Annotated in this window: 55 protein-coding genes (1 of these 55 only partly in view); 34 read left to right on the top strand and 21 right to left on the bottom strand. The window is 71.9% G+C overall.

Annotated features, from left to right (window positions below; translation table 11 throughout):
• A protein-coding gene (locus DAE25_RS21670; protein ID WP_056885552.1) for a GNAT family N-acetyltransferase crosses the window boundary here: on the bottom strand, window positions 1-181 show its start. It extends 368 nt beyond the left edge of the window; 181 of the gene's 549 nt are visible here — the first part of the coding sequence; it begins with the start codon at window positions 179-181; its stop codon lies beyond the left edge, outside the window.
• A gap of 133 nt (window positions 182-314) precedes the next feature.
• On the opposite strand from DAE25_RS21670, the gene paaA reads away from it, so the two are divergent.
• Genes paaA through paaE form a run of 5 tightly spaced genes read left to right on the top strand, consistent with a single transcriptional unit; the run spans window position 315 to window position 3,940 of the window.
• The gene (gene paaA, locus DAE25_RS21665; RefSeq protein WP_107768264.1) at window positions 315-1,313 is read left to right on the top strand and encodes a 1,2-phenylacetyl-CoA epoxidase subunit PaaA; all 999 of its coding nucleotides are present in this window, start codon (window positions 315-317) and stop codon (window positions 1,311-1,313) included.
• Window positions 1,310-1,597, top strand: a complete 288-nt coding sequence (gene paaB / locus DAE25_RS21660) for a 1,2-phenylacetyl-CoA epoxidase subunit PaaB (RefSeq protein ID WP_107768262.1) — start codon at window positions 1,310-1,312, stop codon at window positions 1,595-1,597. Before paaA ends, paaB begins: the two co-directional genes overlap by 4 nt.
• Window positions 1,594-2,373, top strand: coding sequence for a 1,2-phenylacetyl-CoA epoxidase subunit PaaC (gene paaC, locus DAE25_RS21655; RefSeq protein WP_234411198.1), 780 nt, complete (start codon window positions 1,594-1,596; stop codon window positions 2,371-2,373). The genes paaB and paaC overlap by 4 nt, the downstream gene beginning before the upstream one ends.
• Window positions 2,373-2,885 (top strand): 1,2-phenylacetyl-CoA epoxidase subunit PaaD, encoded by a 513-nt coding sequence (gene paaD / locus DAE25_RS21650; RefSeq protein ID WP_107768260.1) that lies wholly within the window; start codon window positions 2,373-2,375, stop codon window positions 2,883-2,885. The genes paaC and paaD overlap by 1 nt, the downstream gene beginning before the upstream one ends.
• Window positions 2,885-3,940, top strand: a complete 1,056-nt coding sequence (paaE, locus tag DAE25_RS21645) for a 1,2-phenylacetyl-CoA epoxidase subunit PaaE (protein ID WP_107768258.1) — start codon at window positions 2,885-2,887, stop codon at window positions 3,938-3,940. Before paaD ends, paaE begins: the two co-directional genes overlap by 1 nt.
• Here the strand turns inward: paaE and DAE25_RS21640 are convergent.
• The 3 genes from DAE25_RS21640 to DAE25_RS21630 all read right to left on the bottom strand — a co-directional run bounded on the left by DAE25_RS21640 (window position 3,928) and on the right by DAE25_RS21630 (window position 6,056).
• On the bottom strand, window positions 3,928-4,584 hold the full coding sequence (locus tag DAE25_RS21640) for an alpha/beta fold hydrolase (RefSeq protein ID WP_107768256.1): 657 nt from the start codon (window positions 4,582-4,584) through the stop codon (window positions 3,928-3,930). The genes paaE and DAE25_RS21640 overlap by 13 nt on opposite strands.
• 46 nt (window positions 4,585-4,630) lie before the next feature.
• Window positions 4,631-5,398, bottom strand: coding sequence for a hypothetical protein (locus DAE25_RS21635; RefSeq protein ID WP_107768254.1), 768 nt, complete (start codon window positions 5,396-5,398; stop codon window positions 4,631-4,633).
• Window positions 5,399-5,462: 64 nt separating this feature from the next.
• Window positions 5,463-6,056 (bottom strand): DUF3043 domain-containing protein, encoded by a 594-nt coding sequence (locus tag DAE25_RS21630; protein WP_107768252.1) that lies wholly within the window; start codon window positions 6,054-6,056, stop codon window positions 5,463-5,465.
• Window positions 6,057-6,199: 143 nt separating this feature from the next.
• On the opposite strand from DAE25_RS21630, the gene DAE25_RS21625 reads away from it, so the two are divergent.
• Genes DAE25_RS21625 through DAE25_RS21605 form a run of 5 tightly spaced genes read left to right on the top strand, consistent with a single transcriptional unit; the run spans window position 6,200 to window position 8,991 of the window.
• Entirely contained in the window at window positions 6,200-6,991 is a 792-nt protein-coding gene (locus DAE25_RS21625) for a PspA/IM30 family protein (protein ID WP_107768251.1), read from the top strand.
• Complete coding sequence (gene pspAA, locus DAE25_RS21620) at window positions 6,988-7,266, top strand: PspA-associated protein PspAA (RefSeq protein WP_107768248.1); 279 nt, start codon at window positions 6,988-6,990, stop codon at window positions 7,264-7,266. The genes DAE25_RS21625 and pspAA overlap by 4 nt, the downstream gene beginning before the upstream one ends.
• Window positions 7,267-7,286: 20 nt before the next feature.
• Window positions 7,287-8,198, top strand: coding sequence for a zinc metalloprotease HtpX (htpX, locus tag DAE25_RS21615; RefSeq protein WP_107768247.1), 912 nt, complete (start codon window positions 7,287-7,289; stop codon window positions 8,196-8,198).
• On the top strand, window positions 8,198-8,767 hold the full coding sequence (gene pspAB / locus DAE25_RS21610) for a PspA-associated protein PspAB (RefSeq protein WP_107768245.1): 570 nt from the start codon (window positions 8,198-8,200) through the stop codon (window positions 8,765-8,767). The genes htpX and pspAB overlap by 1 nt, the downstream gene beginning before the upstream one ends.
• Complete coding sequence (locus tag DAE25_RS21605) at window positions 8,764-8,991, top strand: histidine kinase dimerization/phospho-acceptor domain-containing protein (protein WP_056885540.1); 228 nt, start codon at window positions 8,764-8,766, stop codon at window positions 8,989-8,991. Before pspAB ends, DAE25_RS21605 begins: the two co-directional genes overlap by 4 nt.
• A gap of 144 nt (window positions 8,992-9,135) precedes the next feature.
• Here the strand turns inward: DAE25_RS21605 and nadA are convergent, their stop codons facing one another.
• Window positions 9,136-10,320, bottom strand: coding sequence for a quinolinate synthase NadA (gene nadA / locus DAE25_RS21600; RefSeq protein ID WP_107768243.1), 1,185 nt, complete (start codon window positions 10,318-10,320; stop codon window positions 9,136-9,138).
• 106 nt (window positions 10,321-10,426) lie between these two features.
• On the opposite strand from nadA, the gene DAE25_RS21595 reads away from it, so the two are divergent.
• Window positions 10,427-11,656 carry a glucose-1-phosphate adenylyltransferase family protein gene (locus DAE25_RS21595; RefSeq protein WP_107768240.1) on the top strand — a complete coding sequence of 410 codons (1,230 nt, stop codon included), beginning with the start codon at window positions 10,427-10,429 and terminating at the stop codon, window positions 11,654-11,656.
• On the opposite strand, the gene DAE25_RS21590 is transcribed toward DAE25_RS21595, so the two are convergent.
• The 5 genes from DAE25_RS21590 to DAE25_RS21570 are packed head-to-tail and all read right to left on the bottom strand — an operon-like array spanning window position 11,653 to window position 16,589.
• Window positions 11,653-12,543 carry a GNAT family N-acetyltransferase gene (locus tag DAE25_RS21590; RefSeq protein ID WP_234411197.1) on the bottom strand — a complete coding sequence of 297 codons (891 nt, stop codon included), beginning with the start codon at window positions 12,541-12,543 and terminating at the stop codon, window positions 11,653-11,655. The genes DAE25_RS21595 and DAE25_RS21590 overlap by 4 nt on opposite strands.
• Window positions 12,540-12,959: an SRPBCC domain-containing protein gene (locus DAE25_RS21585; protein WP_159083889.1), complete on the bottom strand. Its 420-nt coding sequence runs from the start codon at window positions 12,957-12,959 to the stop codon at window positions 12,540-12,542. The genes DAE25_RS21590 and DAE25_RS21585 overlap by 4 nt, the downstream gene beginning before the upstream one ends.
• Before the next feature lie 35 nt (window positions 12,960-12,994).
• Complete coding sequence (locus tag DAE25_RS21580) at window positions 12,995-14,383, bottom strand: YlbE family protein (protein ID WP_107768236.1); 1,389 nt, start codon at window positions 14,381-14,383, stop codon at window positions 12,995-12,997.
• Window positions 14,380-15,858, bottom strand: coding sequence for an FdrA family protein (locus DAE25_RS21575; protein WP_107768228.1), 1,479 nt, complete (start codon window positions 15,856-15,858; stop codon window positions 14,380-14,382). The genes DAE25_RS21580 and DAE25_RS21575 overlap by 4 nt, the downstream gene beginning before the upstream one ends.
• On the bottom strand, window positions 15,855-16,589 hold the full coding sequence (locus DAE25_RS21570) for an oxamate carbamoyltransferase subunit AllH family protein (protein ID WP_107768226.1): 735 nt from the start codon (window positions 16,587-16,589) through the stop codon (window positions 15,855-15,857). The genes DAE25_RS21575 and DAE25_RS21570 overlap by 4 nt, the downstream gene beginning before the upstream one ends.
• Before the next feature lie 79 nt (window positions 16,590-16,668).
• On the opposite strand from DAE25_RS21570, the gene DAE25_RS21565 reads away from it, so the two are divergent.
• The 13 genes from DAE25_RS21565 to erpA all read left to right on the top strand — a co-directional run bounded on the left by DAE25_RS21565 (window position 16,669) and on the right by erpA (window position 32,982).
• Entirely contained in the window at window positions 16,669-17,922 is a 1,254-nt protein-coding gene (locus tag DAE25_RS21565; RefSeq protein WP_107768224.1) for a PucR family transcriptional regulator, read from the top strand.
• A 144-nt stretch (window positions 17,923-18,066) separates the two neighbouring features.
• The gene (locus DAE25_RS21560; protein WP_199907719.1) at window positions 18,067-19,437 is read left to right on the top strand and encodes a uracil-xanthine permease family protein; all 1,371 of its coding nucleotides are present in this window, start codon (window positions 18,067-18,069) and stop codon (window positions 19,435-19,437) included.
• A gap of 7 nt (window positions 19,438-19,444) precedes the next feature.
• Complete coding sequence (locus DAE25_RS21555) at window positions 19,445-20,299, top strand: FAD binding domain-containing protein (RefSeq protein WP_107768222.1); 855 nt, start codon at window positions 19,445-19,447, stop codon at window positions 20,297-20,299.
• Window positions 20,296-20,811 carry a (2Fe-2S)-binding protein gene (locus DAE25_RS21550; protein WP_107768220.1) on the top strand — a complete coding sequence of 172 codons (516 nt, stop codon included), beginning with the start codon at window positions 20,296-20,298 and terminating at the stop codon, window positions 20,809-20,811. The genes DAE25_RS21555 and DAE25_RS21550 overlap by 4 nt, the downstream gene beginning before the upstream one ends.
• The gene (cutA, locus tag DAE25_RS21545; RefSeq protein WP_107768218.1) at window positions 20,808-23,189 is read left to right on the top strand and encodes an aerobic carbon-monoxide dehydrogenase large subunit; all 2,382 of its coding nucleotides are present in this window, start codon (window positions 20,808-20,810) and stop codon (window positions 23,187-23,189) included. Before DAE25_RS21550 ends, cutA begins: the two co-directional genes overlap by 4 nt.
• Window positions 23,186-23,818, top strand: a complete 633-nt coding sequence (locus DAE25_RS21540) for an SRPBCC family protein (RefSeq protein WP_107768216.1) — start codon at window positions 23,186-23,188, stop codon at window positions 23,816-23,818. The genes cutA and DAE25_RS21540 overlap by 4 nt, the downstream gene beginning before the upstream one ends.
• Window positions 23,815-25,209, top strand: coding sequence for an amidase (locus DAE25_RS21535; RefSeq protein ID WP_107768214.1), 1,395 nt, complete (start codon window positions 23,815-23,817; stop codon window positions 25,207-25,209). The genes DAE25_RS21540 and DAE25_RS21535 overlap by 4 nt, the downstream gene beginning before the upstream one ends.
• Window positions 25,210-25,313: 104 nt before the next feature.
• The gene (locus tag DAE25_RS21530; RefSeq protein WP_107768289.1) at window positions 25,314-27,416 is read left to right on the top strand and encodes a hydantoinase/oxoprolinase family protein; all 2,103 of its coding nucleotides are present in this window, start codon (window positions 25,314-25,316) and stop codon (window positions 27,414-27,416) included.
• Entirely contained in the window at window positions 27,416-29,326 is a 1,911-nt protein-coding gene (locus DAE25_RS21525; protein WP_107768212.1) for a hydantoinase B/oxoprolinase family protein, read from the top strand. The genes DAE25_RS21530 and DAE25_RS21525 overlap by 1 nt, the downstream gene beginning before the upstream one ends.
• On the top strand, window positions 29,323-30,270 hold the full coding sequence (locus DAE25_RS21520; RefSeq protein WP_107768211.1) for a carbamate kinase: 948 nt from the start codon (window positions 29,323-29,325) through the stop codon (window positions 30,268-30,270). Before DAE25_RS21525 ends, DAE25_RS21520 begins: the two co-directional genes overlap by 4 nt.
• Window positions 30,271-30,296: 26 nt before the next feature.
• Entirely contained in the window at window positions 30,297-31,391 is a 1,095-nt protein-coding gene (bar, locus tag DAE25_RS21515) for a barbiturase (protein WP_107768210.1), read from the top strand.
• A 42-nt stretch (window positions 31,392-31,433) separates the two neighbouring features.
• The gene (locus tag DAE25_RS21510; protein WP_107768209.1) at window positions 31,434-32,516 is read left to right on the top strand and encodes a glycerate kinase family protein; all 1,083 of its coding nucleotides are present in this window, start codon (window positions 31,434-31,436) and stop codon (window positions 32,514-32,516) included.
• Between the two features lie 103 nt (window positions 32,517-32,619).
• A complete protein-coding gene (gene erpA / locus DAE25_RS21505; RefSeq protein ID WP_107768288.1) occupies window positions 32,620-32,982 on the top strand; it encodes an iron-sulfur cluster insertion protein ErpA in 363 nt (120 codons plus the stop codon).
• 57 nt (window positions 32,983-33,039) lie between these two features.
• Here erpA and DAE25_RS21500 read toward each other — a convergent pair whose 3' ends face one another.
• The gene (locus DAE25_RS21500) at window positions 33,040-33,276 is read right to left on the bottom strand and encodes a hypothetical protein (protein WP_107768207.1); all 237 of its coding nucleotides are present in this window, start codon (window positions 33,274-33,276) and stop codon (window positions 33,040-33,042) included.
• Window positions 33,277-33,338: 62 nt separating this feature from the next.
• Here DAE25_RS21500 and DAE25_RS21495 point away from each other — a divergent pair, with 62 nt between their 5' ends.
• Complete coding sequence (locus tag DAE25_RS21495) at window positions 33,339-34,325, top strand: carbohydrate kinase family protein (protein ID WP_107768205.1); 987 nt, start codon at window positions 33,339-33,341, stop codon at window positions 34,323-34,325.
• A gap of 1 nt (window position 34,326) precedes the next feature.
• On the opposite strand, the gene DAE25_RS21490 is transcribed toward DAE25_RS21495, so the two are convergent.
• Window positions 34,327-34,563 carry a sulfurtransferase TusA family protein gene (locus DAE25_RS21490; RefSeq protein WP_107768203.1) on the bottom strand — a complete coding sequence of 79 codons (237 nt, stop codon included), beginning with the start codon at window positions 34,561-34,563 and terminating at the stop codon, window positions 34,327-34,329.
• Complete coding sequence (locus tag DAE25_RS21485; protein ID WP_234411196.1) at window positions 34,560-35,711, bottom strand: cysteine desulfurase family protein; 1,152 nt, start codon at window positions 35,709-35,711, stop codon at window positions 34,560-34,562. The genes DAE25_RS21490 and DAE25_RS21485 overlap by 4 nt, the downstream gene beginning before the upstream one ends.
• A 169-nt stretch (window positions 35,712-35,880) precedes the next feature.
• Between DAE25_RS21485 and ctaC the strand changes: the two genes are divergently transcribed.
• The 4 genes from ctaC to DAE25_RS21465 all read left to right on the top strand — a co-directional run bounded on the left by ctaC (window position 35,881) and on the right by DAE25_RS21465 (window position 40,192).
• On the top strand, window positions 35,881-36,732 hold the full coding sequence (ctaC, locus tag DAE25_RS21480) for an aa3-type cytochrome oxidase subunit II (protein WP_234411195.1): 852 nt from the start codon (window positions 35,881-35,883) through the stop codon (window positions 36,730-36,732).
• A complete protein-coding gene (ctaD, locus tag DAE25_RS21475) occupies window positions 36,729-38,498 on the top strand; it encodes an aa3-type cytochrome oxidase subunit I (RefSeq protein WP_107768199.1) in 1,770 nt (589 codons plus the stop codon). Before ctaC ends, ctaD begins: the two co-directional genes overlap by 4 nt.
• Entirely contained in the window at window positions 38,495-38,893 is a 399-nt protein-coding gene (locus DAE25_RS21470; protein ID WP_056885515.1) for a cytochrome c oxidase subunit 4, read from the top strand. Before ctaD ends, DAE25_RS21470 begins: the two co-directional genes overlap by 4 nt.
• Before the next feature lie 72 nt (window positions 38,894-38,965).
• Window positions 38,966-40,192, top strand: coding sequence for a L,D-transpeptidase (locus DAE25_RS21465; RefSeq protein WP_107768197.1), 1,227 nt, complete (start codon window positions 38,966-38,968; stop codon window positions 40,190-40,192).
• Here the strand turns inward: DAE25_RS21465 and DAE25_RS21460 are convergent.
• The 5 genes from DAE25_RS21460 to ctaE form a co-directional block, all read right to left on the bottom strand.
• Window positions 40,165-40,944 (bottom strand): ceramidase domain-containing protein, encoded by a 780-nt coding sequence (locus tag DAE25_RS21460; protein ID WP_199907718.1) that lies wholly within the window; start codon window positions 40,942-40,944, stop codon window positions 40,165-40,167. The genes DAE25_RS21465 and DAE25_RS21460 overlap by 28 nt on opposite strands.
• Window positions 40,945-41,053: 109 nt before the next feature.
• Window positions 41,054-42,808, bottom strand: a complete 1,755-nt coding sequence (qcrB, locus tag DAE25_RS21455; RefSeq protein ID WP_107768195.1) for a cytochrome bc1 complex cytochrome b subunit — start codon at window positions 42,806-42,808, stop codon at window positions 41,054-41,056.
• Complete coding sequence (gene qcrA, locus DAE25_RS21450; protein ID WP_107768193.1) at window positions 42,805-43,878, bottom strand: cytochrome bc1 complex Rieske iron-sulfur subunit; 1,074 nt, start codon at window positions 43,876-43,878, stop codon at window positions 42,805-42,807. Before qcrA ends, qcrB begins: the two co-directional genes overlap by 4 nt.
• Window positions 43,875-44,750, bottom strand: a complete 876-nt coding sequence (gene qcrC, locus DAE25_RS21445) for a cytochrome bc1 complex diheme cytochrome c subunit (RefSeq protein ID WP_107768191.1) — start codon at window positions 44,748-44,750, stop codon at window positions 43,875-43,877. Before qcrC ends, qcrA begins: the two co-directional genes overlap by 4 nt.
• A gap of 30 nt (window positions 44,751-44,780) precedes the next feature.
• The gene (gene ctaE, locus DAE25_RS21440; protein ID WP_056885511.1) at window positions 44,781-45,428 is read right to left on the bottom strand and encodes an aa3-type cytochrome oxidase subunit III; all 648 of its coding nucleotides are present in this window, start codon (window positions 45,426-45,428) and stop codon (window positions 44,781-44,783) included.
• A 68-nt stretch (window positions 45,429-45,496) separates the two neighbouring features.
• Between ctaE and DAE25_RS21435 the strand changes: the two genes are divergently transcribed.
• Genes DAE25_RS21435 through trpD form a run of 3 tightly spaced genes read left to right on the top strand, consistent with a single transcriptional unit; the run spans window position 45,497 to window position 47,911 of the window.
• Window positions 45,497-46,432 (top strand): cytochrome c oxidase assembly protein, encoded by a 936-nt coding sequence (locus DAE25_RS21435; protein WP_107768189.1) that lies wholly within the window; start codon window positions 45,497-45,499, stop codon window positions 46,430-46,432.
• Entirely contained in the window at window positions 46,429-46,839 is a 411-nt protein-coding gene (locus DAE25_RS21430) for an Rv3143 family two-component system response regulator (RefSeq protein WP_107768187.1), read from the top strand. Before DAE25_RS21435 ends, DAE25_RS21430 begins: the two co-directional genes overlap by 4 nt.
• A 19-nt stretch (window positions 46,840-46,858) precedes the next feature.
• Window positions 46,859-47,911 (top strand): anthranilate phosphoribosyltransferase, encoded by a 1,053-nt coding sequence (trpD, locus tag DAE25_RS21425; protein ID WP_199907717.1) that lies wholly within the window; start codon window positions 46,859-46,861, stop codon window positions 47,909-47,911.
• Window positions 47,912-48,091: 180 nt separating this feature from the next.
• On the opposite strand, the gene DAE25_RS21420 is transcribed toward trpD, so the two are convergent.
• Both DAE25_RS21420 and DAE25_RS21415 read right to left on the bottom strand, forming a co-directional pair.
• Window positions 48,092-48,718, bottom strand: a complete 627-nt coding sequence (locus DAE25_RS21420) for a YgjV family protein (RefSeq protein ID WP_107768184.1) — start codon at window positions 48,716-48,718, stop codon at window positions 48,092-48,094.
• Between the two features lie 43 nt (window positions 48,719-48,761).
• Window positions 48,762-52,880 (bottom strand): Ig-like domain repeat protein, encoded by a 4,119-nt coding sequence (locus DAE25_RS21415; RefSeq protein ID WP_159083888.1) that lies wholly within the window; start codon window positions 52,878-52,880, stop codon window positions 48,762-48,764.
• Window positions 52,881-53,032: 152 nt separating this feature from the next.
• Here DAE25_RS21415 and DAE25_RS21410 point away from each other — a divergent pair, with 152 nt between their 5' ends.
• On the top strand, window positions 53,033-53,311 hold the full coding sequence (locus DAE25_RS21410) for an Lrp/AsnC family transcriptional regulator (protein WP_056885996.1): 279 nt from the start codon (window positions 53,033-53,035) through the stop codon (window positions 53,309-53,311).
• A 55-nt stretch (window positions 53,312-53,366) separates the two neighbouring features.
• Here DAE25_RS21410 and DAE25_RS21405 read toward each other — a convergent pair whose 3' ends face one another.
• Window positions 53,367-55,145 carry a DEDD exonuclease domain-containing protein gene (locus DAE25_RS21405; protein ID WP_107768180.1) on the bottom strand — a complete coding sequence of 593 codons (1,779 nt, stop codon included), beginning with the start codon at window positions 55,143-55,145 and terminating at the stop codon, window positions 53,367-53,369.
• Window positions 55,146-55,258: 113 nt separating this feature from the next.
• Between DAE25_RS21405 and DAE25_RS21400 the strand changes: the two genes are divergently transcribed.
• On the top strand, window positions 55,259-55,516 hold the full coding sequence (locus DAE25_RS21400) for a hypothetical protein (protein ID WP_056885504.1): 258 nt from the start codon (window positions 55,259-55,261) through the stop codon (window positions 55,514-55,516).
• The last annotated feature ends 137 nt before the right edge of the window (window positions 55,517-55,653 follow it).

Raw genomic sequence — 55,653 nt, 5'->3', positions numbered from 1 at the left:
GTCGCCCGAGCGACTGCCGCCAGGCCGGTGCCAGCGCCGCGGGGTCGGTGGGCAGTGCGTCGGCCGGGACCACGTCGGCGTACATCTCCTGCCATGCGCGCACCTGCACCGCGGCGATCGCGTCGGCATCGTCGGCCCAGGCGATGCGGACGGAGACGTCGGCAGAGGGGGAGTGGCTCACCCTGCGCACGGTAGTCCGTGACGGACGGACCCCTGGTCGAGGGGTGTGGGGGTCCGATCGTCACGGACTACCCGTGTGACACGGATGCGTCACGAAGGCTCAGAAGTGTCACAGGAGTGGTAGATTCGTCTGCGTGTACGGCAACGACTTCACCGCGCCCGACGGCCTCCGTCCCGCCCCCGACGCCGGGGGCGACGAGCCCGCGTCCTTCCTGGCCGTGCTGGCCGACGGGGGGCGCATCGAGCCCCGCGACGAGATGCCCGAGGCCTACCGCAGGTCGCTCGTGCGGCAGATCGCCCAGCACGCGCACTCCGAGATCATCGGCATGCAGCCCGAGGGCAACTGGATCGCCCGCGCCCCCAGCCTGCGCCGCAAAGGCATCCTGATGGCCAAGGTGCAGGACGAGGCCGGCCACGGCCTCTACCTGTACGCCGCCGCGGAGACGCTCGGCGTCGATCGCGCCGACCTGCTCGACCAGCTGCACGACGGCCGGCAGAAGTACTCCTCGATCTTCAACTACCCCACGCTCACGTGGGCCGACATGGGCGCCATCGGCTGGCTCGTCGACGGCGCCGCGATCGTCAACCAGGTCCCGCTGTGCCGCTGCTCCTTCGGCCCCTACGCCCGGGCGATGGTGCGGGTGTGCAAGGAGGAGTCCTTCCACCAGCGCCAGGGCTTCGAGATCCTGCACACCCTGTCGCACGGCACCCCGGCCCAGCGCGCGATGGCGCAGGACGCCGTCGACCGCTACTGGTGGCCGAGCCTGATGATGTTCGGCCCGTCGGACACCGGGCCCGACGCCGCGACCGGGCACACCGCCCAGTCGATGGCCTGGGGGATCAAGCGGTTCTCCAACGACGAGCTGCGCCAGCGCTTCATCGACATGACGGTGCCGCAGGCCGAGGCCCTCGGCCTCACGCTGCCCGACCCCGAGCTGCGCTGGAACGACGAGCGCGGCCACTACGACCACGGCCCGATCGACTTCACCGAGCTCTTCGACGTCATCAAGGGCAACGGCCCGTGCAACCAGGAGCGGATGGCCCACCGGGTCGGCGCCCACGAGGACGGCGCCTGGGTGCGCGAGGCCGCCGAGGCGTACGCCGCCAAGCGAGCGCCGGAGGCCGTCGCATGAGCACCCCCCGCGAGCCCCTGTGGGAGGTCTTCGTGCGCTCGCGCCGGGGCCTCAACCACGTCCACGTCGGGTCGCTGCACGCACCCGACGCCGCGATGGCGCTGCGCAACGCGCGGGACGTCTACACCCGGCGGCAGGAGGGCGTGTCCCTGTGGGTCGTGCCGGCCACCGCGATCACCGCGTCGAGCCCCGAGGAGCGCGACGCGTTCTTCGACCCGGCCGCCGACAAGATCTACCGCCACCCGACGTTCTACGACGTCCCGGAGGGGGTCGAGCACCTGTGACCACCCCACGGATCACCCCACGGACGACCTCCGCGCACGTCGACTACGTCCTGGGCCTCGCCGACGACGCCCTCGTCTCCGCCCAGCGGATGGGCTGGTGGATCAGCCGCGCCCCCCAGCTGGAGGAGGACCTGGCGCTGGCCAACATCGGCCTCGACCTGCTCGGCCAGGCCCGCTCCCTGCTGTCCCACGCCGGCCGGCTCGAGGGGGAGGGGCGCGACGAGGACGACCTCGCCTACTGGCGCGACGAGCGCGACTTCCGCAACGTCAAGCTCGTCGAGCGTCCGCAGGACGACTTCGGCGTCGCGATGGCCCGGCTGCTCGTCCTGTCCACCTGGCAGTCCGAGCTGTACGCCGCGCTCCAGCGCAGCAGCGACCCGGTCCTGGCCGCCGTCGCGGCCAAGGCGTCCAAGGAGGTCGCCTACCACCACGACCACGCCCGCCAGTGGGTGCTGCGCCTCGGCGACGGCACCGACGAGTCGCACGCCCGCATGCAGGCGGCGCTCGACGCCGAGTGGCCGTGGGTCGCGGAGCTCTTCGACCAGTCCCACCTCGACCCGGCCCTGGTGGCCGAGGGCGTCGCGGTCGCTCCGGAGAGCCTGCGCGAGCCCGTGCTGCGGCGTCTCGGCGACGTCGTGCGCGAGGCGACGCTGGAGGTCCCCGAGGTCGCACCCCGCGTGCCCGGCGGTCGCGCCGGCCTGCACACCGAGCACCTCGGCCGGCTGCTGGCCGAGATGCAGCACCTCACCCGCTCGCACCCGGGAGCGACCTGGTGATGACCGGCACCCACGACGTCGGCGCAGGTCGGGACACCCGCGCCTGGCGGGTCGCGAGCCGGGTGCTCGACCCCGAGCTCCCGGTCGTCACGATCGAGGACCTCGGGATCCTGCGCGACGTCACCGAGGACGACCAGGGACGCGTCCACGTGCAGGTCACGCCGACCTACTCCGGCTGCCCCGCCATGGAGACCATTCGCACCGACCTCATCGACCGGCTCAGCGAGGAGGGCTACCTCCACGTCACCGTCGAGTTCGTCCTCTCGCCGGCCTGGTCGACCGACCAGATCACCGCGCAGGGCCGGGCCCGCCTCGAGGAGTACGGCGTCGCGCCGCCCCCGACCGAGGCCGAGCGCCGGCAGGGGCCGGTCGGCCTGACCCTGTCCGTCCGCTGCCCGCAGTGCGGCTCCCCGGACACCCGCGAGTCCAGCCGCTTCGGCTCCACCGCGTGCAAGTCGTTGTGGGTGTGCCGCCACTGCCGCGAGCCCTTCGACCACTTCAAGGCCCTCTGATGGACTTCCACTCCCTGCGGGTCGCGCGAGTCGACCCGCTCACCGACGACGCCGTCGCGATCACCTTCGACGTCCCCGACGACCTGCGCGACGCCTACGCCTTCACCCCGGGCCAGCACCTCACGATCCGGGGTGACGACGGCGAGCGCCGCAGCTACTCGATCTGCGTGCCGCCCAGCGCCGGCACGCTGCGCATCGGCGTCAAGAAGCTCCCGGGAGGGGCCTTCAGCGACGTCGTCGTCGCCAAGCTCGGGCCCGGCGACGAGCTCGACGTGATGACTCCCGCGGGCCGCTTCACCCACGTGCCCGACCCACTGGCCGAGCGCACCTACGTCGCCGTGGCCGCCGGGTCCGGCATCACGCCGGTCCTCTCCATCGTGTCGGCACTGCTCGAGGGCGAGCCCGGCTCGTTCGTCACCCTCGTCTACGCCAACCGCACCCACCGGTCGGTGATGTTCCTCGACGAGGTGGCCGACCTCAAGGACACCTACGGTCCGCGGCTCCAGCTCCTGCACGTGCTCTCGCGGGAGGCCACCGAGGTGGACCTGCTCTCGGGGCGTCTCGACGGCCCGCGGCTCACGGCCGTCCTCGACGCGCTGGTGCCCGTCGAGGACGTCGACGCGTGGTTCCTGTGCGGACCCCAGCAGATGGTCGACGAGCTCGGCGGGGTGCTGCTCGACGCCGGGGTCCCACGCTCGTCGGTGCACACCGAGCTCTTCCACGCCGAGCCGGTCGAGCGGGCGCCCGTCGCCGAGCTCGACGACACCCCCGACGGTGCGGCGGCGGTGACGGTCCGCCTCGACGGCCGCGCCTCCGACTTCCCGCTCCGCCCCGACGGGCCGTCGGTGCTCGAGGCCGCCCAGGCCGTCCGCTCCGACGTGCCGTTCGCCTGCAAGGGCGGGGTGTGCGGCACCTGCCGGGCGCAGGTCGTGGAGGGCAGCGTCGCGATGGACGTCAACTACGCCCTCGAGCCCGAGGAGATCGAGCGCGGCTACGTGCTCACCTGCCAGTCGCACCCCACCAGCGCGCGGCTGGTCGTCGACTACGACGCCTGAGCGAGCAGCGCGGCCAGCTCGGCGGGACGTTCCAGCATCGGCAGGTGACCCGTGGCCAGGCGCACGGTCGTGGCGCCCAGCTCCGCGGCGTACGTCTCCTGCTGGGCGGTGGGGAACTGGTCGTCGCGGGTCGTGACGACGTACGACGCCTCCGGCCAGGTGCGCGGGGGAGTGCGGTCGAGGTAGACCCGACGCCCCTCCGGCGCGAAGCCGCCGACGACGAGCGCGGTGTCCTCCTCCGACAGCCCGCGACAGGTCGCCCGCAGCGCCGAGTCCGGCGGGCGGGTGCCGAGCACGCGCACGACGGCCCCCATCACCAGCCGTCCGGGCAGCGGGAGCGCGCCGGTGAAAGACCTGCCCGCAGGCGGCACGATGGCGGCGACGGCCGTCACGCGCGCCACCCGCTCGGGCGCGGACGCCACCACCGCGGACGCCACCGCCCCGCCGAGCGAGTGCGCGACGAGGTGGAAGTGCGACCAGTCCCCGGCCGTGGCGAGCGCCGCGTCGGCGTACGACCCGAGGGTGCCGGACGGGCCTGGTGAGGGGACGACGCGCGACTCGGCGTCGAGCCGGGAGCGGACGTCGTCCCACGCGGAGGCGGGCAGTCCCGCGCCGGACAGGATCAGGAGGGGGTCGGAGGCCATGCGCCCAGCCTGTCGCCACTGGCGGACAGGTCCTGTCCGCAGAGGGTCACGTGCTCGGGACCGGCCGCTCCCCGGCCGTCTGCTGCTCGCCGGAGAGGAGGATCGTGCCGGCGACTGCCAGCACGAGGCCCACCACGACCGCGGTACCCCAGCCTGGACGCACCTGGTCGCCCAGCAGGACGACCCCGACCAGGGCGGGGACGCCGGTCTGTGCCGTCACCAGTGGAGCGGTCGAGACCCGGACGTGCCCCCGCTCCAGGCCCAGCGAGTAGAGCCAGAAGGCGACGAGCCCGAAGGCCGGGACGGTGAGGGCCGTGACCACCACCGCCGGATCGAGGGGGAGCACGACGCCCCGGACCGCCAGGGCGGAGCCGGCGTAACCCAGTCCCGACAGCAGGCCCAGGGTGGCCGCGCGCGACACCAGGCCGGACCGGGCCAGGCCGACCAGCATCACCACGCCGCCGACCGCCGTGGCGGCGAAGGCGGCGTCGGACCTCGCGGCTCCGGCCGCGCCCGCTCCCGCGGCGACGAGGGCGAGCCCGACGACGATGGCACCGACACCGAGCCAGTGCGCGGGGGTGAGCCACTCGGAGAGGCGGCGCGACACCAGCACCGTCACCGGCAGGGACAGCGAGATGGTCGCCTGCGCGAGGTAGAGCGGGAGGAACCAGATCGCGACGGCGTGCAGGACGAAGCCGCCGAGGTACATCGCCACCACGAGCATCAGCAGCGGGCTGCGCACCCCGGCCGCGACGAACCCGCCCAGGGTGCCGGTGGGTGCCGCCAGGCCACGGACGGCGCTGGCCTGCACCACGGCCGCGACGCCGAAGAGGACGGCCGAGGCGACGCCGGCGGCCAGCCCGAGCAGCGGCGTCGCGTCAGCGATAGTGGTCAGGGAGCTGCTGGCCGATCTTGACCTGCGCCTTGGGCAGCCGCATGAACTTCATCTGCAGGGCCCGCATGACGGCGTAGTAGGTCGTGCCCTTGACGGGCTCGTCCGGGAAGCGGCGGGTCAGCTCGCGGCGCAGGCGGAAGCGGAGCATCGTCATGTCGACGAGCACGAGCAGCAAGGTGCCGAGCAGGACCGTGTTGCCGACGCCGGCGAGGTAGGAGTTGCCGGAGTAGCCGAGGACCATCGTCACGATGAGGAGCGGCACCATCAGCTCGATGAACGAGAAGCGGGAGTCCACGAAGTCGCGGATGAAGCGGCGCACGGGGCCCTTGTCGCGCGGCGGCAGGTAGCGCTCGTCGCCGGTCTTCATGGCCTGGCGGACCTTGGAGCTCGAGTCGCCGCGCGCGGCGCGCTGGGCGGCCATCTGCTCCTTGCGGGTGCGCGGGGTCTTCGCGCGGGCCTTGGCCGCGGCCTCGGCCTCCTTGCGCGACGGCGTCGGCCGTCCCTTGCCGCCCGCCCGGGCGTCGGTGGCGTCGGTCTCGACGGGGGTGGTGGTCTCTGACTTGCTGCGACGGAACAACGGGGGCCCTTTGGAGTGTGTGTGCTGGTGGGACCAGCCTACCGGCGTCCGGCCCACCCAACTGCTACCTGCGACTTGGGTTTGGTCCTAGGGTGAAGACATCACACACGAGGGTGTCAACACACGAGAGGGGCCCCACCCCCATGAGTCTCATGAAGCGGATGAGCCTGATCTTCAGGTCCAAGGCCAACCAGGCGCTCGACAAGGCCGAGGACCCGCGCCAGACGCTGGACTACAGCTACCAGCGCCAGCTCGAGCTGCTGAGCAAGGTACGCCGCGGCGTCGCGGACGTCGCGACCAGCCGCAAGCGCGTCGAGCTCCAGATCAACCAGCTCGAGCAGCAGGCGGCCAAGCTCCAGGGCCAGGCCGAGAAGGCGATCGCTGCCGACCGTGAGGACCTCGCCCGCGAGGCACTCACCCGCAAGTCGGGCCTGACCTCGCAGATCACCGACCTCCGGACCCAGCACGCCAACCTCCAGGGCGAGGAGGAGAAGCTCGTCCTGGCCCAGCAGCGGCTGCAGGCCAAGGTCGAGGCCTTCCGCACCCGCAAGGAGACGATCAAGGCCAACTACACCGCCGCCGAGGCCCAGACCCGCATCGGCGAGGCCGTCTCCGGCATCGGCGAGGAGATGGGCGACGTCGGCATGGCCATCCAGCGGGCCGAGGACAAGACCGCCTCGATGCAGGCCCGGGCCGGGGCCATCGACGAGCTGATCGCCTCCGGCGCCCTCGACGACGTCACCGCGACCAACTCCGGTGACGACATCGCCCGCGAGCTCGACGCGCTGAGCAGCCAGTCCGACGTCGAGGCTGAGCTGGCCCGCCTCAAGGGCTCCTCGCAGCCCCAGGCCATCGAGTCCGGCGACGGGGACATCCTTGAGCCCGCCGACGAGCAGCCCGTGCAGCGCCCCGTCAACGAGGGCGGCACGACGTGATCGTCCGGATCCTCGGTGAGGGCCAGTACGACGTCTCCGACGACTCGGTGGCGGCACTCAACGCGCTGGACGAGTCGGTCGAGGCGGCCGTCGAGTCCGGTGACGAGGCGACGTTCCGCAGCGCCCTCGAGGCCCTGCTCGGCGGCGTGCGCGACCACGGCACGCACCACCCGGACGACTCGCTCGACGAGTCCGACCTGATCCTGCCGCCCGGCGACGCCACCATCGACGAGGTGCGTGAGCTCCTCGCCGACGACGGCCTCATCCCCGGCTGACGGGCGTCCACCGACCCCTCATGGCGACCAACCGCTTCATCAAGGACTCCGGCCTCACCGCGCGGATGACCTTGGTCATGTTCCTCCTCGGCGCCCTCTTCGTGGGCCTCGTCGTCGGCATGATGTACGCCGTCAACAGTCCCGGTCTCGCCCTCCTCATCGGGGTGGGCGGCATCGGGGTGGCGTTCTACCAGTGGTGGTCCTCCGACAAGACGGCCATGCGGGCGATGCGGGCCCGCGAGGTGACCCCGGAGGAGGCACCGGAGCTGCACGGCATGATCGACCGCCTCTGCGCCCTGGCCGACATGCCCAAGCCGAGGGTCGGCATCTCCGACATGGACCTGCCCAACGCGTTCGCGACCGGTCGCTCGCCCGACCGCGCGGTGGTGTGCGTGACGACCGGCATCCTCGGCCTCCTGACCGCCGAGGAGCTCGAGGCCGTGCTGGCCCACGAGCTCAGCCACGTCGCGCACCGCGACGTCCTCGTCATGACGATCGCCTCGTCCGCCGGCATCGCCGCCGGCATGCTCACGCGCGGCGCCCAGTTCGGCGGCCTCAGCCGCGGGCGCAGCAACAACGGCGGGGGTGCCGGGGTCCTCATCGCGATCGCCATCAGCATCGCCGTCTACGCCGTCAGCTTCGTCCTGCTGCGCCTGCTCTCGCGCTACCGCGAGCTGTGCGCCGACCGGTCGGGCGCCTACCTCACCATGAAGCCGCAGGCGCTCGCCTCGGCGCTGACCAAGATCTCCGGCGGCGTCAACGCCATCCCGCAGAAGGACCTGCGGTCGGGGAGCGCGGTCAACTCGCTCTTCATCGTCCCGGCAGTGCGCGGCATGACGATGCAGACCCTCACGGCCACCCACCCCTCGCTCGAGCAGCGCCTCGAGCAGCTCGCCCGCATCCAGGCCGAGCTCGGCCGCCCCACCGCCTGATGCGCTGGCTCGACGCCGTCACCGGCCGCCGCCGCCAGGCGGCCAACAACCTCGACGCGCTGTTCCTCGTCCCCAGCGCCGCGATCACCCTGGAGACGGCCGCCGGCTACGCGCCCACCGGCGTCGGGTCGGTCTGCTACCGGTCCGCACCGGGTGCGGCCTTCGACCGGACGCAGGAGGAGATCACCCGCCTCCTCGACGACGACCCCGAGGCCCCCGACGCCACCATCACCGCGGACGAGTACGGCTTCACCTGGCTCGTCGTACGAGGCGACGCGACCGACACGGCCGGTCTCTGCACCGACCTGCACACCGTCAACACCCTGCTCGAGGAGCAGGGCTTCGCGTCCGGCCTGCTGTGCTCGATGGTGACCTTCGCCGGACACGACCGCACGTTCGGCCTCGTCTACCTCTACAAGCAGGGCACCTTCTACGCCTTCGCCCCCACCGGCCCGCACCAGCGCGACAACCTGACGGAGATCGCCGTACGCGACCATCTCGCGGCCGAGCTCCCGATGGAGCGGGACATGCAGCGCTGGCTCGCACTGTGGAATGCTCCCGGACTGTGACCCCCCACGACGAGCTGGTCGCCTTCGCCCGGAAGGCCCGCCACGACCTGCAGAACCCCGTGGCGGCGGTGACCCTCGCGCTCGAGCTGGCACAGGACGAGATCGCGAGCGGGGGCGACGAGGTCGAGGACCTGGTCAGCCGGGCGCTGCGCAGCGCCGAGCGGCTCAGCGAGGCGCTCGACGCGCTGCCCGCCCGGGCGGCGGACTGGCCGCCCGCCGACTGAGCCGCCGGTCCTGACCCGGGACGTCATGAGGACCGGTCGCGCGGGCGACCACCTTCCATGACCTCCCGCAGGTGCTCATCCGGGACGTCATGAGGACCGGTCGCCGGGGCGACCACTCTCCATGACCTCCGCGGGAGCGTCGGGTCAGTCGCGGTGCGACTTGCCCGGCAGGTCGAGCATCCGCTGGAGCGCCACGAGGGCGTCGCGCTCGGTGTCGGGGTCGACGGTGATCTGGTTGACCAGCTGGCCGGCCACGAGGGACTCCATCGCCCACACGAGGTGCGGCAGGTCGATGCGGTTCATCGTCGAGCAGTAGCAGACGTTGCGGTCCAGGAAGACGATCGTCTTGTCGGGGTGGGCGTCCGCCAGCCGCTTGACCAGGTTGAGCTCGGTGCCGATGGCCCACGTGGTGCCGGGCTCCGCGGCCTCGATCGTCTTGATGATGAACTCGGTCGAGCCCACCAGGTCGGCCTTGAGGACCACCTCGTGCTTGCACTCCGGGTGGACCAGGATGTTGATCCCCGGGTGCTTGGCCCGCAGCTCGTCGACGACGTCCTCGCTGAAGCGGCCGTGCACCGAGCAGTGGCCCTTCCACAGGATCATCCGCGCGTTCTGCAGCTCCTGGGCGGTGAGGCCGCCTCCCGGCTGCAGCGGGTCCCACACGACGCAGTCCTCGAGGGACATGCCCATCTGCAGCACGGCGGTGTTGCGTCCGAGGTGCTGGTCGGGGAGGAAGAGGATCTTGGCGCCGGCATCGAGGTGCGCCTTCTGCGCGAGCGCCCACTCGAGCGCCACGTCGGCGTTCGACGACGTGCAGACCACGCCGCCGTTGCGGCCGCAGAAGGCCTTGATGTCGGCGCTGGAGTTCATGTACGTCACCGGGACGACCTGGTCCTGGATACCGGCGTCGGCCATCGCGTCCCAGGCGTCCTCGACCTGGGCGAGCCGGGCCATGTCGGCCATCGAGCAGCCCGCCGCGAGGTCCGGCAGCACGACCTTCTGGTCCGGGCCGGTGAGGATGTCGGCCGACTCGGCCATGAAGTGCACGCCGCAGAAGACGATGAACTCGGCGTCGGGGCGCGCGGCGGCGTCGCGGGCGAGCTTGAAGGAGTCGCCGGTGACGTCGGCGAACTCGATGACCTCGTCGCGCTGGTAGTGGTGGCCCAGCACGAAGACCCGCTCGCCGAGCGCGGCCTTCGCCGCTCGCGCCCGCTCGACCAGGTCGGGGTCGGACGCGGCGGGCAGGTCACCCGGACACTCCACGCCCCGCTCGGCGCCGAGGTCGCGGCCCTTGCCGAGGGGGAGGAGCGGGAGGTCGACGAGGCTCATGTCCCCATCCTAGGTCCGCTGTGACCGCCGTCTCGACGTGCGTGCGAAGGTGTGCTCGACGACACCCGCGGCGACCGCCCGCGGCCCGGGGCACGAGGAGAGCACGATGGCGCGACGAGGCGAGGTCCTGGCCCTGGTGCAGGCCGGGGGACAGGGCGGGCGCATGGACGTCCTCACCCGCGAGCGCGCCAAGCCCGCGCTGCCGTACGGCGGGGTGCACCGGCTGGTCGACTTCGCCCTCTCGGCACTCGTGCACGCCGACCTGGTGGACGTGTGGGTCTCCCTGGAGTACCAGGTGACCTCCATCGACGACTACCTCTCCGGGGGCCGCCCGTGGAGCCTGGACCGCAACCGGGGCGGGTTCCGCCGGATGGTCCCGCAGACCGGCACCGGCCCGGCGACCGAGAGCGGCTTCGCGCACGGCAACGGCGACCTGTTGTTGCGGATGTCCGCCGACCTCGAGGCCTTCGGTGCCTCGACCCTGGTGGTCTGCAGCGCGGACCACGTCTTCAACATGGACCTCGGGCCGGTCATCGACGAGCACGTCGCCGCCGGTCGGGTGGCAACCGTGCTGACCACCGAGGTGACCAAGAAGGACGCCTCCGACAACGTCGTGGTCGTGGCGAAGGTGGACGGCACCATCACCGCCATCGAGCACAAGCCGTCCCGCCCGTCGACCGGCACCGTGGCGACCGAGGTCTTCATCTACGACACCGAGGTCCTGATCCGCACCCTGCGCGAGCTGCGGGCCGAGCTGTCGGGTGACCAGGAGGGCGACGACAGCGGCCTCGGCGACTTCGGCGAGCACGTGCTGCCGCGCCTCGTCGAGACCGGCAAGGCGGTCGCCGTGCCGATGACCGGCTACTGGCGCGACGTGGGCCAGCCCGGGCTCTACCTGCAGTCGCACCGCGACCTGCTCGCCGGCAAGGTCGACGTCTTCGAGCACCCCGGCCGGCCGGTCATCTCGCACTGGCCGGACCGTCCCGCCGCCCGGGTGCGCGGCACCGGCGTGGTCACCGACTCGCTGCTCTCGCCCGGCTGCGACGTGTCCGGCGAGGTCGTCGGCAGCGTGCTCGGCCCCGGTGTGGTCGTCGAGAAGGGGGCCGTCGTGCGCGACAGCGTCCTCATGGAGGACTGCGTGGTGCGCGCCGGCGCCGAGGTCCGCACCGCGATCCTGGACGAGCGCTGCGAGGTCCTCCGCGGTGCGCGGGTCGGTGCCGACACCACGGCCCGGCTCGCCCGCGACGAGCACCTGGTGCTCGCCGGTCGCGACTGCCGCGTCGCCGGGGAGGTCCCGGCCGGGGCCCGGCTCGAACCGGGCACCGACACGCGCTAGAGCAGCGAGCCGTGGTGCACGTACGGCGCCGGCGGCTTCATCCCGCGCAGGCACAGGTAGCCGCTGGTGTGCACCGACAGGCGGGCCGCGAGACCGACGTCGATCGCCCACTGGTTGGCGGACGTGACGTGGTGCAGCGAGACCGTCGACCCGGGTGACGACGACGCGAAGGCCTCCCACACCAGGTCCGAGGCCGTACGCCGCGCGGTTGCCGCGACCAGGACCGGCGAGCCGCCGGCGCCGACGTACGCGTAGCCCTGGCTCGACGAGGTCTCGCAGACGAGCAGGCGAAACTGCGCGAGCAGGACCTCGTGGTCGGAGAGGTGCGCCGCTCCGCGGGTCTGCCGGTCGACGGAGTTCATCAGGTCGATGTCGCCGGCGCTGCCCTCCCGCACCCGCTCGACGACCGGCAGGGCGTCGCGGTCGACGGTGCCGGTGACGAACATCTGCGGGTGCAGCGTGAAGCCCGCCAGCCGGTAGCGGCGGACGGCGGCCGGGTCGGCGCTCGCGGCGAACATCCCGCGCAGGCAGCCGCGGCCGTGGTGCAGGGCGGCCGCCAGCAGCTGGGTGCCCACGCCACGCCCCTGGACGTCCGGCGCGACGGCGAAGGACGACAGGATCCACATCAGCTCGCGGACCCGGGAGACGGCACACCCGATGACGCGCCCGTCGACCTCGGCCACCCAGCAGCCCTCCGGGTCGGTGCGCAGGGCGTGGGCGGTCCGTTGCTCCCACGCCGCGTTGCGCTCCGGCGTACGCGGCTGCGGGTCCGGCCAGTCGCGCTGGGACGTGCGCCGGTCGACCTCGGTGTAGGCGAGGCCGGTCAGCGCGGCCATCGCGGGGAGGTCGGCCTCGCGCGCCGGCCGGACGACGAGCCCGGCGGTCACGACACGTGGGCGGCGTACCGGGTGAGCACGGCGTCCCAGTGGACGTAGCGCTGGCGGACCTCGTCCGCGCCGTCCGCCCACCCGCCGTGCTCGAGGCGGACCCGGGTGCCGGCGCCCTCCTCGGTGAACGTCACGTCGAGCTGGGTGGGCTGCGCCTGCTCGTGGCCCAGCCAGAACTCCTGGCCGTAGTGCCCGAGCGGCTCCCACGTCGTCACCCGGCCCCAGACGTAGCGCTCGCCGTCGTCGTGCACGGTCGCGACGTCCCCCTGCGGGTCGATCTCGATGCTGGAGTACGTCGCGGGGTCCGGGCTCAGCATCGGGTCCCACCACTCGCCCATCTGGGCGGTGAAGCCCACGAACGCCTGGGTGGGCGTCACCGGGACGACGGTCTCGGTGACGATCGGGTCGAGGGGCATGCGCCCATCCTCACCCATCGGTGGGCGGTACGACGTCAGCGCGGCACGCGCGCCGCGAGGGCCGCCAGCGCCGCGGGGAAGATCTCCGCCGGAGGGGTGACCAGCCCGGCGCCGACCTGGCCGACACCGGCCCGCTTGCCTGCCATCCCGGTGTTGATCTGCGGCAGGATGCCGGTCCGGCAGACGCGGGTGACGTCGATGCCGCTGGGGACTCCCTGGAAGTCCAGCACGGGCACGGTCCAGCGGGGGTTCTCGCCCAGGGTGATCTCGTGCATGCGCCGCGTCGTCGCGAGGGCGTCGGGGACGGTCCCGCCGACGAGGCGCACGATGGCCGGCGCGGTCGCCATCGCGAAGCCGCCGATGCCGGCCGTCTCGGTGATCGCCGAGTCGCCGATGTCGGGGTTGGCGTCGTCGGGGCCGTAGTCACCGAGGAAGAGGCCGTCGGCCACCTGCGCGGGTCCGGTGAACCACTCGTCGCCGGTGCCGGAGACCTGGATGCCGAAGTCGGTGCCGTTGCGGGCCATCGCGACGACCATCGTCGCGCCGTCGATGTCGCGGGCGGCGTCGAGGGCCAGCTTGCAGGCGGGCATCGCGAGGTTGAGGAAGAAGTGGTCGTTGCCGCCGATGAAGCGCAGCGAGGCGGCGACGTTGGCGTGGTCGGCACCGCTGGTCGCCATCGCGGGCGCGAGGTCGCGCAGGAGCATCAGGGTGCCGGCGCGGTTGCGGTTGTGGGCCTCGTCGCCCATCTGGAGCATCTGGGTGAGGATGCCCGTGACGTCGACGGGGTCGCTGGCCCGGACGGCAGTCCGCAGCAGCGGGCCCAGCACCGCGGACATCCAGCGCAACCGCTCGAGCACGTCCGGGCTGTAGGCGCCGTACCGCAGCACCTTGCCGAGGCCCTCGTTGAGCGAGCAGTGCGTGCGCCGGCCGGTGGCCGGGTCCTCGAGCACGAACATCCACATCGACGGGGTGACCACGCCGGCCATCGGCCCCACCGTGGCCCGGTGGTGGCAGGGCTCGAGGCTGACCCCGTCGCCGCCCTCGAAGAGCGCGACGGCGTCCTCGGGATCGTCCACCAGGCCCTCGAGCGCGGCTCCGGCCATCAACGCACCGCGGAGCGGACCGGAGGTGCGGTCCCAGCCGATCGGCGGCCCGGCGTGCAGGAACTGGCCGCGCTCGAGGCCCAGCACCTCGGAGGCCGGACCGACGTCGACGAGGGTGGCCGAGGTGGCGAGCATCGCGGCGAGCGCGCCGTCGTTGGCCTCCCTGCGCCGCGGGTCGGTGGCGACGGTGGCGAGATCCGCCTCGGTGCCCGCCATCGGCGGGCGCCAGTCGACGCGGGTGACCGGGACGGCCTGTCCCTCGACGGCGTCTGCGAGGAGGTCGGCGCCGACGCCGACCACGTGCGAGGGAGGGGTGCTCATTCGGGGTCACCGATCGTCAGGGCGACCGCGCGCCGGGTGGCCGCGGCGTTGGAGAGGTGCACCTCGGCGCCGGCGCCCACGAGCGCTCGCACCTGCCGGTCGAGGTCCTGGGGATCGTGGGCGGTGCCGACGACGGCGACGACCACGGGCTGGGCCACCTCCGCGAGCGCCGGTGCGAGCCGGGCCGCCGGGTCCGGCTCGGCCCCGTGGCCGAGGACCACGTCGAGGAGGAGCACCCCCGTCGACGGGTCGGCCGCGGTCCGGGCGAGCTGCTCGAGCCGCAGCGTCGGGTCGATCATCGGGTGGGCCCGGCCGGCCGTGAGGGCGTCGTCCCCGAAGTCGACCATCGTGTGCGTGTCGGCGGTCAGGTCGGGCCCGAGCGCGAGGTCGGGGGAGAGCGGGATGTTGCTCCGGATGGGGCCGAGCGCGGCGCCGGCGACCAGCATGGCCTCGTCGCAGAGGGTGCCGCCGACGAAGAGCCCGCGCAGGTGACCGCCCCCGGAGGCTCGGGGGTGCGTCGGGAGGTGCACGGGCCACGCGGGCACGTCCGCGCCCAGGCGGCGCAGCGCCGACTCGGCGGCTGCGGTCAGGTCGGGGCGTCCCGGCCCCAGGAACGCGAGCTCGACCGGGGTGTCGAGCCCCGCGGCGTACGCCTCGATCTCGGCCGCGACCCCGGCGGCGGGCGGCTTGGAGACGAGCACGATCAGCTCGACGGACGGGTCCGCGTCGAGGCGGGCCAGCGCTGCCCGGGTGGAGAGCCCACCCACCGGGGCGGAGAGGTCGCGACCGCCGACGCCCAGGGCGTGGCTCACCCCGACACTGGCGTGGTCGAGCAGGCACAGCAGCTGCTGGCAGCCCGTGCCGGACGCGGCCACGAGGCCCACTGGTCCGGGCGATGTCGCGTTGGCGAAGCCGAGGCCGAGACCTCCGACGACCGCGGTGCCGCAGTCGGGCCCCATCACGAGCACATCGCGCGCTGCGGCGGCCCGCTTGAGCGCGACCTCCTGCTCGACGGGCACGTTGTCACTGAAGACCATCACGTCGCGTCCGGCGTCGACGGCGTCCATCGCCTCCACCAGCGCGCTGGCGCCGGGGACGGAGACCAGCACCACGCCGTCGACGGTGCCGCGCAGGGCGCTCGCGGTCGTGCGCGGCGGTGCGACGCCGGCGGCGGTCGAGGGGGCACGGGTGGTCAGCGCCGTCGTGATGGCGTCCTCGGCCGCCGCGACGACCGTGGCGGGGGCGTCGTCGGCCATGCGGAGGGCGACGACCATCTCCTGGGGCGTGGCGTCGGCCGGGACGGCGAAGCCCATCTGGGCGAGCACCTCGAGGTTGAGCGGGGTCGCCATCGCCACCTGGGCGGTCACGATGCCGGGGATGCCCTGGACGGTGCGGCTCAGCTGGAGGAGGGCCACCGAGTCGGCGTAGGCACCCTTGCGCACCTCGACGTGGTCGCGGGTCGTCGACGTGGTCATGCGGCCGTCCTTCCGGTGGTGGCGAGGTGCTCCCGCGCGGCGACGGCGCCGGCCAGCAGCCCGAGGCCCGAGGTGTGCCCGACCGCGGCGAGGGCCGCGGTCGCGGCCTCCTCGCCGGGGGTGCCGAGGGCGGAGACGTACGCCGAGAACTGGGGGAGCACCTCGCCCTGCAGCGCGCACTCCAGCAGCGCGGCGGAGAGCCGTGTCGTGCGCGGCAGGAGGGCCCGGACCCGTGCGTCGTGGTCGGGGGTCTCGATGCCGGCGGCGCGGTGCATCGCGACCCAGCCGCAGACGACGTCGTCGCCGAGGGGGGTGAGGCCGCTGCCGCGCCCGACGAGCAGCGCCGGCTGCAGGGGCGGGTGCAGGAGCGCGGTCTCGAGCTCGGCCAGCCGGACCGGGGTGGTGGGTGCGACCCGGGCGGCGTCGGTGAGGCGCGGGACCGCGACGTCGACCACGCGGCGTACGGGCAGGGCCGTCCCGTCGATCCGCAGCACCCCGTCGCGGAGGGTCAGGTGGTCGCCCCGCAGGGGCGCCACCGTGGGGCCGGCGAGCCGCAGCCCGCACGGGACGAGGGCCGCGCGGGCGCCGAGGACACCGACGCAGCCGGCCCCCTCCACGTCGAGGTAGATCGCGTGCTCCCCGCGGTGCAGGAGGGTCGGTGTCGAGTCGGGCAGCGCGGCGAGCCGGTCCCGGAGCCGCGGCGAGGCGCTCACGGGGAGCTCGGCCGTCATGCTGGTCCACGCTAGGCGGGGGCACTACGGTTTGCCGATGTGAGGTGTTGCCAACGATCCCCGCGAGCAGGTGCAAGTCTTGATAGTCACTGACCCGCCAGCCCCAGGCCCCCACCCGGGCGGCTCCCTCCACGAGGCCCTCACCCGCGTCGTCGTCGACGGCGGTGACCTGGACAGCGTGGCCGCCGAGGTCGGCCGGGTCACCGGCGCCGGGATCCTGGTCACCTCGACCGACGGCCGGGTCCGGGCCGGGGCCACCGGCGGGCCCGTCGAGGCGGCACTGGCCGACGGCGACTGGACCGACCCGAGCGGCCGGTTCCGCGTCGAGCGCGCGGCCTCGTCGCCGGCGCCCCTGGGGGCGGGGGAGGTCCGGCTGGTCCGGGTCGTCGCCGAGGGCACGGACCTGGCCCGCCTGGTGGCCTGCCGGACCGCGGCGCCGTTCACCGGGCCCGAGGTCGCCGACCTCGAGCTCGCGGCGGCCGTCGCCGCCCTGCTGATCACCCGGGAGCACGCGGTCACGGGGGTCGAGAACAAGTACCAGGCCGACTTCCTGCGTGACCTGCTCCTCGGGCGGCCCGCCCACGAGGCGTACGTCGAGGAGCACCTCGCCGCCTACGGGTGGGACCTGGCCCGTCCCGCGGTGGTGGTCTGCGCGGAGATGGACCCGACCGCACCCGACGAGGAGCCGGTCTCCAACCAGCAGCACCGCCAGTGGCAGCAGCGCTTCGCCCAGGCCTGGCGGCAGGTGGTCCGCGAGGTCGCGGCCGGCAGCCCGCTGGCCGACTTCTCCTCCGAGGTGGTGTGCCTCCTGTCAGTGGACGACGGGGAACCCCTCGGCCGGCAGGTCGTACGCCGCGTGGTCGAGGCCGTCGCCGGCGACAAGGGCGGCGGAAGACGCTCCTTCACCGTCGGCGTCAGTCGCACGTCGACGTCGTGGGCCGACCTGCCGGGCGCCTACGCGCAGGCGCGTCGGTCGGTCGAGATCGGTCGCCGGCTCCGGGGCCCCGGCTCGACGACGCACTTCGACGAGCTCGGTGTGCACCGGCTGATCGCGCTGGTGCCGGACCCCGCCGAGCTGCAGGCCTTCGCGAGCGACGTGCTGGGCCCCCTGGCCGGGACGACCACGGAGGCCACCGACCTGCGCGAGACGCTGCAGGTGCTGCTCGACACCAACTTCAACGTCGCCGAGGCGGCCCGCCTGCAGTTCTTCCACTACAACACCATGAGATATCGCGTGGGCAAGCTGGAGAGACTGCTCGGCCCCCTCTCCAGCGACCCGCACCTTCGCCTCGACGCCGCGGTCGCGCTCCGGGTCCTCGACCTGATGCCCTGAGGAATCGCGCCAACCTCTGCCACCACGGTCGGCGTTCCTTCGGCAGTTCTCGCCCGTGAGGGTGTCTGATGGGCGCCACTACCTTGTGGAGCCACACGCGCGGTCGTCCCGACTGCAGGTCACGTGCCAGGGAGGGAAACCCAGATGTCGATGTTCAAGTGGGACGTGGTGGACCCGGCGCCGGGAGTGGCCGTTGCACCGCACCAGAGGCTGCCGTGGGGCAAGACCGTGGGGCTCGGCGCCCAGCACGTGGTCGCGATGTTCGGGGCGACCTTCGTCTTCCCGCTGGTGATGGGGCTGGACCCCAACCTCGCGATCATGTTCTCGGGCATCTGCACGATCATGTTCCTGCTGATCTGCGCCAACAAGGTCCCCAGCTACCTCGGCACCAGCGCGTCGTTCGTCGCCAGCGTGGCCGCGATCCGCGGGCAGGGCGGCGACTCCTCCGACGTCACCGGAGCGATCCTGGTCGGCGGTCTCGTGCTCGCCCTGGTGGGCGTGCTGGTCCACGTCGCGGGCGCCCGGTGGATCCACCGCATCCTGCCGCCGGCCGTGACCGGCGCGGTGGTCATGCTGATCGGTTTCAACCTCGCGCCCGTCGTGGCCGGCATCTACTGGCCCCAGGACCAGTGGGTGGCCCTCCTCACCGCGGCCTTCATGGTGGCCGCGGCGGTGATGCTGCCCGGCTTCTGGTCACGCATCGCCGTCTTCCTGGCCCTGATCTTCGGCTTCGTGATCTCGTGGCTCGCCGACGTGGTCCTCGGCCCCATCACCTCCGTGCTCGGTGGGGCCACCGAGGCCACCGAGCACGACCGCGTCTCGTTCGCCGGGGTCCGGGCGGCGGACTGGGTCGGCCTGCCCAGCGGCGACCTCGCCGACGGGGTGTCGGTCGTCCACGGTCCGAGCTTCTCGCTGACCTTCGTCCTGCTCGTCCTGCCCGGTGTCATCGCGCTGATCGCCGAGAACACCGGCCACGTCAAGGCGGTCGCCGAGATGACGGGGGAGGACCTCGACCCCTACATGGGCCGCGCGATCGGTGCCGATGGCCTCGCGACCGCGTTCGCCAGCGCCTTCGGCGGCTCGCCGACGACGACCTACGCCGAGAACATCGGGGTCATGGGCGCCACGCGCGTCTACTCGACCGCCGCCTACTACGTCGCCGCCGTGGTGGCCATCCTGCTCGGCCTGTGCCCGAAGTTCGGGGCCGTCATCAACGCGACACCGGGCGGGGTGCTCGGCGGGATCACCGTCGTCCTCTACGGGATGATCGGCCTCGTCGGCGCCAAGATCTGGGTGGAGAACCGCGTCGACTTCGGCAACCCGCTCAACCTGGTCGGCCTCGCCGCGGGCCTGATCGCCGGCATCGGCAACGTCACGCTGCAGATCACCGACGACTTCGAGCTGGGCGGCATCGCGCTTGGCACCATCCTGGTCATCGTCTTCTACCACATGGCCAACCTGCGTGCGGGCGACGACACTGGGCACGTCAGCCAGGCCACGTCCCACAAGGAGTAGACGTCTCGTGAAGCCGGCGCCGTTCGCCTACCACCGGCCGGGCTCGACCGCGGAGGCCGTGAGCCTCCTCGCGGCCGACCCGGACGCGAAGGTGCTCGCCGGCGGGCAGTCGCTGGTCCCGCTGCTCTCGATGCGGCTGGCGGCGCCGTCCGCCCTCGTCGACCTCGGCGCCATCCCCGACCTCGACTCGATCCGCGTCGAGGCCGCCGGGGTCACGATCGGAGCGCTCGCGCGGCACGCCGCCGTCCTCTCCTCCGACGAGGCCGCGGCCTGCCAGCCGCTGCTCCGCCTGGCCCTGCAGCACGTCGCGCACCCCACGATCCGCAACCGCGGGACGACGGTCGGCTCGATCGTGCACGCGGACCCGGCGGCCGAGATGCCCGTCGTCCTGCGTCTGCTCGGGGGCTCCGTGGTCGCGGAGGGTCCCGCCGGGCGCCGCACGGTCGAGGCGGCCGACCTCTTCGTCGGGCCGCTGGAGACGTCGCTGGGCCACGACGAGGTCGCCACGTCGGCGTTCTTCCCGGCGCTCCCCGCCGGTGGGGGAGTCGCCTTCGAGGAGATCGCCCGTCGGCACGGTGACTACGCCATGGCGGGCGTCGCGGTCGTCGTACGCCGTGAGGGCGAGCAGCTCGTGGAGGTGCGGGCGGGCTTCGTGTCGGTGAGCGACATCCCGGTCGTCGTCGACCTCACCGACGTCGTCACCGGCGGCGGCGACCCGGGCGAGGCCGCGCTGGCGTCGCTCGAGCCCGCGGCCGACATCCACGCCACCGCCGACTACCGCGCCCAGCTCGTCCGGGTGCTGACCCGACGCGTCGTGGCCGCGGCAGTCGCCGACGCGTCGTCCAGGAGCCTGACCCGATGACCGACACCCCGACCACCGACACCTCGGGCACGCAGCGCCGCGACGTCACCCTGCGCGTCAACGGCGCCGCGCACGCCATCTCGGTCGAGCCCCGCCGCCTCCTCTCGGACGCCCTGCGCCACGACTGCGGGCTCACCGGCACCCACGTGGGCTGCGAGCACGGCGTCTGCGGTGCCTGCACGGTGCTGGTCGACGGGGCGCCGGCGCGCTCCTGCCTGATGCTCGCGGTGGCCTCGGAGGACGTGGAGATCACCACCGTGGAGGGCCTCACCGGGGCCGATGACTCGCTGGGCCCGGTGCAGCAAGCCTTCGCCGACTGCCACGGCCTCCAGTGCGGGTTCTGCACCCCCGGCTTCCTCACCACGATCACGGCCGGGCTGCGCGACAACCCCACGCCCACCCGCGACGAGGCCCGCGAGATGGTCGCCGGCAACCTGTGCCGCTGCACCGGCTACCAGAACATCGTCGCCGCGGTCCTGCGCGCCGCCGAGATCCAGGGCGGTGGGTCGTGACCACGAAGCTCTTCGGCGAGAGGGTCCCGCGGGTCGAGGACCAGCGCTTCCTGCGCGGTCGTGGACGGTACGTCGACGACGTGCTCGTCGGGCCGGGCACCCTGCACGCGGCCGTGCTCCGGTCGCCGCACGCGCACGCGCGGATCCTCGACATCGACGTCTCGGCGGTCCTCGACCTCGAGGGCGTGCACGCGGTGTGGACCCACGAGGACCTCGACGGCGTGATGGCCGACCCCTTGCCGCTGCTCATCCCGCACCCGGCGCTCACCCACGGCCGCACCCAGTTCGCGCTCGCGAGGGACGAGGTCAACCACGTCGGCGAGGCGATCGCCTTCGTCGTCGCCGACGACCGCTACGTCGCGGAGGACGCCGTCGACCGGATCCGGGTCACCTACGACTTCCTGCCGGCGGTGGTCGGCATCGAGGCGGCCCGGGCCGCGACGCACCTCGTGCACGACGACGTGCCGGGCAACGTCGGGGCCCGGATGGAGCAGCACCACGGCGACGCCCCGGCGGCGATCGCCGCCGCGCCGCGCCGTCTCTCCCTCGACCTGACGATCGAGCGCAGCTCGTGCCAGCCGATGGAGGGCCGCGGGGTCGTCGCCCGCTGGGACCCCGACACGAGCCGGCTCACGGTGTGGAGCTCCACCCAGACCTCGACCGGGGTGCGCGGGTGCGTCGCCGCCCGGCTGGGCCTCGACCTCGCCCAGGTCGACGTCATCACCCCCGACGTGGGGGGCGGGTTCGGCGTCAAGATCAACCACCCCTGGCCCGAGGAGCTCCTCGTGCCGATGGCGGCGCGGGCGCTGGGCCGGCCGGTGAAGTTCACCGAGGACCGGCGCGAGCACTTCATCTCCTCCGCCCACGAGCGCGGCCAGGTGCACCACGTCGAGGTCGGCTTCGACGAGGACGGTCGGGTGCTGGGCCTCGACGTGACGTTCTGGCACGACCACGGCGCCTACTCGCCGTACGGCCTGATCGTGCCGATCATCACCGCGACCCAGCTGCTGGGCCCCTACAAGCCGGGCGCCTACCGCGTGCAGTTCGAGTCGTTGTTCACCAACACCGTGATGGTGACCCCCTACCGCGGCGCGGGCCGTCCGCAGGGCTGCTTCGTCATGGAGCGGACCATGGACGCGATCGCCGCGGAGCTCGGGCTCGACCGCACCGCGGTGCGGGCCGCCAACTTCATCCAGCCCGACGAGTTCCCCTACGACCACGGGCTGGTGTTCCAGGACGGTCGCGAGCTCGAGTACGACTCGGGCGACTACCCGGCGTCGCTCGACAAGCTCAAGGCGCTGATCGGCTGGGACGGCTTCCCGGCGCTGCAGGCCGAAGCAGCGGCGGAGGGTCGCCGCATCGGCATCGGCCTCGCCTGCTACGTCGAGGGCACCGGCGTCGGCCCCTACGAGGGCGCCCACGTCCACGTCGAGACCTCCGGCAAGGTCAAGGTCGCCATCGGCCTCACCACCCAGGGTCAGGGCCACGCGACCGTCTTCGCCCAGATCGTCGCCGACGAGCTCGGCGTCCCGCTCGAGGACGTCGAGGTCGTGTCCGGCGACACCCGCAAGATGCCGTACGCCGTGGGCACCTTCGCGTCGCGGGCCGCGGTGATGAGCGGCTCCGCGGTCCAGCTCGCCGCGCAGGCGGTCCGGGAGAAGGCGCTGCGCATCGCGGCCGAGGCGCTCGAGGCGGACGTCGCCGACCTCGAGATCGTCGACGGCCTCGTGCAGGTGCGCGGCACGGACGCGACCCTCGCGCTGGGCACGGTCGCGGTGCTGTCCAACCCGCTGCGCTACGCGTTCGACGAGGCGTCCAAAGCGGCGACCCAGTTCGCCGTGGGCGACCCCGGCAAGCCGCCGGTGGCCGAGGACGACGAGCCCGGCCTGGAGGCCCGCGACTTCTACTCGCCGCAACGGGCGACCTTCGCCTCCGGCATGCACGCGGTGATCGTCGAGACAGATCCCGACACCGCCGAGGTCAGGATCCTGCGCTACGCGGTGGTCCACGACTGCGGCCGCATCATCAACCCGATGATCGTCGAGGGGCAGATCCACGGCGGGGTGGCCCAGGGCGTCGGCGGAGCCCTCTACGAGCGGATGGAGTACGACGACTCCGGACAGCTGCTCAACGCGTCGTTCATGGACTTCCTGATGCCCTACGTCACCGAGGTCCCCGACACGATCGAGATCGACCACCTCGAGACGCCGTCCCCCCTCAACCGCCTCGGCATCAAGGGCGCCGGCGAGGCGGGCGTCATCCCGGGCTCGGCCGCGATCGCCGCCGCCATCGAGGACGCCGAGGGCTTCCCCATCACGGCGATGCCGATCTCGCCGTCCGAGCTGCACGCCCTGCGCCAGTCGAAGGAGACCCCATGAAGTTCGCCGGTGAGAACGTCCTGGACGCCCCCGTCGAGCGGGTCTGGGACGCCCTGCTCGACCCGGCCGTGCTGGTGAGGACCATCCCGGGCTGCTCCCGCCTCCAGGCCACCGGCGAGAACTCCTACGACCTGACCGTCACGGCGGGCGTCGCCGCGATCAAGGGCACCTACGCCGGCACCTGCCGGCTCCACGACCTGCAGGAGCACCGGTCCCTGCGGATGGTGCTCCAGGGTGCCGGGGCGCCCGGCACGATCGGCGCCGACATCGCGGTCGCCTTCGCCGACGCGGGCAACGGCACCACCCGGGTCACGTACGACGCCGACGCGGTGGTCGGCGGCATGGTCGGGGGAGTGGGCCAGCGGATGCTGACCTCGGTGTCGCGCCGGATGGCGGTCGAGTTCTTCGGCAACGTCGACGCGGTCCTCGGCGGAGCCGCCCCGTCCGTCGCCGCGCCCGTGTCGTCGGCGTCGGTCGCGGGAGGGGCCGAGCCGGCCGTCGGCGCCGTCTTCACGGCGCCCGCCGCTCCCGCCTCGTCTCAGGACGACTTCCTCCGCGGTGTGGCGGTGGGGGCCGGGCTCGTCCTCGCCGGCGTGCTGGCCGGCGCCCTCGTCGGTCGCCGCCGATGACCGACCTCACGGTCGCGTCGTCGGCACGCGCGATGGCGGCCGCGGTCGCCGAGCGCGAGATCTCCGCGCGCGAGCTCCTCGACCTGCACCTGGCGCGCATCGCCGAGCGCAACGGCGAGCTCAACGCGATCGTCTCCCTCGACGAGGAGCGCGCCCGTGCCGGAGCGGCCGCGGCCGACGAGGCACTGGCCTCGGGTGCCGAGGTGGGTCCGCTGCACGGGCTCCCGTTCGCCTTCAAGGACACCCACGCCGTGGCCGGCTGGCGTACGACGTACGGCTCCCCGCTGCGTGCCGACCACGTCCCCGAGCGGGACGAGCTGGTGGTCGAGCGCGTGCGCCGCGCGGGCGTCGTGGTGATCGGCAGGACCAACGTGCCGGAGTTCGCCGCCGGCTCCCACACCTTCAACCGGGTCTTCGGCACCACCCTCAACCCGGTGGACCCGCGCTTCTCCGCGGGCGGGTCCAGCGGCGGAGCGGCCTGCGCGTTGGCGTCCGGCATGGTGCCCCTGGCCGAGGGGTCCGACATGGGCGGCTCGCTGCGCAACCCGGCATCGTTCTGCGGGGTCGTGGGCCTGCGGCCCTCGCTCGGCAGGGTGCCGGAGTGGCCGCTCTACAACCAGTGGGAGACGACGTCGGTCGCCGGGCCGATGGCGCGCGACGTCGGCGACCTCGCGCTGCTGCTCTCGGTGCTCGCCGGTCCGGACCCGCGCGCCCCGCTGGCCCTCGGGGACCGTGGCTCGGTCTTCGCCCCGCCCGTGACCGGACACCTGCTCGGCCTCCGGGTCGCCCTGAGCATCGACCTCGGCGGCGCCTTCGAGGTCGACGACCGCGTGGCCGCCGTGGTGGAGGAGGCCGGTCGGACCATCGCCCACCAGGGGGCACAGGTCTCTCGCGCCCACCCCGACCTGGCCCTGGCCGACGACACCTTCCGCACGCTGCGCGCGTGGCACCTGCAGGCCAAGCTCGGGCCCCTGCTCGCCGAGCACCCGGACGGCTTCAAGCAGTCCCTCGCCGACAACATCCGCCTCGGGGCAGGCCTGACCGGCGCCGACGTCGCCCGCGGCTACACGCAGCGCACGGCGCTCGCCGAGACGATGCGCGTCTTCTTCCAGCAGTACGACGTGCTCGTGCTGCCGGTCTCGCAGGTGCCGCCGTTCCCCGCGGACCAGGAGTTCCCCACCGAGATCAACGGCCGGTCGATGGAGACCTACCTCGACTGGATGCGCTCGGCGTACGTCATCAGCGTCACCGGCTGCCCGGCCATCTCGCTGCCGGCCGGGCACACGCCCGAGGGGCTGCCGGTGGGGATCCAGGTCGTGGCACCGCACGGCGCGGACCGCCGGCTGCTGGAGATCGCCTCGGCGTACGAGGCGGCCCGCCGCGCCGCCTGAGCCCGGGCACGGCGCCGCGCTGGCATGACCTGACAGCCCGGGGCCGATCCGTCGGCAACATGTGACCTCGCCCGGCGGCGTACGCGGTCGTTTGAATGGTCCGCATGCCCCCAGCACCCCGGCGCATCCGGATCGGCATCGACACCGGCGGCACCTTCACCGACGTGGTCGCCCTCGACGAGGACAGCGGGGAGATGGTCACGACCAAGACCCCGTCGACGCCCGCCGACCCGGCCGACGGGTTCATGGCCGGGATCGACAAGGTCCTGGACCTCCTCGACCTGCCGCGGGGCAGCGGCGACGCGGTCACCGCGGTCAGCCACGGCACCACGGTCGCCACCAACCAGCTGCTCGAGGGCAAGGTCGAGGCGCTGGGGTTCATCACCAGCGAGGGCTACGACGCGATGCTGGAGATCGCCCGGCAGTCCGTGCCCGACGGCTACGGCAACTCCTACTTCTGGGTCAAGCCGCCCCGCATCGTGCCGCGCGACCTCGTGAAGGGGGTCGGTGGACGCCTCGACTTCACCGGCGCGGAGGTGCGTCCCTTCGACGAGGAGGACGCCCGCCGGGTGGCGCGCTGGTTCCGGGTGCGCGGCATCGACACCCTCGGGGTCTGCTTCCTCCACTCCTACGCCAACCCCGACCACGAGGAGCGGATGCGCGCGATCCTGCGCGAGGAGCACCCCGAGGCGGTCGTCTCGCTGTCCAGCGAGGTGCTGCGTGAGTACCGCGAGTACGAGCGGGCGATGACGACCCTCGTCGACGCGGCCGTGAAGCCCCGCCTGAGCCGCTACGTCGCCAACATCAGCCGGCGCTTGGAGCAGTACGGCGGCCGCAAGGTGCCGTTCTACGTGATGAAGTCCAACGGCGGCGTGCTCTCCGCCGACGAGGTGGTGCACCAGCCCATCACCACCGTGCTGTCCGGCCCCGCCGCCGGAGCGCTCGGCGCCGCCCTGATCGCCCAGGTGGCGGGCTTCGACCGGGTCCTGACCAGCGACGGCGGCGGCACCTCCACCGACGTCTCGGTCGTCATCGACGGCGAGCCCACGCTCACCACCGAGGGCTCGGTCGGCGCCTTCCCGTCCAAGATCCCGATGATCGACGTCGTCACCGTCGGCGCCGGCGGCGGCTCGATCGCCTGGCTCTCGCCCGAGGGCACGCTCAAGGTCGGCCCCCGGTCGGCCGGGGCCGACCCCGGCCCGATCTGCTACGCCCGGGGCGGCCGCGAGGTCACCATCACCGACGCGCACGTCATGCTGGGCCGTATCCCTCCGCACCTGCTGGGGGGCGAGATCCCGCTCGACGCCGCCGCGGCGAGGGCGGGGGTCGAGGCGCTGGCCACCGAGCTCGGGATGTCGCCCGAGGCCTGCGCCACCGGGGTGCTCGAGATCTCCGCCTGGAACCAGGCCAACGCCCTGCGCCAGGTCACGGTCAAGCGGGGGCTCGACGTCCGCGACTTCACGCTGACCACCTTCGGTGGCTCCGGATCGCTGCTCCTGTGCCGGCTGATGGACGTCCTCGGGATCCCCACCGTCCTGGTGCCGCCCAACCCCGGCAACGTGTCGGCGTTCGGGCTGCTCACCGTCGATGTCAAGAACGACTACGTCCAGACCCACGTCACCCTGCACGAGGCGCTCGACGTCACGACCGTGCAGGCGGCGTACGACGCCCTCGCGACGCGGGCGCGCTCGGCGCTGGTCAAGGAGGGCTTCGCCCCCGAGGTGCACCGCTTCGTCCGGACCGCCGACGTCCGCTACTTCGGGCAGGCGTTCGAGGTGCGCGTCGGCGTGCCCGACGGCGACCTCGACGCGGACGCGCTCGCCGAGGTCGCCCGCCGGTTCCACGCCGAGCACCGGGCGCTCTACGGCTACGACTTCTCCGGAGACGGCTCGCAGCAGGTCGAGTGGGTCAACCTCCGGGTCTCGGGGATCGGGCCGATCACCCGCCCGGAGATCCGGAAGGCAGGGGAGAGCTCGCCCCCGCTCGACCCGCCGGCCGGGCGAGCGGGGTCGTCGAGACCGGTCTGCTTCGACGCGGCGGACGGCTACGTCACCACGCCGGTGCTGTGGCGACCCGACCTGGGTCCGGGACACGTCGTCCGGGGGCCGGTGATCATCGAGGAGTTCGGCTCGACGGTCCCCGTCCACCCCGGCTTCGCGGCCCGGGTCGACGACCACCTCAACATCATCGTCACCAAGGAGGCGTGATGAGCCGCCGCGTGCCCACCCGGTTCCCCTACGGGATGCTCACCGACGACGCCGGCGCGAGCGCCGACCCCGTGCTGGTGGAGATCGTCCAGGGCTCGCTGGCCAGCGTCGAGATGGAGGTCGAGACCGCCATCGGCCGGACCAGCCGCAGCCCGATGATCCGCGACGCGCACGACTTCCGCGCCGGCATCCACGACCGGCTGCTCCGCAAGCTCACCGGCCGGTCCTACTCCGCGCTCGTGCACCCGGTGGCCCGCGACTTCCCGATCGAGGAGATGCGCGAGGGGGACGTGTTCTTCCACAACGACGTCTACCGCTCCGAGGGCGGCATCGGCCACCTCCCCGACCTGTGCGTCACCGTCCCGGTGTTCTCCGGCGGCCGCGTCGTCGCCTTCGTCCAGGCATTCGGCCACCACGACGACATCGGCGGCGCCGTGCCGGGCTCGATGCCCAGCCACGCGACCAGCGTCTTCGAGGAGGGCCTGATGGTGCCGCCCATCCGGCTGTGGGACGCCGGTGTGCCCAACCGCGCGGCGCTGGCGATCATGACCCGCAACTCCCGGATGCCCGAGTCCCTCGCGGCCGACCTCGACGCCGAGTGCTCCGCGTGCCTGATGGGCGCCCGTCGGCTCGGGGAGCTCTTCGAGCGGTACGGCGTCGACGCCGTCGAGTCCTGCTTCGACGCGATCCTCGACCGCACCACCACGACGTACCGCCGCGAGATCCTCAGCCAGGTCCCCGTGGGCTCGTGGACGTGGGAGGACTACGCCGAGCACGACGGGGTCGACGAGCCGCGGCTGCACACGCAGCGCATCACGCTCACCCGCACCGCGGCCGACGATCCCGACGGCGAGCGGCTGGTCCTGGACTTCGACGGCACCGGCCCGCAGGCGAAGGGCCCGATCAACCACTGCGGCGACTACAGCGACGGCGTCTTCCTCAAGAAGTGGCTGGCGCCGATCCTGCGCAACCTGGCCGAGTCGCCCGAGCGGATGGCCGAGCTCGACGTCAACGAGGGCATCGTGCCGCTCATCGAGATGCGCTTCCCCGAGCCCGGGACGCTGCTGACCCCGGTCTTCCCGGCACCGACCAATGCCCGCACCTTCGTCATCCTCCGGCTGCTCGGCGTGCTCGCGGGAGTGGTCGCCAAGGCGGTCGACGGCAGGATGCCCGCCGACCAGGAGACCATCCGCTACACCGGGGTGTACGGCGAGGACCGCGACGGCCGCCCCTACCTCATGCGCGAGGTGCTGGGCGGCGGCTCCGGGGGCCGCTACTACGCCGACGGCGAGGACACCATCCACGTCGTCCCCGACTCCCGCAACCTGCCGACCGAGTTCACCGAGGCGCGCTTCCCCTTCCTCGTGGAGTCGCTCGGGCTGGCCATGGACTCCGGCGGCGCCGGCGAGCACCGCGGCGGCCTCGGCTACGAGAAGCACATCCGGATGCTCAAGGACGGTCACTTCATGTCGATCGCCGACCGCTCGATCCTGGCGTGCTGGGGCGTCCGGGGCGGCCGGGCGGGCCGGCCGTTCGAGGTCACCATCGACCCCGGTGGGCCGCACGAGCGCCGGGTCGACGCCCTCGCCGACGACGAGCCGGTGCGGGCGGGCGAGGTCATCCGGATCCGTACGACGGGTGGCGGCGGCTGGGGCGACCCGCTGGTCCGCGACCCGGTCCTGGTGGTGCGCGACGTCGTCTGGCGCAAGGTGTCGCCGGAGTCGGCGCTGGCCGACTACGGCGTGGTGCTCACCGGGTCCCTCGACGACGACTCGCTGGGCCATGACGCCGGGGCGACGACCGCCGAGCGGGCCGGCCGCGCCCGGGGGGACGAGGCCTTCTTCGACCGCGGCCCGGGCTACGCGCGGCTCTCCGGCGGGTCCACCTCCGCGGAGGTGGACCACCTGTGAGGGCGTTGCTGGCGCTCGGCGGCAACGCCATGACCAGCCCCGACGGCCGGGCGCGCCCCGAGGACCAGATCGCCGCGGCCGAGACGGCGATGGAGGCCGTGGCCGACCTCGTCGCCGCCGGTGTCGACGTCGTGGTGACGCACGGCAACGGCCCGCAGGTGGGCAACCTGCTGGTCAAGAACGAGCTCGCAGCGGCCGTGGTGCCCCCGGTGCCGCTGGACTGGTGCGGCGCGCAGACGCAGGCGACCCTCGGCTTCGTGCTCATGGACGCGCTCGACGCCGCGCTGGCGCGCCGCGGGGTCACGAGACGCAGCGCCGCCGTGGTCACCCGGACCCTCGTGGACGCCGACGACGCGGGCTTCCGGACGCCGACCAAGCCCATCGGCCGCTACCTGCCCGCCGAGGAGGCACGGCTGCTGGTCGACCACGGGGAGACGTGGCAGGACCGGGGTGCCAAGGGCTGGCGCCGCGTCGTGGCCTCGCCCGAGCCGCTGGAGGTCGTCGACGCCGCGGCGGTGCACGCCCTCGTCGAGGCCGGCTTCGTCGTGATCGCCAACGGTGGCGGCGGCATCCCCGTCGTACGCCGCGACGACGGCACGCTCACCGGCGTCGAGGCCGTCATCGACAAGGACCTCGGGGCCGCCCTGCTGGCGCGGTCGATCACCGTCGACGTGCTCGTCATCGCCACCGACGTGCCGCACGCCGTGCTGCGCTTCGGCACCCCCCAGGCGACGCCCGTCGGTCGCGTCACGGTGGGGGAAATGCGGGCGCTCGCCGCCGAGGGCCACTTCGCCAGCGGGTCGATGGGCCCCAAGGTCGACGCCGCCTGCCGCTTCGTCGAGCAGGGCGGCGGGCGCGCCGCCATCACCAGCCTGGACCACATCGTCGAGGCGGTGACCGGTGACCCGACCGGCGGCGCCGGGACCGTCGTCGTACCGAACTGAAGACCCCACCCGAAAGGAACCGATCCATGCCCAGTGCCATCGAAGTCCGCAAGGTCCCGATCCACTCCGTCGCCGACGCCAGCGAGCTCGCCCGGCTCATCGACGACGGCGTCATGGCGGCCGACCGCGTGATCGCCATCATCGGCAAGACCGAGGGCAACGGCGGGGTCAACGACTACACGCGCATCATCGCCGACCGGGCCTTCCGCGAGGTGCTCGTCGCCAAGGGGGCGGCCGCGGACCAGGTCGCGCAGGTGCCCATCGTGTGGTCCGGCGGCACCGACGGGGTCATCAGCCCGCACGCCACGATCTTCGCGACCACCGACGCCGAGCCCGCCGAGGAGTCGAGGCTGACGGTCGGGTTCGCGATGAGCGAGGTGCTGATGCCCGAGGACATCGGCCGGGTCGCGATGGTCACCAAGGTGGCCGACGCGGTGCGGGTTGCGATGGAGAAGGCCGGCATCACCGACGTCGCCGACGTGCACTACGTCCAGACCAAGACCCCGCTGCTGACCGTGCACACGATCCGCGACGCCAAGTCGCGCGGCAAGACGGTGTGGACCGAGCACACGCACGAGTCCATGGACCTCTCCAACGGCTGTACGGCGCTGGGCATCGCGGTGGCGCTCGGCGAGATCGAGATGCCGACCGACGAGGACGTCATGCACGACCGGTCGCTCTTCTCGGCGGTCGCGTCGTGCTCGTCGGGCGTCGAGCTCGACCAGGCGCAGGTGGTGGTCGTCGGCAACGCGACCGGCGTCGGCGGGCGCTACCGCGTCGGCCACTCGGTGATGAAGGACGCCCTCGACGCCGACGGCATCTGGGACGCGATCCGCTCCGCCGGGCTCGACCTGCCCGAGCGCCCGCACCACACCGACCTCGACGGCCGCCTGGTCAACGTCTTCCTCAAGTGCGAGGTCTCCCAGGACGGCCAGGTCCGCGGCCGGCGCAACGCCATGCTCGACGACTCGGACGTGCACTGGCACCGGCAGATCAAGTCGTGCGTGGGTGGCGTGACGGCGGCGGTCACGGGCGACCCGGCGGTCTTCGTGTCGGTGTCCGCGGCCCATCAGGGCCCCGACGGCGGCGGTCCGGTCGCGGCGATCGTCGACCTGGGGTAGTCCGCGGCACCTGCCCGACGTGGCGTGCGACAGGATGGCCGCATGCGCGTCCTCATCGCGCCGGACAAGTTCTCCGGCACCCTGACCGCGGTCGAGGCCGCCGAGGCGATCGCGACCGGGTGGGCCAGGCACGCGCCGGACGACGTCCTCGACCTGGCGCCGATGGCCGACGGCGGTCCCGGCTTCGTGGACGTCCTGCACGCCGCCCTCGGCGGCGAGCTGCTCGCCGTCACCGTCGAGGCGCCGCACGGCGAGCAGGTGCCCGCGACGGTCCTGTTCGTCGAGGACGTCGCCTACGTCGAGACCGCGCAGGCGGTCGGGCTGCACCTCATCGACGGGGGCGTGGAGTTCGCCAGCAGCAACGGCGTCGGCGAGCTGCTGATCGCCGCCGTCGAGAGCGGGGCGTCGACGGTCGTCGTCGGGCTCGGCGGCTCCGGCACCAACGACGGCGGCGCGGGCGTCCTCGCCGCGCTCGGAGCGCTCTCCGACGGCATCCTCGACAGCGGGGCCATCGCCCTCGACACCGTCACCAGCGTCGACCTCGCCCCGGCCCGCGAGCGGCTGGCGGGCATCACCCTGGTGGCCGCCACCGACGTCGACAACCCCCTCACCGGCCTCTTCGGCACCACCAAGGCGTTCGGTCCCCAGAAGGGGATCCCCGAGGAGGAGATCGCCCGGATCGACGGGTGGCTGGAGGCGTTCGCGGCCGTCACCGACCGGCGTACGTCCCTGGAGAAGGGCGCCGGCGCCGCCGGCGGCATCGGCTACGCCCTCCTGGTCCTCGGTGCCCGCCGCGAGCCCGGCATCGCGCTGGTCGCCGAGCACGTCCGGCTCCTCGAGCGGGCCCGCCAGGCCGACCTGGTGATCACCGGCGAGGGCGCGTTCGACTTCTCCAGCCGCTCCGGCAAGGTCCCGTACGGCGTCGCCGAGATCGCCGCGGAGGCGCTGCGGCCGTGCGTGGCGCTGGCCGGCCAGGTGCTGGTCGGCGCTCGCGAGATGCGGGCGCTGGGGATCGAGTCGGCCTACTCGCTGGTCGAGCTGGTGGGGGAGGAGCGCGCGTTCGCGGACCCCTCCGGAGCGCTGAGCGACCTCGCCGAGCGGGTCGCACGCACCTGGTCGCGGTAGGGCCCGGGGTCCGTCCCGGCGGTCACGGCGGGGCAGTGAGGAATAACCCGGGGTGTGCGACCATTGGGACAGGTATCCACCTCGACCACTGATGGAGCAGCAGATGACCGAGCAGGTCGACACGACCACTGACCGCCGCACCGACCAGATCAACCTGAGCGATGTCGCCGCCGGCAAGGTCAAGAGCCTCCTCGAGCAGGAGGGCCGCGATGACCTGGCCCTGCGCATCTCCGTGCAGCCCGGTGGCTGCTCGGGCCTGCGCTACCAGCTCTTCTTCGACGAGCGCACCCTCGACGGCGACGTCACCACCGACTTCGACGGCGTGACCGTGGTGGTCGACCGGATGAGCGTCCCCTACCTCAACGGCGCCATGATCGACTTCGTCGACTCGATCGAGAAGCAGGGCTTCACGATCGACAACCCCAACGCGACCGGCTCCTGCGCCTGTGGAGACTCCTTCCACTGACCTCGAGCACACGAAGGGCCCCCGCCATCGGCGGGGGCCCTTCGTCGTCCGTGTCGGTCAGCGCCCGTAGAGCACCTCCGCGAGGCGGGCGGCGGCCTCGCTGACCCGGATGTCGCGCTTGGCGACCTCGCGCGGGTAGTCCTCGTAGCGGATGCTCGGTGGGGCGGAGACCGCGGCCCGCGCGGCGTGCTCGAGGCGCAGGTTGCGGCTGGTCGCGCGGCAGTCGGCGGCCATCTCGCTGGTGCTCGCGAGGTCGGCGTGGGTCAGGCGTGCGGCGCTGTCGGGAGACGTCATGCGGCCGACGCTAGGGGCTACCGAAGGGTATCCCCAGCCGTACCCGGGGGTAGTGTTCGCGCGTGCCTCTGCTGATTGCCGGATCCATCGCGACCGACCATCTGATGTCCTTCCCGGGGAAGTTCTCCGACAGCCTGGTCGTCGACCAGCTCGACAAGCTGTCGGTCTCCTTCCTGGTCGAGGAGCTGGAGGTGCGCCGCGGCGGGTGCGCCGCCAACATCTGCTTCGGACTGGGCAACCTCGGTCTCCGGCCGGTGCTCATCGGCGCGGTCGGCGAGGACTTCGCGGAGTACCGCGCCTGGCTGGAGCGGCACAACGTCGACTGCACCGCCGTCCACATCTCGCAGACCCGGCACACGGCGCGCTTCGTGTGCACCAACGACTCGGCGCACGCCCAGATCGCGTCGTTCTACGCCGGCGCCATGAGCGAGGCCCGCGAGATCGAGCTCAAGCCGATCGTCGACCGCGTGGGGACCCCGGACTTCGTGCTCATCGGCCCGGACGACCCGCAGGGGATGCTGCGCCACACCGACGAGTGCCGCCAGCGTGGCTACCGCTTCGTCGCCGACCCGTCCCAGCAGCTCGCGTTCGGCGACGGCGACCTCATCCGCCCGCTCATCGACGGCGCCGAGATCCTCTTCTCCAACGAGTACGAGGCCAGCCTGATCATCCAGAAGACCGGCTGGTCGGCCGAGGAGGTCCTCGACCGCGTCGGCACCTGGGTCGTCACCCTCGGCGCGGCGGGTGTCCGCATCGACCGCAAGGGCGAGGAGTCCATCACGGTCGGCGCGGTCCCCGAGATCGAGAAGGTCGAGCCGACCGGCGTCGGCGACGCCTTCCGGGCCGGCTTCCTCGCCGCCCTCGGCTGGGGCCTCAGCCTGGAGCGCGCCGCACAGCTGGGCTGCCTGCTGGCCGTCCACGTCGTCGAGCAGGTCGGCACCCAGGAGTACACGCTCTCGCGGGCCGCCTTCTTGCGGCGCCTCGAGGCGACGTACGGCGCGGACGCCGTCAGCGACGTCGAGCCGCACCTCCGCACGCTGCATCCATAGCTCAGGACACGCGTCTGATCAGGTAGCGCGGCGCTCCGTCGTCGGCGACGTCCTCGCCGACGTACTCCTGCTCCCGCATCCGGCACCACGCCGGGACGTCGACACGTGCGGCGGGGTCGTGGGCCACGACGGCGAGCACGTGCCCCGGCGCGACGTCGTGGAGGTGGCGGGCCAGCTCGATGATCGGCATCGGGCAGCGCAGGTCGCGGCAGTCGAGCTCGAGGTCCGGGACGGTCACAGGCCGACCCTCGCGCGGATGTCGCGGACCACGCCGGGCAGCACGTCGCAGAAGGCGTCGACCTGCGCGCGGGTGGCGTCACGCTGCAACGAGAGGCGGACGTTGCCGTGGGTGAGCACGCCCATCGCCTCGAGCACGTGGCTGGGGGCCAGCGTCGACGACGTGCACGCCGAGCCGCTGGCGATGCCGAAGCCGTGGCGGTCGAGCTCGTGCACGAGGGCCTCGCCGTCGACGTACAGGCAGGAGAAGGTCACCAGGTGGGGGAGTCGCGCGACGGGGTCCCCGACCACCTCCACGTCCGGCACCTCGGCGGCGACGCGACGGCGTACGACGTCCACCAGATCGTGGTGGCGGGCGTTGACCTCGTCGCGCTCGGCCACCACCGCCTGGAGCGCCGCGGCGGCAGCCAGGGCGGCGGGGACGTTCTCGAAGCCGGAGGAGCGCTCGTCCACCCGGTCGTCGCCGGGGAAGGGGCTGCGCCAGCGCGCGCCCTTGCGGACCAGGAGCACGCCCACCCCGGCGGGGCCGCCCCACTTGTGGGCGGAGCCCGCGGCCGCCGCCCAGCCGTCCGGCAGGGGCAGGCGGCCCATCGAGGCGCAGGCGTCGGTGAAGAGCGGCACGCCGTGGGGGAGCTCGAGCTCGCCGACGGGCTGGACGGTGCCGACCTCGTGGTTGGCGGTCTGGAGGGCCACGACGCCGACCTCCGGCGCGATGGCGCCCAGGAGCCCGTCGCTGTCGACCCGACCGAGGCGGTCGCACCCGACGGACACGCCCCGGGCGCCCCACGCCACCGCGTGCAGGACCGCGGAGTGCTCCACCGCGGAGTGGACGACGACGTCCCCGCGCCGCGACCCCTTCACGAGGCCGAGCAGGCCCCGGTGGACGGCGTCCGTGCCGCTGCTGGTGAAGGTCACCTCGTCCGGTCGGACGCCGAGCGCATCGGCCGTCGCCTCCCGGGCGTTGTCGAGCAGCAACCGGGCGTCCCGGGCCCGGCCGTGGAGGCGGCGCGGGTCGGCGTAGCCCCGGTCCAGGGCCGCCAGCAGGACTTCCCGCGCGGCCGGGTGCAGGGTCGCGGACGAGGCCGCGTCCAGGTCGGCGGACCGGCCGTCGTCCGGCCCGCTCGGGCCGGCACCGGACGGGTTGCTCACGCGCCGAACCTAGACCATCGCACCGACGGTCCCCGTCCCGTGGCGGATGTGCGCGCCGACACCCCACCCGCCCCACCCACACGACCTGATTGGAGATAGTGTTCGCACAGTCGAGACTGACCGAAAGAGAGGCTCGTTCGTGGGTCTGCAACTTCCCAAGCGTGCAGCCGTGCCCGTACGTCGGGTCGCGGCCGGTGTGCTCGTGGGCGCCCTGCTGCTGCTCCTGAGCGCCTGCGGCGACGCGGCTGACAGCGACCAGATCGCCCGGTTGGCGATGCCGGAGCCGATGACCGAGACGGGTCCGGCGACCTACGACCTGTGGCGCTACGCGTGGCTGGCCGCCATGGTGACCGGCGTCATCGTCTGGGGCCTCATCTTCTGGGTCGTCTTCCGCTTCCGCCGCCGCAGCGACGACGAGATCCCGGTGCAGACGCGCTACAACCTGCCGCTGGAGATCTTCTACACGATCGCGCCGATCATGATGGTGATCGTCTTCTTCTACTGGACCGTCAAGGTGCAGGACGAGGCCGTCGCCCTCGAGCCCGAGCCCGACCTCGTCGTGGACGTCGTCGGCCAGCAGTGGTCCTGGACGTTCAACTACACCGAGCAGGGCGACGGCGGCCGGACTCCCTACACGTCGGGCACGGCCTCGCAGATCCCGACCCTGTGGCTGCCCGTCGACCAGACCGTCCAGTTCAACCTGAACTCGCCCGACGTGATCCACAACTTCGGCGTGCCGTCCTTCCTCATGAAGATGGACGTCATCCCGGGCCGGGTCAACAAGTTCCAGGTCACGCCGACCGTCGAGGGTGACTACGCCGGCAAGTGCTTCGAGCTCTGCGGCACCTACCACTCGCGGATGCTCTTCAACGTCAAGGTCGTCAGCCAGGCCGACTACGACGCCTACCTCCTCGACCTCGCCGACCAGGGCTGGATCGCCGACGAGCCGCTCCTCGGTGGCTCCGACGCCATCACCCAGGCCGGCCTGGACGACGAAGACACCGAAGGGAGCACGGAGTGACCGCCACCGCGACCCCGGGCACCGCCAGCACCACGCCGGACACCGGCAAGACGCTGGGCCAGCAGCTGGTCCGCATCATGACCACGACCGATCACAAGCTGATCGGCAAGATGTACCTCATCACGTCGTTCGGGTGGTTCATGGTCGGCGGCCTGATGGCCATGCTGATCCGCTCGGAGCTCGCGTTCCCGGGCCAGCAGGTCGTCAACGACGAGCTCTACAACCAGCTCTTCACGATGCACGGCACGATCATGCTGCTGCTCTTCGCGACGCCGCTGTTCTTCGGCTTCGCCAACGTCATCATGCCGCTGCAGATCGGCGCGCCCGACGTGGCGTTCCCGCGCCTCAACATGTTCAGCTACTGGCTGTTCCTCTTCGGCGGGCTCATCGCCGCCTCCGGCTTCCTGACCCCGTCGGGTGCCGCGAGCTTCGGCTGGTTCGCCTACACGCCGCTCTCCGACGGCGTCCGCTCGCCGGGCGTCGGTGGCGACCTGTGGATCATGGGCCTGTGGATGGCCGGTCTCGGCACCATCCTCGGTGCCGTCAACTTCATCACCACGATCATTTGCATGCGCGCCCCCGGCATGACCATGTTCCGGATGCCGATCTTCGTCTGGAACGCGCTGGTCACCTCGCTGCTCGTGCTGATCGCGTTCCCGATCCTCGCCGGCGCGCTGCTGTCGCTCGAGGCGGACCGGTTGCTCGGTGCGCACGTGTTCGACCCGGCGCACGGTGGCCCGATCCTGTGGCAGCACCTGTTCTGGTTCTTCGGCCACCCGGAGGTCTACATCATCGCGCTGCCGTTCTTCGGCATCGTGTCGGAGATCCTGCCGGTCTTCAGCCGCAAGCCCCTCTTCGGCTACGTCGGCCTCGTCGGCGCCACGCTCGGCATCGCGATCCTCTCGGTCGCCGTGTGGGCGCACCACATGTTCGTGACCGGTGCCGTCGACCTGCCGTTCTTCTCCGGCATGACGTTCCTCATCGCGGTGCCGACTGGGGTCAAGTTCTTCAACTGGATCGGCACGATGTGGGGGGGATCCCTGTCCTTCGACACCCCGATGCTGTGGTCGATCGGGTTCCTCACGACCTTCCTCTTCGGTGGCCTCACGGGCGTCATCCTGGCCAGCCCGCCGCTCGACTTCCACGTGTCCGACTCCTACTTCGTGGTGGCGCACTTCCACTACGTGGTCTTCGGCACCGTGGTGTTCGCGATGTTCGCGGGCTTCTACTTCTGGTGGCCCAAGATGACCGGGCGGATGCTCGACGAGCGCCTCGGCAAGCTGCACTTCTGGCTGCTGTTCGTCGGCTTCCACACCACCTTCCTCGTCCAGCACTGGCTGGGTGTCGAGGGCATGCCGCGCCGCTACGCCGACTACCTCCCCGAGGACGGGTTCACCACGCTCAACCAGGTGTCCACCATCGGCGCCTTCCTGCTCGGTGCCTCGACGTTGCCGTTCCTCTACAACGTCTACGCGTCGGCCAAGTCCCCGATGGTCGGCGTCGACGACCCGTGGGGCTGGGGCCGCTCGCTCGAGTGGGCCACCAGCAGCCCGCCGCCGCGCCACAACTTCCACACCCTGCCGCGCATCCGCTCCGAGTCGCCGGCCTTCGACCTCCACCACCCGGAGATCGCGATGCTCGAGCTCGCCGAGAACGACGCCGAGCGTCGTGGTGAGCCGGCCGACGCACCCGACGTGGACGGTCGCGAGGAGATGCTGCGCGGCCGCGTCGACGGCAACGACACCACCGAAGGGGACGCCCGATGAAGGCTGAGTCCTGGATCTTCATCATCACCACGATCTTCTTCGTGCTGGTGACGCCGGCCTACTGGTTCATCACCGGTGACTGGACGGGCACGTCCGCCCTGACGATGACGGCGCTGCTGACGTTGATGATCTCGCTCTACCTCGGCTTCCACGCGGCCAAGATGGACCCGCGTCCGGAGGACCGCAAGGACGGCGAGATCGCCGACGGAGCGGGCGAGCTCGGCTTCTTCCCGCCCTACTCGTGGTGGCCGCTGTGGTGCGCCATGGCGCTGGGCACCATGGTGTTCGGCACGGCCATGGGCGCCTGGTGGCTCCTGATCATCGGTGGCGCGATCGGCGCGATCACGCTGTCCGGCTGGATCTACGAGTACTACCGCGGCGAGCACGCGCACTGATTCTGCCCCGTCAGGGCCCGCGGTTACCCTAGAAGCGACCTGGCTCCACGCCTTCTGGGGGATCGCTCGCGCATGCCTGCTCACGACCGCACCAGCACGCCGTCCGTACGCCGCGTCGGCGCAGCCCTCTCCGGAGTGCTGCTCTGCGCCGCACTGGCCGCGTGCCAGTCGTCCACCACCTCCAGCGACCCGGACGCCTCGGCCCCCCGCGGAGGGGACGCCACGCAGGCGGCGGAGAAGGCCGACCCGGTGCGGTTCGCGCTCGGCGTACGCAATGCGCAGGCCGTGCCGATCGGGCAACCGGTCGAGCTGACCGCCGAGGGTGGTGAGCTGACCGAGGTCGCCGTCACGGCCGCTGACGGCACGAAGCTCGCGGGCGAGGTCGACGGGGGCACCTGGCTGTCCACGGGACGCCTCGAGCCCGGCACCGACTACGTCGCGCGCAGCAGCGCCGTGCGCAGCGACGGCCAGGAGGTGACCCGGCCGGTGCGCTTCCGCACCCAGGAGCTCACCCTGGACCAGCAGACCTACCCGTCCGTCGCGCCGCTCGCCGGCGAGACCGTCGGCGTCGGCATGCCGGTCGTCGTCACCTTCGACGTGCCCGTGACCGACAAGGCCGCCTTCGAGCGCCACATGACGGTGACCAGCACCCCGGCCCAGCCGGGTACCTGGCACTGGATGAGCGACAACGAGGCCCACTACCGCCCGCGGACCTACTGGCAGGCCGGCACCGACGTCTCGGTCGACATCGACGTCAACTCCGTCCCGGCCGGCAACGGCATCTACGGCCAGGAGAGCCGCACCGTCGACTTCCAGGTCGGTGACGCGCACGTCTACAAGGTCAACGCGCAGACCCACCAGATGCAGGTCTTCAGCAACGGCACGCTGCTGCGGACGCTCCCGATCACCACCGGCAAGCCGGGCTTCACCACCCGCTCGGGGACCAAGGTGATCATGGAGATGTTCGACGAGCGGCGGATGAACTCCGAGACCGTCGGCATCAGCGCCGACGACCCGGAGGCCTACGACATCGACGACGTGCAGTGGGCCATGCGGCTCACCTACTCCGGCGAGTTCATCCACGCCGCCCCGTGGTCCGTCGGCTCCCAGGGCAGCGCCAACGTCTCGCACGGCTGCACCGGCCTCTCCACGGCCGACGCCGGTTGGCTGTACGCCATGAGCCGCCGCGGCGACGTCGTGGAGTACACCGGCACGGACCGCTGGATGACCCTCACCAACGGCTACGGCGACTGGAACGCCTCCTACGCCGACTACAAGGCCGGCTCCGCCCTCTCCTGAGGCCCTGCCGTCTCCGTCGTCCAGTAGCGGTAGAGGCAGTACGCCGCGACGGCGCACAGCAGGTGCCACACGGCGTGCCCCTGGACCCACGAGTGCGGGTCGCACAGGGGAGCACCGGAGCGCGACAGCGTCCAGACAGCGAAGGCGACCATCATGGTGGTCAGGGCCGCGACGATCCACGCCAGCCCCGCCGGGCGGGCGGCACGGCGGCGGAGCCGGACCTCGAGGACCACGGCCACCACCAGCACGACCGTGAACGCCGCGTTGCCGGCGTTGTTGACCACCGGGAGGGTTCCGGCCCGGCCGATGAGGTCGCAGAGCGCCACGAGCGCTACCAGGGCGGCCACGAAGGTGCCGACACCCCGCCCGGAGAGCCGGATCCCGGCGTACGCCGCGGCGAAGCCGGCCAGGACGTACATGGAGAGCTGGTCGAGCCGTCCGCCCAGCTCGCTCTGGGTGGCGTGCATGGCCATGCTGCCGGGTCCGAGCAGGACCACGACGACGGCGTACGACGTCGCGAGGCCGCGCCGGGCCAGGCGACCGCGGGGGAGCCCGGCGTACCAGCCGACGGCCAGGCCGGCGAGCACGAAGCCGAGGTTGCTGAGCGTGTTGGCCGGCTGACGGATCGTGCCGACGGGCTCGAGCTCGCAGAACTCCGCACCCCGGCCGACGTCGGCGCCCAGCCATCCGAGACGGACGGCCACCACGAGGAGGGCGAGGGAGACCAGCGCCGCGGTCGAGGCGACGAGCACGGGACGCAGGGTGCGGCGGTCGGGAGGGGGGATCGTGGACTCCTGGAAATGGGAAGTGCCCCGGACCCTGGGCGGATCCGGGGCACTCACCTCGTGCCGTGTGCGGTGGTCAGTGGCCGCCGCGGAGCGGAGCTTCCTCGACCGTGTGGTCGCTGTGGCCGTCGAACTGGTGGCCGTCCGCCGGGTGGTCGAGACCGGCCTCGAGCTCGTGCTCGTGGGCGGCGTGGTGGTGCGCCTCCTCGATCTCGGCCGCGGTGGGCTTCTGCACGTTGTGGCGGAACATCCCGTCCGACAGCTTGGCCCGCAGCGCCTGGATGCGGGAGCCCGGGGCCACGACGCCGTTGCTGTCGGTGTCGCCCTCGACGGTGTGGATCTGGTCGCGGTCACGCGCCGTGAGGGTGTACGCCGCCGTGTCGCTGATCGGCAGGTGACGCTCGGCGTAGCCGCCGTCGGGGGACCGCATGATGATGCCGGTCTCGTAGCCGTGCAGCAGCTTCTCGTTGTCGAGGCGCTGCAGCGAGATGCACCAGCGGCGCGTGACGATGAAGGCGATCAGGGGACCGAGGAAGACCGCCACCCGCATGAAGTAGGTGATCTGGTTGATGCTCAGGTCGAGCCTGATGGCGATGATGTCGTTGCCGCCGGCGGCCCAGGCCAGACCGTAGAAGGTCATCAGGGACACCATCACCGCGGTGCGGGTCGGTGCGTTGCGCGGGCGCTGGAGCAGGTGGTGGTCGCGCTTGTCACCGGTGATCCAGCCCTCGAGGAACGGCAGCAGCATCAGGATGACGAGCATCAGCGGCGGCACGATGAGGATCGGGATCATGACGTTCCACGAGATCGTGTAGCCGAAGATCACCGACTCCCAGCCGGGCATGATGCGCAGCAGGCCGTCGGGCCAGCCCATGTACCAGTCGGGCTGCGAGCCGGCCGTGACCTTGGTCGGGTCGTAGGGGCCGAACTTCCACACCGGGTTGATGGTCATCAGGCCACCCATGAGGGCGGTGACGCCGAAGACGATGAAGAAGAAGCCGCCGGCCTTCGCGGCGTACACGGGCAGCATCGGGAAGCCGACAACGTTGTCGTTGGTGCGGCCGGGTCCGGGCCACTGCGTGTGCTTGTGGTAGACGAGCAGCAGCATGTGCGCGGCGATGAGGCCGAGCAGCAGGCCCGGGATCAGCAGCACGTGGATGATGTAGAGGCGCGGGATGATCGCGTCGCCGGGGAACTCGCCGCCGAAGAGGAAGAACGACATGTAGCTGCCCACGACCGGGGTGGCCTTGAGGAAGCCGTCCGCGGCGCGGACGCCGGTGCCGGAGAGCAGGTCATCGGGGAGCGAGTAGCCGGTGAAGCCCTCGAGGGTGCCGAGGAGCAGCAGCAGGCAGCCGATCACCCAGTTGAGCTCACGCGGCTTGCGGAACGCGCCCGTGAAGGCCACGCGGAGCAGGTGCACCATCATCGAGGCGATGAAGAGCATCGCCGCCCAGTGGTGCATCTGGCGCATCAGGAGGCCGCCGCGCACGTCGAAGGAGATGTTGAGCGTCGAGGCCATCGCCTCGGACATCGCGATGCCGCGGAGCTGGTCGTAGGAGCCCTCGTAGTGGATCTCGCCCATGCTGGGGTTGAACCACAGCGTCAGGAAGACACCCGAGAGCAGCAGGACCACGAAGCTCCACAGGGCGATCTCACCCAGCATGAAGGACCAGTGGTCCGGGAAGACCTTGCGCAGGTTCTTGCGCATCGCCGTGGCCAGGCCGAGGCGGTCGTCGGCCCACGTGGCCACGCCGCCGACCTTCGACGGCTTGGACGCGGTCGCCGCGGTCGAGCCGTTGGTGCTCGCGACCTTGCTCGTGTCGAGACTCATTGCTTCTCACGCTCCCAGTAGCTGGCCCCGATGGGCTCAGTGAAGTCGCTCTGTGCGATCAGGTAGCCCTCGTCGTCGACTGCCAGGGGCAGCTGGGGGAGGGGACGGTGAGCGGGTCCGAAGACGACCTTGGCCGAGTCGGCCAGGTCGAACGTGGACTGGTGGCACGGGCAGAGCACGTGGTGCGTGGTCCGCTCGTACAGGGAGATCGGGCAACCCACGTGGGTGCAGATCTTGGAGTAGCAGATGATCCCGTTGACGGTCCAGTTCTCGCGACCCGGACCGGGAGTGATGTCGCCCGGCTCCATCTTGACGACGATGATCGCGCCCTTGGCCTTCTCGACCTGGAGCGGGACACCCTCGATCTCGGGGTAGCCGTTCTCCTCCGTGGGGAACAGCGCCTCGGGAGCGGCGTTGACGAGGTCGCCGATCTCGAGCTCGGAGGCCTTGATGGGCGTGCCGACCACGTCGCGCACGACGCGCATGCCCTTCTCCCAGATGGTGCTGGCGAGCTTGTCGCCCGGCGCGGGGCCGAGGTCGCGGAGCAGCACGACGGCCGGCAGTCCGAGCAGGGCCACCGAGCCGATCAGCGTGTTGCGCACCAGTGGACGGCGGCCGATGCCGGACTCCTCGCCACCGAGGGCGAGGGCCTCGAGCGTGGCGGTCCGGTCCTCCTGCGACGAGGCGGCGGGGTGGCGCATCTCCACGATCTCGTGGTCACCCATGAGCTTGCGGGCCCACTGGATGATGCCGATGCCGATGAGGAGCAGGGCCAGGCCCAGGGTGGTGCCGAGCGCGACGGTGGAGGCTCCGAGACCCATGAAGGTGTCGAAGTTGTCGCCGATCTCGAGCGTGAAGTAGGCGACGACGAAGAGCAGGGCGCACACCATGGAGAGCCCGAACATCGCCGCGACCTGGCGCTCGGCGCGCTTCTCGGCGCGCTCGTCGACGTCGGTGGGACGCCACTGGTGGGCGGGGAGGCCGGGGTTGGGGATCGGCTCCTCCGGCACGGCCGGGGTGTGGTCGCCGTGCGGGGGCACGGCCGGAGTCTTGTCGTGCACGTCGGTCATGCCTCGGCCCCTTCCTTGATCTTCGAGCTACGCGTGGTGTGGGCGGCGATCCAGACTGCGAAGCCGACCAGTCCACCGATGCCGAGCACCCAGCCGAACAGTCCCTCGGACACGGGGCCGAGGCCGCCGAGGCCGAAGCCGCCGTACTCAGGGGTCTCCTCGAGACTACCCAGGTAGGCAATGACGTCGCGCTTCTCCTCGGGGGAGAGGTTGCCGTTGCTGAAGGTGGGCATCGTCTGCGGGCCGGTCAGCATGGCCTGGTAGATGTGCTTGGGCTCGACACCGTGCAGGGTCGGGGCGTAGCCGCCGCGGGGCATGGCTCCGCCGGCGCCGTTGAAGTTGTGGCACGCCGTGCAGTTGGTGAGGAAGATCTGGCCACCGCGGCTGATGGCCTCCTCGCGCTCCTCCTCCGACAGGCCGTCGATGGAGTAGTCGGACTCGCTGGGGATGGCCGGGCCGGGCGCCAGCGACGCGACGTACGCCGCGAGCGCAGCGATCTCGTCCTCGTTGTAGACGGGCTTCTTCCGCGGGGCCTGCTGGCCCGGGTTGGCCATCGGCATGCGGCCGGTGCCGACCTGGAAGTCGACGGCGGCGGCGCCGACACCCACGAGCGAGGGGCCGATCTGGTAGCCGTCGCGGGCGGTGGAGATGCCCTCGCCGTTCTGGCCGTGGCAGAACGAGCAGCCCACGAGGAAGAGCTCGCGGCCCTCGGCGATGAGCTCCTCGTCGCTGGTGCTCTCGGCCTGGGCCGGCGAGAACGCGGTGTAGAGACCACCGGTCATCAGCAGGCCGAGGAGGAGGACGACGAGTCCGGCGAGGGGGCCGCGGCGGTGTCGGGAGATCCGACCTGCGGAGCGGTTCAACAAGCGCACAGTGAGTCCTAGCTGTCCGGGTCGGGGGGCTTACTTGATGAGGTAGATCGTGGCGAAGAGCCCGATCCAGACGACATCGACGAAGTGCCAGTAGTAGGACACGACGATGGCGCTCACGGCTTGCTCATGGGTGAAGCGCCGAGCGATGTAGGTGCGGCCGAGGACGAGGAGGAAGGCGATCAGTCCGCCGGTCACGTGGATCCCGTGGAAACCGGTGGTCAGGTAGAACATCGTGCCGTAGGCGGAGTCCGGGATCGTGACGCCCTCGTGGATGAGCTCGGCGTACTCCAGCGCCTGGCCGCCGATGAAGATCGCGCCCATGACGTACGTGAGGATGAACCACTCACGCAGGCCCCAGCCGCTGACCTTGAAGACCGAGCCGGTGCGGCCGACCTGGCCGCGCTCGGCGGCGAAGACGCCGAGCTGGCAGGTGAGCGAGGACAGCACCAGGATCGCGGTGTTGGCCGTCGCGAACGGCACGTTGAGCACCTCGGTCTCCTGCGCCCACAGCTCAGGGCTGACGGCGCGGATCGTGAAGTACGCCGCGAAGAGGGCTGCGAAGAACATCAGCTCGCTGGAGAGCCAGATGATCGTCCCCACGCTGACCATGCTGGGTCGGTCGTGGTGCCCGTGCAGTCGGGATGCCGGAATCGCTGTTGCTGTCGCCACGGACGCCATTATGTCTGTAGCCGCCTCGGAGGGCACCCCGACCCCCTCACTATCCACGTCATATTCTTCACATCGTGATGACCGCCGCGTGGACGACCGATCCGGTCCTTCCGAGATTCACCGTCGGGAGGGTCTTCACCGACTGGGGGATCGACCCCGTGCCGTTCGTGCTGGCCGTCTGGGTGGCCGGCGTCTACCTCGTGGGCGTGGCGATGCTGCGCCGCCGCGGCGACCACTGGCCGGTCGGTCGGACCGTGTCCTTCGTCGTGCTCGGGATGGGCTCGTTCGTCTTCGCCACCGCCTCCGGGCTGGCGCGCTACGACACCACGCTCCTGAGCGTGCACATGGTGCAGCACATGATCCTGACGATGGTCGTGCCGCTGTCGCTCGCCCTGGGTGCCCCCATCACGCTCGCCCTCCGGACGCTGCACGCCCGACCGCGTGCCTGGCTGCTCGTGGTGCTCCACTCGCGGGTCGCCCGGGTGCTGTCCTTCCCGCCGCTCGCGTTCCTGCTCTACGTCGTCTCGCCGTGGGCGCTCTACTACACGTCCTGGTACGACGCCTCGCTCGCGTCGCCCTTCGTGCACGAGATGATGCACATCCACCTCGTGGCCGTCGGGGCGCTCTTCTTCTGGCCGCTGATGGGCATCGACCCGCTGCCGGGGCGCGTCGGGTACCCGTTCCGGGTGCTGCTGACGGTGATGACGCTGCCGTTCCACGCGTTCCTCGGCGTGACGATCATGGGCCAGACCACGCTGATCGGGGAGTCGCACTACACGGCGCTGCGGGAGGGGCCGATGGGCGCCTGGCTGCCGCCGATGCTGGAGGACCAGCACGTGGCCGGCGGGATCCTGTGGGCCACGGGTGACCTGATCGGGCTGGTGTTCTTCGCCGTGCTCTTCGTCCAGTGGGTGCGCTCGTCGCACAAGGAGGCCGCGCGGGAGGACCGTCGCCTCGACATGCTCGAGGCGCGCGAGGCCCGCGCCGCCGCGACCGATACGATGCGGACGTGACCGACACCACGCGACCGCTCCGGGTCCTCGTCTACAGCGACGACGTCGACACCCGCCAGCAGGTCATCCTCGCGCTGGGGCGTCGCCCCCACCCCGACCTGCCCGAGCTGGAGTACGTCGAGGTGGCCACCGAGCCCGTCGTCATCCAGAACATGGACGCCGGTGGCATCGCCCTGGCGATCCTCGACGGCGAGGCCGTGCCCGCCGGCGGGATGGGCATCGCCAAGCAGCTCAAGGACGAGATCTACCAGTGCCCGCCCGTGCTGGTGCTCATCGGCCGCCCGCAGGACGCGTGGCTGGCCACGTGGTCGCGCGCCGAGGCCGTCGTGTCGCACCCGCTCGACCCGGTGCAGCTCGCGGAGGCGGTCGTCTCACTGCTGCGCCCCGCCGTGCCCGCCACGTCCTGACCCCACCATCATGGTGGCCATGACTTCTCCGGGGTCCTCCGCCGCGTCGCACACCTGGCCCGACGTCCTCACCACGCTGGTGGGTGGGCACGACCTGACCGGTGAGCAGGCGCGCTGGGCCATGGGCCAGGTGTTCGCCGGCGAGGCGACGCCGGCCCAGGTGGCCGGCTTCGTCGTCGCGCTGCGCTGCAAGGGCGAGACCGTCGAGGAGGTCTCGGGCATCGCCGACGCGATGCTCGCCGCCGCCAACCCCATCTCCGTGCCGGGTCGTCTGCTCGACGTCGTCGGCACCGGGGGAGACCGGTCGATGTCGGTCAACATCTCGACCATGTCCGCGATCGTGGCGGCCGGCGCCGGCGCCACCGTCGTCAAGCACGGCAACCGGTCGGCGTCGTCGAAGTCCGGTTCGGCCGACGTCCTCGAGGCCTTGGGCATCCGGCTCGACCTGCCGATCCCGAGGGTCGCGGCCATCGCCGCCGAGGCGGGCATCACGTTCCTGTTCTCCGCCGCGTTCCACCCGGCCATGCGCCACGCGGCCGTCCCGCGCCGCGAGCTCGGGATCGCCACGACCTTCAACCTGCTCGGCCCGCTGACCAACCCGGCGCGGCCGGCCGCCCAGGCCATCGGCTGCGCCGACGCCCGGATGGCCCCGGTGCTCGCCGGTGTGTACGCCGCGCGCGGCGTCGACGCGTGGGTCTTCCGCGGGGACGACGGGCTGGACGAGCTCACCACGACGACGACGTCGACCCTGTGGGCGGTCCACGACGGTGAGATCACGACCCACAGCGTCGACCCCGCGTCGTACGGGCTGGCGCCGGCGACCACCGAGGACCTGCGCGGCGGCGACGCTGCCCACAACGCCGAGGTCGTACGCCGGATGCTCGCGGGGGACCGGGGTCCCGTGCGGGACGCGGTGGTCCTCAACGCCGGTGCGGCGCTGGCGGTGTACGACGCCCCGGGCGCGCCCGTGGACGAGGCGCTGGCCGCCGGTGTCGAGCGAGCTGCTGCGGCGATCGACTCGGGCGATGCGCAGGCCGCGCTCGACCGGTGGGTCGAGGCGTCCTCGCGCTAGCTGGTGCTCAGCGGTAGAGGCCGCCGGCGATCGCGTAGGCGTTGACCACGACCAGCACGGAGAAGATCGACGCGATGTAGCGGTTGTCGTTGAGCCAGGCGATGGGGAACACGGGCACTCCTCGGGGTGGCGTGCCTTCATGCCTACCCCGGGTCGTTGAATCCCAAACGTGCGTCGGCCCTACAGCGACAGGACCCAGGAGGCGCCGTCGCGCTGGAAGCCGAGACGGTCGTAGTAGGGACCTACCATCGTGGGCGAGGTGACCACGCGGCGGTAGCCGTGCTCGGCGAGCATGCCGCTGCGGCGCCAGACGAACTCGCCGGGGGAGAAGTCTCGGTAGCGCGGGGTGACGTAGTCGAGGAGCACGTGCGCGGTGTCGCCCTCGGCGCGGAGCAGCACGACGCCGACGGTCTCGTCGCCCCGCTGGACGAGGAACGCGTCCTGGTCGGTGTCCGACGGGTCGTGGACGAAGTCGGGGTTGAAGCGCAGGATGTCCGCGCCGTGCACCCGCAGGACGTGGCGGAGGTACTCGTCGTCACCGCGGACCTCGAGCACCTCGAACGCCTCGTCGTCGTGGCGGTCGCGCACCAGCTGGACGATGAACCAGATGTTGATGGCGCACAGCACGGCGTTCATGCCGACCATCGGCCACACGCCGATGAAGGCGTTGAAGGCGAGCAGGATGAGGCAGGCCGCCAGGTTGAGCACCCGGAAGCGCAGCACGCGCGACTGGAGCAGGGAGTAGACGAGCAGGGCACTCCCGCCCCAACCGAGGATGTCGAGCCAGTGGTCTTCGAGCCAGTTCACCCGCGGAGGCTACTGCGCTCCGCGGGTGACTGGTGATTCACCGCTAACGCACTACGTAGAGCTTGGTGATCTTCGACTTGGACCCAGCCGTGGAGCCGTTGCCGAGGTAGACGGCCTTGATCTTGTGCTTGCCCTTCTTGAGCTTGGGCAGCTTCCACCCGATCTTGCCGTCCCGGGTGCTGACGAGGGTCAGGGTCTTGAGCTTCTTGGCGCCGTCGAAGACCTTGATAGCCCCCGTCGGTCCAGGGACACCCGCGACGGCGACCGTGATGCCAATCTTGACCCGCTTGCCAACCTTGACCCGGGTCTTGGACAGCGTGGCGGTCGTCGTGGACTTCATCTTCGGGACGCTGACCGCCACGGCGGTGGCGGCGCCGTCGGAGTACCCGGTGCGGGCGGCCGCCACGACGACGGCGATCGAGGTGCCTGCGTCCTCCGGCACGAGGCGGTACGACGAGCGGGTGGCGGACGGGATGGGTGCCCCGTTGCGCAGCCACTGGTACATAAGCGAGAGCTGCGTCGGCGACCAGGTGCCGGGGGAGACCTGGAGCGTGCTCCCGACCACGGGGGAGCCCGAGATCACGGGGAGCGTGGTGGACACCAGGGCGCCGCCCGCGCTGACCACCAGGCCGTCGCTGACCGACGTGCCACTGGCGTAGTTGGGCTTGGTCCCGGTGGCCTTGACCGTGATGGTCTTGCCGTAGTCGAGGGCCTGGATGACGTAGCCGGTGCCCGTCCCGCTGCTGGGCGCGGCGCCGTAGATCGGCTGTCCGTCGCGCAGCCACTGGTAGGTGACGGTGACGTCGGTGTGCCCGCCCGCCCAGGTGGGCGGCTGCGCCGTCAGGGTGCTGCCCACGCCGGTCCCCCCGGGAGCAAGGATCGCCGGCTTGGCGTCGGCGACCAGGACGGCGTTGACGGTGAAGACCGACGAGGACGTCCCCAGGACGTTGCCGCTGGCGTCCTTCGCGGCCAGGGTCCACCGGTAGTCGCCGCTGGCGAAGCGGCTCGTCGCCGCCCAAGCGGTGGAGACCGTGTTGGCGACCACCGTCGAACCGCCGGAGACCGGGGTGACGGTGACCGTGTAGATCGCCGCGGTGGGGATGGGGTCCCACTCCAGGACCGGCCCGTCGGGCGGCTGGATCGCACCGGTGCCCGGGGCGGTGATGTTGGGCGTGCCAGAGGTGACGAAGAAGCGGCCGCCGGCAGACCAGTCCCCGGGGCTGCCGGACGCGTCCACGCGACGCACGCGCCACCGGTAGGCCGACGCGCTGGGCGCCAGGGCCTTGTTCCACGTGTAGGCCGTGGTCAGCAGGCCGGTGCCGCTCGCGACCTTGTTGGCCGCGGAGTAGGTCAGGTCGTCGTTCTTGTAGACCTCGACGTCATAGCCCTTGGCGTACGGCTGGGCCTGCCAGCGGAACGCGGTGGTGCCCGCGGCGGCGACGCTGTTGACCGGGGCGAGGAGCGTCACCGGAGGGGTCTCGCGGACGAAGGTGGCCTCGCTGGTCGACCACGTCAGGCCGTTGCCGTCGGAGTCGATGGCCTGTACCCGCCACCAGTAGGTGCGGTTGGCGTAGATCTTCGCGGTGCTGGTGAAGGTCGCCTGGTCCACCTCGGCCGAGTCGATGACCGTCGAGGGGGAGAAGGAGGAGTCGGTCGCCACCTCGATGCGGTACTTCATGGCCGACTGGGGCAGGGACTCACCGGTCTGCGCCCAGGTGTCGGTGGTGGCAGTGGACGCGGGGTCGTGCCAGTAGTTGTCCCACGTGAATGTGGCCTCGGTCTTCTGGGTGAGGCTGCTCCGCAGTCCCGACACGGGCGGGGACTTCTTGAAGAACGTGTGCTGCGCGGAGCCAGACACACCGACCGGGCTGGGGCCGCACTGGCCGACCGCCCGGCAGGGGCGCACGAACCAGTAGTAGGGGCGCTCGGTCTGGTTGTCGGCGTAGGTCCAGTCCCGGTTGTCCAGTGCCGGCATGTAGATCGTGTTGGTGGTCGCCGGGAGGGCCGTGGTCGGCTCGAGCAGGTTTGAGAAGCTCGGGTCCTCGGACACGTAGACCATGTAGAAGGCCGTGCCCGGCTCGCGGGACCAGCGGAGCACCGGCGTCGCCGGGACGGTGCACACCCCGGTGGTGGGGGTGCAGGGGGTCTGGCCGGGGTTGTTGGCGTCGAGCGCCCGCCCGCCCAGAGCGACCTTGTGGCCGGTGGCCGGTGCGATGGCGCGGATCTGGAAGGTGCTGGTGGGACCGGCGCCGCCGATCTGCGCGCCGGTGGAGGAGTGCGCGGTGACCCACCAGGTGTAGGTCCCGGCGCGCTTGAGCTCGCTCGAGATGTCGGTCATCGCCGGGAAGGCCACCGGCTTCTCGAAGAGCCCGGACGTCACCAGGATGTTGGTGCCGGGCTTGAGGGCGTGCACCCGGTAGTAGGCCGCGGTCGGCTCGTGCTCCCACGACAGCGACGGGGGGCCGTTGAACTGGGTGGCGGGTGAGGGGCCCAGGGGCGTCAGCGGTGCCGCTCCGGTCGCCGGGATCGACGCCGCCACGTTGAACCTGCGCTGGGGGGCGAGGGACGTGGTGCCCTCGCCCGTGACGGCGTACACCGACCAGGTGTAGGGGTTGTTGGCCGCCGGGAGCCGGGTCTGGCCCTTGGGCGTGTACGAGGTGGCGTACGTCGTCTCGGAGTCGACGACCTGGCCGAGGCCGTTGGTGACGGTGACCTTGTAGGTCAGGGCCCCCGGCGCGGAGTCCCAGCTGAGGGTCGGCACCGCGACGGTCGCACCGTTGACCGGCAGGAGGTTGGTCATCGCCAGGCCGGTGTAGGTGAAGCTCCACGTCGGGGACCACAGGCCCTGGACGCCGGGCAGGTCGCCGCCGCCGGGCTTGACGTACGGCCGGTCCAGCGGGCGCACGCGCCAGTAGTTCACCCTGCCCGGCTCGGGGTCGCAGTCCTCGTTGATGCGGTTGGGGAGGACGTTGAGCAGGTCAGTGTCGTTGATGGCGAAGATCCCCGGGGTGTACGTGGTGGCGGCCACCCGGCAGGAGTTGTAGGTGTTGGGGGAGAAGTCGGCGTCCGTGCCCACCCAGATCTCGTATTCGGAGGCGTTGGTGACCGCGTCCCACTGGAAGTAGAGCGGGTCCGGCACCGTGGTTGCGCCGTTGGCCGGGAACACCAGGTCCGGCAAGATGTCGTAGTGCCGGTTGAAGTCCACGCTGGAGCGGGCCCACTGCGAAGAATTGCCGGCGGTGTCGACGGCGCGCACCCGCCAGTAGTAGCCGTTGTTGTCGTAGGTGATGGCCGGTGAGAACCGGGTGCCCAGGACGCGGTTGCTCGCTCCGGTCCGGTCCTCGAGCACCGAGCCGGCCGTGAAGTCGCTGTTGGTAGACACTTGGAGCTCGTAGCCGATCGCGCCGGCGACGGGGTTCCAGTCGAGCACGACGTCGATGACGTCGGGGGACACGTTGGCCTGCGGGCCCAGCGGGCCGGTAATCACCGGCGTCGCGAGCGGGTCGATCCAGAAGGTCGAGGTGGTGCTGGGCTGCGACACGATGCCGGGTCCTTTGGACGCGATGACGCGCCAGAACCAGTCACCGAGCCCGAGGGGCCTGGTGACCACGAGCGAGGTGGTCTCAGTCGTGAACTCCGTGGCCCCCACGAAGTCGCTGTCGCTGGCCACCTGCACGGTGTAGGACTTGGCCCCCGGGGACGCCGTCCAGGAGAGCAGCGGGGCGTTGTCCGGCTGTTGGAGGTGGGCGCCGTTGACGGGGCTGGACGGGACGGGGACGCTCACCTGCGGCGGGTCGAAGGGAAGTCCGGTCGCCCAGTCCGACCTGTCGGTGCCCTGGACTGCTCGCACGCGCCAGTAGTTGGGCGCCAGCTTGAGGGCCACCTCGGGCACGTAGACAGAGTTGACCGTGGCGGCGCTCACCTCGGGAGTGCCGAAGCCGGGGTCGTCGTCCACCTGGATCTCGTACTTGTCCGCGCCGGCGGACCGGTTCCAGTTGAACTTCGTCGTTGACGGGAGCGGTTGCGCGACGTTGAGTCCCGTGGGGGCGCCGGGCGCCACCGCGTAGGACCCGCTCGGTGCGGCCAGGACCGCTGCCGCGGCCAGGACCATTAGGGCAGAGGCGCGGGCGGTGGCCCGACGTGCGGCAGTGGTGCGTGACATCCCGTGATTCCCCTCGTACGGCCTACGGCGCAGACCCGCGTCACGTTAGGAGCGGCCGCACGTTCGCGGAGGCGAATGGCGCCAGGTGACCCGAAATGACTAGTCAGGAGTGACCGATCGGGCACGCCCGGGATCGGCGCTACGGTGAGCACATGATCACCGCCATCGTGTTCGTGAAGGCCGACGTCGCGCGCATCCCGGAGGTCGGCGAGGCCATCGCCGCCCTGGACGGGGTCAGCGAGGTGTATTCGGTGACTGGCCAGATCGACCTGATCGCTTTGGTGCGGGTCAGCAAGCACGAGGACATCGCGGCTGTCGTCGCGGACTCGCTCAACAAGGTGGACGGCGTGACCGCCACCGAGACTCACATCGCGTTCCGGACGTTCTCGCGCCATGACCTCGAGTCGGCGTTCTCGCTGGGTCTCGACTAGGTCGACTTCGCTCGACCGCCTGGCCAGGCTCGACCGCCTGGCCAGGCTCGACCGGTCAGCGGGCCGGACGGTGCACCGTGGCGGGCAGACGCTGCTCGTCGAAGGGCACCAGCGACAGACGTGACTGGTTGACCGCGTCGTAGAGCGGCAGGTGTCGCGTGGCGCCCGCCACCGGACAGATCCACTCGCCGTCGACGTCGACCAGTCGGATGCCGGGAGACTCGAGCCAGCGGAGCACCTTCTCGGTCTCCTCCGCGGTGGCGGCGGGCACCGGTCCAGGGGCCGCGCGCACCGTCTCAGCGCTCGCGCACAGCTCACGGACGTAGCTGTGGGCGTCGGCGCCCGGTGGGATCACCCCGGCAGCCGCGAGCCGGCCGTGCCGGACGACGTGGACGCTCCAGCGTCCGTCGTCCTCCCGCCGGGCCGCGACGACCTCGGGACACCGGGTCAGGGCGGACAGCCGCTGGGTGCGCGCGGCGGCCCGCACGAACGTGGCGAGACGGTCGCGGTGGACGCCGGCCTCCTCGAAGCGCTCGAGCCCGGCCAGCAGCGCCATCCGGCGGTTGATGGCCTCGACCACCTCGTCGGGTCGGTGCAGCAGGGTGTCGCGCAGCTGCCGGACCATGGCGGCGTACGTCGCGGTGTCGACGCTGCCGTCGCACGGCGACAGGCACTTGCCCATCTCGGCCAGCACGCACGACGAACGGGAGGGCTCGCGGGCGAGCCTGTCCGAGCACTGGCGGACCGGGAAGGTCTCGTGCAGGGCGGCGAGTGACTTCTCCGCGGTCTTCTTCGACGAGAACGGGCCGAGGTAGTCGGCGTCGTCGTCGAGGACCCGTCGCACGAGGGACAGGCGTGGCCAAGGCTCACGCGTGAGCTTGACGAAGTGCACTTTCTCGGGGAACCGGGAGCGGCGGTTGTACTTCGGCTTGTGCTCCGCGATCAGTCGTAGCTCGCGCACCTCGGCCTCGAGGGGAGTGGCACAAGGGATGCCGGTGACCGACTCGGCCAGCCCGACCATCTCGCCCATGCGCGTGCGGGTCTCGGACGCCGTGAAGTAGGAGCGCACCCGGCTGCGCAGGTCCTTGGACGTGCCGACGTAGAGCACCCGCTGGCGCTCGTCACGGAAGAGGTAGACGCCGGGGAGGCGGGGGAGGCCCTCGGCGAGATGGCGCTTGCGGCGCTGGGCCTGCGACACCCGCGATGTGAAGGTCGCGAGCTCCTCGAGGGTGTGCACCCCCTGCCCGCCGAGCCGCTCCATCAGGCCGTGCAGCACGTCGACGGTGGCGCGGGCGTCCGACAACGCACGGTGGTTGGGCGTCGTCGTGGCGCCGAAGAGCTGCGCGAGCGAGGAGAGCTTGCAGTTGGGCGCGTCGTCGCGGGTGACGACGCGCCGCGCGAGCTTGGCAGTGTCGAGGACCTCGAAGCGGGGCCACGGGTGGTCGTGCTCGGCAGCGAAGTGCTTGAGGAAGCCCACGTCGAACGGCGCGTTGTGGGCGACGAGCACGCAGCCCTTCGCGAACTCCAGGAATGCGGGCAGTGCGGACTCGATCGGTGGGGCGTCGCTGACCATCAAGTTGGTGATGCCGGTGAGCACGGCGATGAACGGAGGGATCTCTGAGCGCGGGTTGACCAACGTCTGGAACTCGCCCAGGACCTCGCCACCCCGGACCTTGACGGCGCCGATCTCGGTGATCATCGACCCACCGGCGGCGGACCCGCCCGTGGTCTCGAGGTCGACGACGCAGAACGTGACGTCGCGCAGTGGTCGCCCCAGCTCGTCGAAGCTGCGTTGGGTCTCCCAGCGGGAGACGGTCGGGGCGGCACTGCTCATGGTGGGGACGCTAGATCGCGGCACCGACAACGGACGGGAGGTCGTGCCCCGCGCGTCGGTCACTAGGCTGCTCCGGTCCGCCCGCAGATCCACGCCCGACCCCTGGAGGCACCGTGCCCGCACAGATCCCCGACGCTACGCACCGCTGGCGCTGCGGAGGCTGCGGCAACCTCACGCGCTTCGACGTCACCCGCACCCGGCGTACGACGGAGTTCTGGCACTTCGACCTCGCTGGCGACCACGTGGTCGAGGAGGAGACCCTGCGCGACGAGAGCGTGGAGACGGTGTCGTGCCGCTGGTGCGGGCGCGACGACGCGATCGAGATGGTCGCCCGCAACGAGGCCGGAGTCGACCCGCACGAACAGGCCTGACGCCGTACGCCGACACGCGGTCGCCGCTCACGGGAGGGCCGTTGAGTTCCTAAGGAACTTCAAGCCACGTGAGTGGTTCGTATGCTGGTAGGGACGGGCCGGGATGTTGGAGCGCTTTGCGACTTCTGTGACTCCCG

Source organism: Nocardioides terrigena (assembly GCF_003047265.1).
Classification (GTDB): Bacteria; Actinomycetota; Actinomycetes; order Propionibacteriales; family Nocardioidaceae; genus Nocardioides; species Nocardioides terrigena.
Note: the sequence above shows the minus strand (reverse complement) of the source record. Positions and strands in the feature narration are given on the sequence as shown.

Excerpts from the sequence above, each read along its gene's own strand:
- paaB (WP_107768262.1), top strand. The coding sequence starts at position 1,310 with ATGAGCACCCCCCGCGAGCCCCTGTGGGAGGTCTTCGTGCGCTCGCGC.
- paaD (WP_107768260.1), top strand. The coding sequence starts at position 2,373 with ATGACCGGCACCCACGACGTCGGCGCAGGTCGGGACACCCGCGCCTGG.
- paaE (WP_107768258.1), top strand. The coding sequence starts at position 2,885 with ATGGACTTCCACTCCCTGCGGGTCGCGCGAGTCGACCCGCTCACCGAC.
- DAE25_RS21640 (WP_107768256.1), bottom strand. The coding sequence starts at position 4,584 with ATGGCCTCCGACCCCCTCCTGATCCTGTCCGGCGCGGGACTGCCCGCC.
- DAE25_RS21625 (WP_107768251.1), top strand. The coding sequence starts at position 6,200 with ATGAGTCTCATGAAGCGGATGAGCCTGATCTTCAGGTCCAAGGCCAAC.
- htpX (WP_107768247.1), top strand. The coding sequence starts at position 7,287 with ATGGCGACCAACCGCTTCATCAAGGACTCCGGCCTCACCGCGCGGATG.
- pspAB (WP_107768245.1), top strand. The coding sequence starts at position 8,198 with ATGCGCTGGCTCGACGCCGTCACCGGCCGCCGCCGCCAGGCGGCCAAC.
- nadA (WP_107768243.1), bottom strand. The coding sequence starts at position 10,320 with ATGAGCCTCGTCGACCTCCCGCTCCTCCCCCTCGGCAAGGGCCGCGAC.
- DAE25_RS21595 (WP_107768240.1), top strand. The coding sequence starts at position 10,427 with ATGGCGCGACGAGGCGAGGTCCTGGCCCTGGTGCAGGCCGGGGGACAG.
- DAE25_RS21585 (WP_159083889.1), bottom strand. The coding sequence starts at position 12,959 with ATGCCCCTCGACCCGATCGTCACCGAGACCGTCGTCCCGGTGACGCCC.
- DAE25_RS21580 (WP_107768236.1), bottom strand. The coding sequence starts at position 14,383 with ATGAGCACCCCTCCCTCGCACGTGGTCGGCGTCGGCGCCGACCTCCTC.
- DAE25_RS21575 (WP_107768228.1), bottom strand. The coding sequence starts at position 15,858 with ATGACCACGTCGACGACCCGCGACCACGTCGAGGTGCGCAAGGGTGCC.
- DAE25_RS21570 (WP_107768226.1), bottom strand. The coding sequence starts at position 16,589 with ATGACGGCCGAGCTCCCCGTGAGCGCCTCGCCGCGGCTCCGGGACCGG.
- DAE25_RS21560 (WP_199907719.1), top strand. The coding sequence starts at position 18,067 with ATGTCGATGTTCAAGTGGGACGTGGTGGACCCGGCGCCGGGAGTGGCC.
- DAE25_RS21550 (WP_107768220.1), top strand. The coding sequence starts at position 20,296 with ATGACCGACACCCCGACCACCGACACCTCGGGCACGCAGCGCCGCGAC.
- DAE25_RS21540 (WP_107768216.1), top strand. The coding sequence starts at position 23,186 with ATGAAGTTCGCCGGTGAGAACGTCCTGGACGCCCCCGTCGAGCGGGTC.
- DAE25_RS21535 (WP_107768214.1), top strand. The coding sequence starts at position 23,815 with ATGACCGACCTCACGGTCGCGTCGTCGGCACGCGCGATGGCGGCCGCG.
- DAE25_RS21530 (WP_107768289.1), top strand. The coding sequence starts at position 25,314 with ATGCCCCCAGCACCCCGGCGCATCCGGATCGGCATCGACACCGGCGGC.
- DAE25_RS21525 (WP_107768212.1), top strand. The coding sequence starts at position 27,416 with ATGAGCCGCCGCGTGCCCACCCGGTTCCCCTACGGGATGCTCACCGAC.
- bar (WP_107768210.1), top strand. The coding sequence starts at position 30,297 with ATGCCCAGTGCCATCGAAGTCCGCAAGGTCCCGATCCACTCCGTCGCC.
- DAE25_RS21510 (WP_107768209.1), top strand. The coding sequence starts at position 31,434 with ATGCGCGTCCTCATCGCGCCGGACAAGTTCTCCGGCACCCTGACCGCG.
- erpA (WP_107768288.1), top strand. The coding sequence starts at position 32,620 with ATGACCGAGCAGGTCGACACGACCACTGACCGCCGCACCGACCAGATC.
- DAE25_RS21500 (WP_107768207.1), bottom strand. The coding sequence starts at position 33,276 with ATGACGTCTCCCGACAGCGCCGCACGCCTGACCCACGCCGACCTCGCG.
- DAE25_RS21470 (WP_056885515.1), top strand. The coding sequence starts at position 38,495 with ATGAAGGCTGAGTCCTGGATCTTCATCATCACCACGATCTTCTTCGTG.
- DAE25_RS21465 (WP_107768197.1), top strand. The coding sequence starts at position 38,966 with ATGCCTGCTCACGACCGCACCAGCACGCCGTCCGTACGCCGCGTCGGC.
- qcrB (WP_107768195.1), bottom strand. The coding sequence starts at position 42,808 with ATGAGTCTCGACACGAGCAAGGTCGCGAGCACCAACGGCTCGACCGCG.
- qcrA (WP_107768193.1), bottom strand. The coding sequence starts at position 43,878 with ATGACCGACGTGCACGACAAGACTCCGGCCGTGCCCCCGCACGGCGAC.
- ctaE (WP_056885511.1), bottom strand. The coding sequence starts at position 45,428 with ATGGCGTCCGTGGCGACAGCAACAGCGATTCCGGCATCCCGACTGCAC.
- DAE25_RS21435 (WP_107768189.1), top strand. The coding sequence starts at position 45,497 with ATGACCGCCGCGTGGACGACCGATCCGGTCCTTCCGAGATTCACCGTC.
- trpD (WP_199907717.1), top strand. The coding sequence starts at position 46,859 with ATGACTTCTCCGGGGTCCTCCGCCGCGTCGCACACCTGGCCCGACGTC.
- DAE25_RS21415 (WP_159083888.1), bottom strand. The coding sequence starts at position 52,880 with ATGTCACGCACCACTGCCGCACGTCGGGCCACCGCCCGCGCCTCTGCC.
- DAE25_RS21410 (WP_056885996.1), top strand. The coding sequence starts at position 53,033 with ATGATCACCGCCATCGTGTTCGTGAAGGCCGACGTCGCGCGCATCCCG.
- DAE25_RS21405 (WP_107768180.1), bottom strand. The coding sequence starts at position 55,145 with ATGAGCAGTGCCGCCCCGACCGTCTCCCGCTGGGAGACCCAACGCAGC.